This window comes from Flavobacterium melibiosi, assembly GCF_048158545.1.
In the GTDB taxonomy this organism is placed as follows: Bacteria; Bacteroidota; Bacteroidia; order Flavobacteriales; family Flavobacteriaceae; genus Flavobacterium; species Flavobacterium melibiosi.
The window spans coordinates 173,015-230,685 of record NZ_JBLNKU010000006.1 but is presented as its reverse complement, the minus strand read 5'-3'; the positions used below and the strand labels follow the sequence as shown (position 1 = coordinate 230,685).

At 33.0% G+C, this 57,671-nt stretch carries 49 protein-coding genes and 2 pseudogenes (1 of these 51 cut by a window edge); 27 read left to right on the top strand and 24 right to left on the bottom strand.

Annotation, left to right across the window (positions count from 1 at the left end):
• Window positions 1–136 precede the first annotated feature (136 nt).
• The 5 genes from ACM55F_RS09705 (at window position 137) to ACM55F_RS09685 (ending at window position 5,190) form a co-directional block, all read left to right on the top strand.
• Window positions 137–814: a toxin-antitoxin system YwqK family antitoxin gene (locus ACM55F_RS09705; RefSeq protein WP_416853602.1), complete on the top strand. Its 678-nt coding sequence runs from the start codon at window positions 137–139 to the stop codon at window positions 812–814.
• Between the two features lie 79 nt (window positions 815–893).
• The gene (gene mnmA / locus ACM55F_RS09700) at window positions 894–2,081 is read left to right on the top strand and encodes a tRNA 2-thiouridine(34) synthase MnmA (RefSeq protein ID WP_416853601.1); all 1,188 of its coding nucleotides are present in this window, start codon (window positions 894–896) and stop codon (window positions 2,079–2,081) included.
• 114 nt (window positions 2,082–2,195) lie between these two features.
• A complete protein-coding gene (locus tag ACM55F_RS09695; protein WP_416853600.1) occupies window positions 2,196–3,809 on the top strand; it encodes a S8 family peptidase in 1,614 nt (537 codons plus the stop codon).
• 15 nt (window positions 3,810–3,824) lie between these two features.
• Window positions 3,825–4,769 carry an NAD(P)H-dependent flavin oxidoreductase gene (locus ACM55F_RS09690; RefSeq protein ID WP_416853599.1) on the top strand — a complete coding sequence of 315 codons (945 nt, stop codon included), beginning with the start codon at window positions 3,825–3,827 and terminating at the stop codon, window positions 4,767–4,769.
• Window positions 4,770–4,779: 10 nt separating this feature from the next.
• Window positions 4,780–5,190 carry a hypothetical protein gene (locus tag ACM55F_RS09685; RefSeq protein ID WP_416853598.1) on the top strand — a complete coding sequence of 137 codons (411 nt, stop codon included), beginning with the start codon at window positions 4,780–4,782 and terminating at the stop codon, window positions 5,188–5,190.
• Between the two features lie 156 nt (window positions 5,191–5,346).
• Here the strand turns inward: ACM55F_RS09685 and ACM55F_RS09680 are convergent, their stop codons facing one another.
• Window positions 5,347–5,787, bottom strand: a complete 441-nt coding sequence (locus tag ACM55F_RS09680) for a DUF4268 domain-containing protein (RefSeq protein WP_416853597.1) — start codon at window positions 5,785–5,787, stop codon at window positions 5,347–5,349.
• A 96-nt stretch (window positions 5,788–5,883) separates the two neighbouring features.
• Here ACM55F_RS09680 and ACM55F_RS09675 point away from each other — a divergent pair, with 96 nt between their 5' ends.
• Entirely contained in the window at window positions 5,884–6,543 is a 660-nt protein-coding gene (locus ACM55F_RS09675; protein ID WP_416853596.1) for an NUDIX hydrolase, read from the top strand.
• Window positions 6,544–6,664: 121 nt separating this feature from the next.
• Window positions 6,665–7,474 carry a lysophospholipid acyltransferase family protein gene (locus tag ACM55F_RS09670; RefSeq protein WP_416853595.1) on the top strand — a complete coding sequence of 270 codons (810 nt, stop codon included), beginning with the start codon at window positions 6,665–6,667 and terminating at the stop codon, window positions 7,472–7,474.
• A 44-nt stretch (window positions 7,475–7,518) separates the two neighbouring features.
• Here ACM55F_RS09670 and ACM55F_RS09665 read toward each other — a convergent pair whose 3' ends face one another.
• Both ACM55F_RS09665 and ACM55F_RS09660 read right to left on the bottom strand, forming a co-directional pair.
• Window positions 7,519–8,151 (bottom strand): hypothetical protein, encoded by a 633-nt coding sequence (locus ACM55F_RS09665; RefSeq protein ID WP_416853594.1) that lies wholly within the window; start codon window positions 8,149–8,151, stop codon window positions 7,519–7,521.
• The gene (locus ACM55F_RS09660; protein WP_416853593.1) at window positions 8,148–8,651 is read right to left on the bottom strand and encodes an RNA polymerase sigma factor; all 504 of its coding nucleotides are present in this window, start codon (window positions 8,649–8,651) and stop codon (window positions 8,148–8,150) included. Before ACM55F_RS09660 ends, ACM55F_RS09665 begins: the two co-directional genes overlap by 4 nt.
• A 291-nt stretch (window positions 8,652–8,942) precedes the next feature.
• On the opposite strand from ACM55F_RS09660, the gene ACM55F_RS09655 reads away from it, so the two are divergent.
• From ACM55F_RS09655 to ACM55F_RS09645, 3 genes and pseudogenes are all read left to right on the top strand, one after another.
• Window positions 8,943–10,247: an NAD(P)/FAD-dependent oxidoreductase gene (locus ACM55F_RS09655; protein ID WP_416853592.1), complete on the top strand. Its 1,305-nt coding sequence runs from the start codon at window positions 8,943–8,945 to the stop codon at window positions 10,245–10,247.
• 135 nt (window positions 10,248–10,382) lie between these two features.
• Window positions 10,383–11,429 (top strand): annotated as a pseudogene (locus tag ACM55F_RS09650) (lactonase family protein); the annotation flags it as partial.
• A gap of 437 nt (window positions 11,430–11,866) precedes the next feature.
• Window positions 11,867–13,081 carry a 3-oxoacyl-[acyl-carrier-protein] synthase III C-terminal domain-containing protein gene (locus ACM55F_RS09645; RefSeq protein ID WP_416853591.1) on the top strand — a complete coding sequence of 405 codons (1,215 nt, stop codon included), beginning with the start codon at window positions 11,867–11,869 and terminating at the stop codon, window positions 13,079–13,081.
• Window positions 13,082–13,125: 44 nt separating this feature from the next.
• Here ACM55F_RS09645 and ACM55F_RS09640 read toward each other — a convergent pair whose 3' ends face one another.
• Window positions 13,126–14,190 carry a DUF3810 domain-containing protein gene (locus ACM55F_RS09640; protein WP_416853590.1) on the bottom strand — a complete coding sequence of 355 codons (1,065 nt, stop codon included), beginning with the start codon at window positions 14,188–14,190 and terminating at the stop codon, window positions 13,126–13,128.
• A 117-nt stretch (window positions 14,191–14,307) separates the two neighbouring features.
• Between ACM55F_RS09640 and ACM55F_RS09635 the strand changes: the two genes are divergently transcribed.
• Window positions 14,308–15,768, top strand: coding sequence for an aminoacyl-histidine dipeptidase (locus ACM55F_RS09635; RefSeq protein ID WP_416853589.1), 1,461 nt, complete (start codon window positions 14,308–14,310; stop codon window positions 15,766–15,768).
• Between the two features lie 282 nt (window positions 15,769–16,050).
• Here ACM55F_RS09635 and ACM55F_RS09630 read toward each other — a convergent pair whose 3' ends face one another.
• The 5 genes and pseudogenes from ACM55F_RS09630 to ACM55F_RS09610 all read right to left on the bottom strand — a co-directional run.
• A complete protein-coding gene (locus tag ACM55F_RS09630; protein ID WP_416853588.1) occupies window positions 16,051–16,389 on the bottom strand; it encodes a DHCW motif cupin fold protein in 339 nt (112 codons plus the stop codon).
• A 130-nt stretch (window positions 16,390–16,519) separates the two neighbouring features.
• Entirely contained in the window at window positions 16,520–17,287 is a 768-nt protein-coding gene (locus tag ACM55F_RS09625) for a carboxypeptidase-like regulatory domain-containing protein (RefSeq protein WP_416853587.1), read from the bottom strand.
• A gap of 86 nt (window positions 17,288–17,373) precedes the next feature.
• Window positions 17,374–19,317 carry a DEAD/DEAH box helicase gene (locus tag ACM55F_RS09620; RefSeq protein ID WP_416853586.1) on the bottom strand — a complete coding sequence of 648 codons (1,944 nt, stop codon included), beginning with the start codon at window positions 19,315–19,317 and terminating at the stop codon, window positions 17,374–17,376.
• Between the two features lie 204 nt (window positions 19,318–19,521).
• Window positions 19,522–20,100 (bottom strand): non-canonical purine NTP diphosphatase, encoded by a 579-nt coding sequence (locus ACM55F_RS09615; protein WP_416853585.1) that lies wholly within the window; start codon window positions 20,098–20,100, stop codon window positions 19,522–19,524.
• 1,692 nt (window positions 20,101–21,792) lie between these two features.
• A pseudogene (locus tag ACM55F_RS09610) lies at window positions 21,793–22,103 on the bottom strand (glutamate synthase-related protein); the annotation flags it as partial.
• Window positions 22,104–22,361: 258 nt separating this feature from the next.
• Here ACM55F_RS09610 and ACM55F_RS09605 point away from each other — a divergent pair.
• The gene (locus tag ACM55F_RS09605; protein WP_416853584.1) at window positions 22,362–24,743 is read left to right on the top strand and encodes a hybrid sensor histidine kinase/response regulator; all 2,382 of its coding nucleotides are present in this window, start codon (window positions 22,362–22,364) and stop codon (window positions 24,741–24,743) included.
• On the opposite strand, the gene ACM55F_RS09600 is transcribed toward ACM55F_RS09605, so the two are convergent.
• Entirely contained in the window at window positions 24,740–25,504 is a 765-nt protein-coding gene (locus ACM55F_RS09600; protein ID WP_416853583.1) for an NYN domain-containing protein, read from the bottom strand. The two genes, ACM55F_RS09605 and ACM55F_RS09600, sit on opposite strands and share 4 nt — an antisense overlap.
• A 285-nt stretch (window positions 25,505–25,789) precedes the next feature.
• Between ACM55F_RS09600 and ACM55F_RS09595 the strand changes: the two genes are divergently transcribed.
• Window positions 25,790–27,052: an aminotransferase class I/II-fold pyridoxal phosphate-dependent enzyme gene (locus ACM55F_RS09595; RefSeq protein ID WP_416853582.1), complete on the top strand. Its 1,263-nt coding sequence runs from the start codon at window positions 25,790–25,792 to the stop codon at window positions 27,050–27,052.
• 110 nt (window positions 27,053–27,162) lie between these two features.
• The gene (locus ACM55F_RS09590) at window positions 27,163–27,630 is read left to right on the top strand and encodes a hypothetical protein (RefSeq protein ID WP_416853581.1); all 468 of its coding nucleotides are present in this window, start codon (window positions 27,163–27,165) and stop codon (window positions 27,628–27,630) included.
• Between the two features lie 93 nt (window positions 27,631–27,723).
• Here ACM55F_RS09590 and ACM55F_RS09585 read toward each other — a convergent pair whose 3' ends face one another.
• Window positions 27,724–28,842, bottom strand: a complete 1,119-nt coding sequence (locus ACM55F_RS09585) for a GTP cyclohydrolase (protein ID WP_416853580.1) — start codon at window positions 28,840–28,842, stop codon at window positions 27,724–27,726.
• 6 nt (window positions 28,843–28,848) lie between these two features.
• Window positions 28,849–29,817 carry a transporter gene (locus tag ACM55F_RS09580; protein ID WP_416853579.1) on the bottom strand — a complete coding sequence of 323 codons (969 nt, stop codon included), beginning with the start codon at window positions 29,815–29,817 and terminating at the stop codon, window positions 28,849–28,851.
• Window positions 29,818–29,940: 123 nt separating this feature from the next.
• On the opposite strand from ACM55F_RS09580, the gene ACM55F_RS09575 reads away from it, so the two are divergent.
• From ACM55F_RS09575 to ACM55F_RS09545, 7 genes are all read left to right on the top strand, one after another.
• The gene (locus tag ACM55F_RS09575; protein ID WP_416853578.1) at window positions 29,941–30,222 is read left to right on the top strand and encodes a DUF4834 family protein; all 282 of its coding nucleotides are present in this window, start codon (window positions 29,941–29,943) and stop codon (window positions 30,220–30,222) included.
• 48 nt (window positions 30,223–30,270) lie between these two features.
• Complete coding sequence (locus ACM55F_RS09570) at window positions 30,271–32,685, top strand: YfhO family protein (protein ID WP_416853577.1); 2,415 nt, start codon at window positions 30,271–30,273, stop codon at window positions 32,683–32,685.
• A gap of 50 nt (window positions 32,686–32,735) precedes the next feature.
• The gene (locus tag ACM55F_RS09565) at window positions 32,736–32,894 is read left to right on the top strand and encodes a hypothetical protein (RefSeq protein ID WP_416853576.1); all 159 of its coding nucleotides are present in this window, start codon (window positions 32,736–32,738) and stop codon (window positions 32,892–32,894) included.
• Complete coding sequence (locus ACM55F_RS09560; protein WP_416853575.1) at window positions 32,894–33,355, top strand: hypothetical protein; 462 nt, start codon at window positions 32,894–32,896, stop codon at window positions 33,353–33,355. The genes ACM55F_RS09565 and ACM55F_RS09560 overlap by 1 nt, the downstream gene beginning before the upstream one ends.
• 105 nt (window positions 33,356–33,460) lie before the next feature.
• Entirely contained in the window at window positions 33,461–34,750 is a 1,290-nt protein-coding gene (locus tag ACM55F_RS09555) for a glycosyltransferase family 4 protein (RefSeq protein WP_416853574.1), read from the top strand.
• A 41-nt stretch (window positions 34,751–34,791) separates the two neighbouring features.
• Entirely contained in the window at window positions 34,792–36,261 is a 1,470-nt protein-coding gene (locus tag ACM55F_RS09550) for a lipopolysaccharide biosynthesis protein (RefSeq protein WP_416853573.1), read from the top strand.
• A 371-nt stretch (window positions 36,262–36,632) separates the two neighbouring features.
• Window positions 36,633–36,932 (top strand): hypothetical protein, encoded by a 300-nt coding sequence (locus ACM55F_RS09545; RefSeq protein ID WP_416853572.1) that lies wholly within the window; start codon window positions 36,633–36,635, stop codon window positions 36,930–36,932.
• Window positions 36,933–36,936: 4 nt separating this feature from the next.
• Here the strand turns inward: ACM55F_RS09545 and uvrA are convergent, their stop codons facing one another.
• Window positions 36,937–39,723: an excinuclease ABC subunit UvrA gene (gene uvrA / locus ACM55F_RS09540; RefSeq protein WP_416853571.1), complete on the bottom strand. Its 2,787-nt coding sequence runs from the start codon at window positions 39,721–39,723 to the stop codon at window positions 36,937–36,939.
• A 429-nt stretch (window positions 39,724–40,152) separates the two neighbouring features.
• Between uvrA and ACM55F_RS09535 the strand changes: the two genes are divergently transcribed.
• Window positions 40,153–40,737 carry an RNA polymerase sigma factor gene (locus tag ACM55F_RS09535; RefSeq protein WP_416853570.1) on the top strand — a complete coding sequence of 195 codons (585 nt, stop codon included), beginning with the start codon at window positions 40,153–40,155 and terminating at the stop codon, window positions 40,735–40,737.
• A 51-nt stretch (window positions 40,738–40,788) separates the two neighbouring features.
• On the top strand, window positions 40,789–40,932 hold the full coding sequence (locus ACM55F_RS09530) for a hypothetical protein (protein WP_416853569.1): 144 nt from the start codon (window positions 40,789–40,791) through the stop codon (window positions 40,930–40,932).
• A gap of 113 nt (window positions 40,933–41,045) precedes the next feature.
• Here ACM55F_RS09530 and ACM55F_RS09525 read toward each other — a convergent pair whose 3' ends face one another.
• Window positions 41,046–41,711, bottom strand: a complete 666-nt coding sequence (locus ACM55F_RS09525; RefSeq protein WP_416853568.1) for an endonuclease III domain-containing protein — start codon at window positions 41,709–41,711, stop codon at window positions 41,046–41,048.
• A 231-nt stretch (window positions 41,712–41,942) separates the two neighbouring features.
• On the opposite strand from ACM55F_RS09525, the gene bcp reads away from it, so the two are divergent.
• On the top strand, window positions 41,943–42,395 hold the full coding sequence (gene bcp / locus ACM55F_RS09520; protein WP_416853567.1) for a thioredoxin-dependent thiol peroxidase: 453 nt from the start codon (window positions 41,943–41,945) through the stop codon (window positions 42,393–42,395).
• A gap of 143 nt (window positions 42,396–42,538) precedes the next feature.
• Here the strand turns inward: bcp and ACM55F_RS09515 are convergent, their stop codons facing one another.
• The gene (locus tag ACM55F_RS09515; protein ID WP_416853566.1) at window positions 42,539–43,999 is read right to left on the bottom strand and encodes a TonB-dependent receptor; all 1,461 of its coding nucleotides are present in this window, start codon (window positions 43,997–43,999) and stop codon (window positions 42,539–42,541) included.
• 95 nt (window positions 44,000–44,094) lie between these two features.
• On the opposite strand from ACM55F_RS09515, the gene ACM55F_RS09510 reads away from it, so the two are divergent.
• Entirely contained in the window at window positions 44,095–44,859 is a 765-nt protein-coding gene (locus ACM55F_RS09510; protein ID WP_416853565.1) for an MBL fold metallo-hydrolase, read from the top strand.
• A 10-nt stretch (window positions 44,860–44,869) separates the two neighbouring features.
• A complete protein-coding gene (locus tag ACM55F_RS09505; protein ID WP_416853564.1) occupies window positions 44,870–45,370 on the top strand; it encodes a hypothetical protein in 501 nt (166 codons plus the stop codon).
• Window positions 45,371–45,433: 63 nt separating this feature from the next.
• Here ACM55F_RS09505 and ACM55F_RS09500 read toward each other — a convergent pair whose 3' ends face one another.
• The 4 genes from ACM55F_RS09500 to ACM55F_RS09485 form a co-directional block, all read right to left on the bottom strand.
• Complete coding sequence (locus ACM55F_RS09500; protein ID WP_416853563.1) at window positions 45,434–46,081, bottom strand: alpha/beta hydrolase; 648 nt, start codon at window positions 46,079–46,081, stop codon at window positions 45,434–45,436.
• A 4-nt stretch (window positions 46,082–46,085) separates the two neighbouring features.
• On the bottom strand, window positions 46,086–46,412 hold the full coding sequence (locus tag ACM55F_RS09495; RefSeq protein WP_416853562.1) for a hypothetical protein: 327 nt from the start codon (window positions 46,410–46,412) through the stop codon (window positions 46,086–46,088).
• 40 nt (window positions 46,413–46,452) lie between these two features.
• Window positions 46,453–47,706 carry a dihydroorotase gene (locus ACM55F_RS09490; protein WP_416853561.1) on the bottom strand — a complete coding sequence of 418 codons (1,254 nt, stop codon included), beginning with the start codon at window positions 47,704–47,706 and terminating at the stop codon, window positions 46,453–46,455.
• Between the two features lie 121 nt (window positions 47,707–47,827).
• Window positions 47,828–49,756 carry a BatA domain-containing protein gene (locus tag ACM55F_RS09485; RefSeq protein WP_416853560.1) on the bottom strand — a complete coding sequence of 643 codons (1,929 nt, stop codon included), beginning with the start codon at window positions 49,754–49,756 and terminating at the stop codon, window positions 47,828–47,830.
• A 182-nt stretch (window positions 49,757–49,938) separates the two neighbouring features.
• Here ACM55F_RS09485 and ACM55F_RS09480 point away from each other — a divergent pair, with 182 nt between their 5' ends.
• Window positions 49,939–51,051 (top strand): lactonase family protein, encoded by a 1,113-nt coding sequence (locus ACM55F_RS09480; protein ID WP_416853559.1) that lies wholly within the window; start codon window positions 49,939–49,941, stop codon window positions 51,049–51,051.
• Window positions 51,052–51,120: 69 nt separating this feature from the next.
• Here the strand turns inward: ACM55F_RS09480 and ACM55F_RS09475 are convergent, their stop codons facing one another.
• The 5 genes from ACM55F_RS09475 to ACM55F_RS09455 all read right to left on the bottom strand — a co-directional run.
• Entirely contained in the window at window positions 51,121–52,473 is a 1,353-nt protein-coding gene (locus ACM55F_RS09475; protein ID WP_416853558.1) for a DEAD/DEAH box helicase, read from the bottom strand.
• 95 nt (window positions 52,474–52,568) lie between these two features.
• Window positions 52,569–53,831: a YaiO family outer membrane beta-barrel protein gene (locus ACM55F_RS09470; protein WP_416853557.1), complete on the bottom strand. Its 1,263-nt coding sequence runs from the start codon at window positions 53,829–53,831 to the stop codon at window positions 52,569–52,571.
• Complete coding sequence (locus tag ACM55F_RS09465) at window positions 53,828–56,218, bottom strand: sulfatase-like hydrolase/transferase (RefSeq protein ID WP_416853556.1); 2,391 nt, start codon at window positions 56,216–56,218, stop codon at window positions 53,828–53,830. The genes ACM55F_RS09470 and ACM55F_RS09465 overlap by 4 nt, the downstream gene beginning before the upstream one ends.
• A 21-nt stretch (window positions 56,219–56,239) precedes the next feature.
• Entirely contained in the window at window positions 56,240–57,667 is a 1,428-nt protein-coding gene (locus ACM55F_RS09460) for a glycosyltransferase family 2 protein (protein WP_416853555.1), read from the bottom strand.
• Window positions 57,668–57,669: 2 nt separating this feature from the next.
• Window positions 57,670–57,671 carry a 2-nt sliver of a HEAT repeat domain-containing protein gene (locus ACM55F_RS09455; RefSeq protein WP_416853554.1) on the bottom strand. It continues 1,102 nt past the right edge of the window, so only 2 of the gene's 1,104 nt are visible here; its start codon lies off the right edge, out of view; only part of the stop codon is in view: it crosses the right edge, with 2 bases visible at window positions 57,670–57,671.

Genomic DNA, 57,671 nt, shown 5'->3' with positions numbered 1-57,671 from the left:
TTCCAAATAATTACACCCAATGGGTTATATTAAATGTAAATTTATCAAAATAAAATCACGCTTTAACAGTTCCATAGAGATAAATAAACTCGAAGTAATAATGAAAAAAAATAAATTTTGTTTTTTTAAAATTTTCATGATGATTCTTTTTAGTCAAGTGTTATTATCCCAAACGGGTTTTAATAAATTGGATGAAAAGGGAAGAAAGCATGGAGTATGGAAAGGCTTTTATGAGGAATCGAAAAGACCGAGATACGAAGGGATTTTCTCTCATGGAAAAGAAATAGGTCTTTTTAAATTTTTTGATGATACCAAATCAACTTCGGTAATTGCCACTAGAGAATTCAATGATGTAGATAATTCAGCATATACTATTTTTTATGATCAGAAAAATAATAAAGTGAGTGAAGGTAAAGTGGTTAATAAATTGTTTGAAGGGAAATGGAAGTATTATCATCAAGCTTCAAAAAACATCATGACAACTGAAAACTACAGTAGAGGAAAGTTGGAAGGTTTGCGAACTGTTTTTTATCCTGATGGCAAAATTGCAGAAGAAATCAGTTATAAGAACAATTTGAAAGACGGTATTTATAAGAAATATACCGAGAAAGGGATTGTACTTGAAGAATCCATTTTCAAGAACAATAAATATAATGGTTTAGCAATTTTCAAAGATACTAATGGAAATGTGGTTTCTAAAGGACAGTTTTTAAATGGCAAAAAAATAGGGGTTTGGCAGTTTTTTGAAAAGGAGAAATTGCTTAGGGAATTGAACATGAGTGATCCCCAAAATGCTACAAAAAAACAAGAATAATTAAGTCTCAGATTACGTAAATACTATTGTAAATCTTTTTGTAACTTTGCACCCTTATTAAAATTATAATTTTTTGAAGATGAAGCGTGTTGTTGTAGGGCTTTCCGGAGGGGTAGATTCAAGTGTTGCGGCTTATTTGTTGCAACAGCAAGGCTATGAAGTCATAGGTCTTTTTATGAAAAATTGGCATGATGATTCTGTTACCATTTCAAACGAATGCCCGTGGCTGGAAGACAGCAATGATGCATTACTTGTGGCTGAAAAATTAGGGATTCCTTTTCAAACCGTAGATTTAAGCGAAGAATACAAAGAAAAAATCGTTGACTACATGTTCAACGAATATGAAAAAGGTCGTACTCCAAACCCTGATGTACTTTGTAATCGTGAAATAAAATTTGATGTTTTCATGAAAATAGCTTTGAGTCTTGGAGCTGATTATGTGGCTACAGGACATTATTGTCAAAAAAACGAAATTGAAGTCAATGGAGAAACCGTTTACCAACTTAAGGCTGGCGCCGATACAAACAAAGATCAATCCTATTTCCTTTGTCAATTGTCACAAGAACAATTGGCAAAATCGTTATTTCCTATTGGTGAATTAACAAAACCAGAAGTTCGGGAAATTGCTGCTCAAATGGATTTGATTACTGCCGACAAGAAAGATTCTCAAGGTCTGTGTTTCATTGGAAAAGTACGTTTGCCAGAGTTTTTGCAACAAAAATTACAACCTAAAGACGGAGTTATTATTCAAATTGATAAAAACGATTCGGTTTACAATTCTGAAAAACAAGAAGGTTTGACGTTGGAAGAGGATTTAGCTTTCGATGCAAGAAAAATTCCATACACTCCAGAAATGGGTAAAAAAGTTGGAAAACACCAAGGGGCTCATTATTTTACTATTGGACAACGAAAAGGATTGAATGTAGGAGGAACTACCGATCCTTTATTTATCATAGCTACTAATGTGGTAACCAATACCATTTATACTGGATTGACGAGTCAACATCCCGGATTGTTTAAAAAATCATTGTCTATCGAAAAATCTGAAGTGCATTGGATTCGTAAGGATTTGGCTTTGGCCAATGGTGAAACGATGGACGTTATGGCAAGAATTCGTTACAGACAACCTTTGCAAAAAGCGACATTGCACCAATTTGAAAACGGAATGTATGTTGCCTTTGACGAACCGCAATCCGCAATAACTGAAGGGCAATTTGTTGCTTGGTATTTAGCTGATGAATTAGTTGGTTCGGGAGTTATTTCTTAGTTTAGTACTTTATTTATAAAAAGTTCTAAAAATGCACGTTTTTGCGGAATTTGAAATGTCATGAAGCCGCTATACGGGAGTTAGAAATTTTATAACTTACATATAAAATTAACCATGAAAAAAATCTATTTGCTTGTTTTTTTATTGATTGCATCAACAGGATTTTCTCAAGAAGACGCTTGGATATATTTCAATACGAAGCCCAGTTCTCAATTTTATTTAGATACCCCCTTAGAAATGCTTACTCAAAGAGCTTTGGATAGGAGAACCAATCAGAATATCGTTTTAGACTTTAAAGATGTTCCTATTGAGGCGTCCTATGTGAATCAAGTAAAAGCGGTTGTAGGAATTACTGTTATGGCAAAATCCAAATGGTTGAATGCTGTTCACGTTCGTGGGACACAAGCAAATATAAATTCATTGAAAACATTTTCGTTTGTCAGTAAAGTCGATTTTGCGGATAAATCACTCAATCAAACCGGTAAAATAGCGAAGTCTTCAAAAATTAAAAAGGTAAATAAAAGTAAGAAAACCAAAATTGATTACGCTTACGGAACGTCTGCGAATCAAATCCAGATGCTTAACGGACAATTACTGCACCAACAAAATTATACCGGTTTAGGTAAAATAATTGCGGTTATTGATGCAGGTTTTCCAGGGGTTAATACAGCGCAACCTTTTCAAAGATTAAGAGATAATAACCAAATTTTAGGAGGTTATAATTTTGTTTTAAGAAATCCGGATTTTTACACTGGAGTTTCACACGGAACATCAGTACTTTCTTCAATGGGTGGCTATAAAGAAAATTCGTTAGTAGGAACAGCTCCTGACGCTTCCTATTATTTATTTATCACCGAAGACGATACTTCCGAAAACCCTGTTGAGGAATCACTTTGGGTTGAAGCTGCAGAAAGAGCTGACAGTTTGGGAGTGGATATTATCAATACGTCTTTAGGCTATTTTGAGTATGATGATGCCGCTTACAATCATACTTATAGTGAAATGAACGGTACAACTGCGTATATGTCGCGTGGGGCTGAAATTGCATTTAGTAGGGGTATGATTGTGGTGGCATCTGCAGGAAATTCAGGTTCTTCATCTAATCCACATATTGCAGTGCCTGCTGATGCAGTATCGGTAATTGCAGTAGGAGCCGTAAATGCTTCAGAGACATTGGCATCATTTAGTTCCATAGGACCTTCTTTTGATCAAAGAATAAAACCGGATGTCATGGCAAAGGGACAAGCAGCAATAGTATCAGATGCTGCGGGAAATATTGTGACTGCTAATGGAACTTCTTTTTCCAGCCCTATTATGGCAGGAATGATTGCTTGTTTATGGCAGGCAAATTCTGGCAAAACTAACCAAGAAATTAGGGAACTAGTAATTAAATCTGCAGATAGATTTGCAATTCCTAATAATCAATATGGGTATGGTATTCCAGATTTTGGTTTAGCTGTGAGCAATGGATTATCACTTGACACTTTTTCGAAGAATGATTTTATACTTTATCCGAATCCGGCAAGTGATTTTATTTCAATTTCATTACCACTAAGTATTGATAAAGCAAGGGTTGCCATTTATTCTATTTCAGGTCAAAAAGTGGTAGATAAAGAAATCACAACACAATCGGCCAGTATTTCATTGAAAGCATTGAGTAAAGGAATGTATATATATAAAGTGGAATCCAATTCTTTTTCTAAAAGCGGAAAAATTATAAAACGTTAACATTCTCAATAATACATGAATAAAATAACGGAACTTTTCAAGATTAAATACCCAATTATTCAAGGAGGAATGATTTGGAATAGTGGCTATAAATTAGCTAGTGCGGTTAGTAATGCAGGAGGTTTGGGATTGATAGGAGCAGGTTCTATGTATCCTGAAGTCTTGCGGGAGCACATTCAAAAATGTAAAAAATCAACTTCAAAACCTTTTGGAGTAAATGTTCCGATGTTGTATCCGAATATCGAAGAAATAATTAAAATTATTGTTGATGAAGGTGTAAAAATCGTTTTTACATCGGCTGGAAATCCCAAAACATGGACTTCTTATTTGAAAGAAAACGGTATAACAGTAGTACATGTGGTAAGTAGTTCTGTTTTTGCGTTAAAAGCACAAGATGCAGGTGTTGATGCAGTGGTTGCCGAGGGATTTGAAGCAGGGGGACATAACGGAAGAGAGGAAACCACTACGTTTACTTTAATCCCAATGGTGAAAGAAAAAATTAAAATTCCGTTGATTGCTGCCGGTGGAATTGCAACTGGTCGCGGAATGCTTGCTGCAATGGTATTGGGAGCAGATGGAGTTCAGGTTGGAAGTAGATTTGCAGCATCAGTAGAATCTTCTTCACATGAAAATTTCAAGAAAACTATTATAAACGTAAAAGAGGGCGATACTCAATTGACCTTAAAAGAACTCGCACCAGTTCGATTGATTAAAAATAAATTTTATCAGGATGTTCAGCATTTATATGAACAATGTGCAACAAAAGAAGATTTAATCGGTTTATTAGGAAGGGCGAGAGCAAAACGCGGGATGTTTGAGGGGGATTTAATCGAAGGAGAATTAGAAATCGGTCAAATAGCAGGGCTAATTCACGAGATTAAACCAGCTGGAGACATCATTCAGGAAATGATAGCCGATTTTGAAACAGCGAGAAAAGAAGTGATGAATTTTGATTTTTAATTTATAAAGAATGACGAAGAGAAAAATATATATAATATTGCTTTTTTTGGTTTTAGGACTGCAACATTCATATGGTCAAAACTATAAGTTTAAAACGTCGGGCTTTAGTGTTTTAGAAAAAAATGAAAAAGGGAAATGGGGAAAGTGGTCTGATCTGAATTTGGTCAATATTTTAGTCTCCTTGGATACCAATAAAAATAGAATTGTGGTTTATTCCCAAATCATTCAACTGTTTGAAATTATTGATTATCAACCTACAGAAGAGAATGATACTGATATTGTTTATTCGTTTACTTGTAAAGATAATGAAGGAGTCGATTGTACTGTTTCTATAATTACGAGAAAAAAACAGGATAATAGGAAGCAATTGTATATCAATTATGAAGATCGGATTATTGTGTATAATATCTTCAATATGTAAATAAAATTGCTCCAATAGACTGCCCCAAAAAGTCAGACATTATTTGGGAGCAGTTACAAGCAGTTTTTTTATATCGATTTGGAAGCTATTTTGTAATTCCATTCTGTCCTGAGGGCTTGTAATGTATAGCTCGACCCGTTTTTAACGGGCCACGCCCTAAATTATTTCAATATCTTTAATGAATTCATCATACTCCCTATAGAACAATTCCAGAGCGTTCATTTTTTCATTATAGAAGTCAAATATTTCATCCCAATAGTTTCGATTGCTAACACCAACACCTAATTTTTCAACCCAAATACGACTGATGGTTTTACCGTTTTCAAGAGTATAGTCTTTTTCGAAAACCAAATCTTTAATAAATTCTTCTTCCAGAATGTTTTTTAGCGCTTCTATTTTTTCAAAATAAGCAATTCGTTTTTCATCATTTCGATGCTCGATATCGATTAAAACTTGGGCTTTTTTATTGTCTACGTAAAACTTGAAGGAGAAATCCTTTATTTTAGTGTCGTATAGCATCCATTTTCGAGGGTGTTTTTCTGCGAAAGTGATCCAGAATTCTCGTTTTAATTTTTGAGTTTCTTCTTTACTGTACATTTTATTTATTTTAATTTGATTTTAGAAAATTTGCTAAACGTTATTTTCTAAACTATATTTATAAGATCTTTTGGTATGCAAAAATAGACTTTGATTATGGATTTTCAAGATTTTTTAAAATATGTTCCTAATTTTGTTCAAGCAAAGCTTCCTGCATTTGAAGCGCACATTAAAATGGCACCTCTTGAGCGAATTGATGCTTTGAAAAATGGAATTTTTGATACTAAAAAATCAAGAAAAGCTGCCGTCATGATGTTGTTTTATCCTAAAAATGGAAGAACACATTTAGTGCTTATTGTACGGAGTTCCTATGATGGAACTCATTCTTCCCAAATAGCATTTCCGGGTGGGAAATTTGAACCGGAAGATGAAGTCTTTGCAAATACGGCTTTACGGGAAACCCATGAAGAAATAGGAATTCTTCCCAGAAACATAGAGATTATCAAACCTTTTACGGAATTATATGTTCCGCCAAGTAATTTTATGGTACATCCTTTTTTAGGAATTAGCAGAGAAGAAATCAGTTTTATTCCTGATCCTAATGAAGTGGCAAATATAATTGAATTGCCTTTATCGGTTTTTTTGAGTGATGAAATAATTATTAGTGCAGAAATGGTAACTTCCTATGCCGGTAAAATTACGGTTCCTGCTTTTAAAATAGAGGAACACCTAGTTTGGGGTGCTACAGCTATGATTTTGAGTGAATTGAAAGAAGTTTTGAAAGAAGTTTTTATGTTGAAAGATCCGTCTTTATAAGATTTAAAAAAATAGATTATCCAGGGTAATTTATAATAAGCGCTACTAAAAATCAGTAAGGAACTACAACTATTATTTTCGTACGTTTGTAATCCAAATTAACAAAAAAAGACACAATTTTATGGTATTGTTTAAGAGAAATCCTTTTGGGCACATATTATTTATAAAAAAATGGCTGATCCGAATCTTTGGAGCCATGACGCATAGACGTTATAGAGGATTTAATGAATTACAAATTGAGGGTTCTGAAATCATCAGAAATTTACCGGACAACAATGTACTTTTTATTTCCAATCACCAAACCTATTTTGCAGATGTTGTAGCGATGTTTCATGTCTTTAACGCAAGTTTGAGTGGGCGAGACGATACCATTAAAAATGTATGTTATCTGTGGCAACCCAAAATGAATATTTATTATGTTGCTGCCAAAGAAACCATGCAAGCCGGTTTGTTGCCAAGAATCATGGCGTATGCGGGAGCAATTTCTGTAGAGCGTACATGGCGAGCTAAGGGAGTTGATGTTGCCGAAAAGAAAGATGTAAACCCGGATGATACTGAAAATATCAAAATAGCTTTAAATGACGGTTGGGTGATTACTTTTCCACAGGGAACAACAAAATCTTTTAAACCTGTTCGTAAAGGAACGGCTCATATTATCAAACAGCACAGACCCATTGTGGTACCTATCGTAATAGATGGTTTCCGTCGTTCGTTTGATAAAAAAGGATTGCGTATGAAAAAGAAAGGAATCCTGCAGTCATTTATCATCAAGGAACCATTAGATATTGATTATGATAAGGATACAATTGATGAAATCGTTGAAAAAGTGGAGTATGCCATTGAGCAACATTCTTCATTCTTAAAAGTGATTCCTGCTGAAATAATTAAGGAACAGGAAGAATTAAATAAAACCCGTCAATGGGACTATTAATACCAAAAAAGAGTTCGCGAAGGTTGAACTCTTTTTTTATAAAATTATAAATCAATCTTTTTCAATTCCTTGTAATTGGCATACAATCTTCTCAGTAAAATTCCGTACAATAATCTGTAAAACAACCAAAATATTCCAAAAAGCAGAACGATTGTCAAAAGTAGAATACCTATCGTAATAGCCATAATTTTTCCGTCATTGACAATCTTTTCTCTTAGAATATTTACGTCAGGATTGTAAGTGAAAGCAATTGTAAAACCAATAATACAATAGAAGACGATCATTCCCAGATTGTACCAAACATAAAATTGGACCGTTTTTCTAGTTTTTAGAATGTCTTTCATCAATTGTTTGGTGGAAACTGTCGTAGTAATAGCAATATAATTTTTATAGAATAAATAAATAAAAATCAGTACCACACCGTAACTAAAATAGCTTAGAATGTTAAGGTAAGTAATGATTTCATCGTGTTTCAGTTCTTTAAAATAATCATCATTATTAAATAATAAATTAAGTAATGTCCATAGTAAAACTTCCAAAATACTGATAATTAAAATCCACTTCACAATCGAAGACGATTTTTTATGGATCATTTTATAAATCTCAATTTCCGATACTTGCTCAAAAGAATTATCATTCTTCTGCCAGTCTTTTTTCAATAAATCCAGCTCTTTCATATTCCTAATGGATTTAATATTTTTTTTAATTTCCCTTTTATTCTATTCATTTTCACCCTGGCATTTACTTCACTAATCCCTAATGTCTCGGCTATTTCTGTATAATCTTTATCTTCCAGATACATAAAAACCAGTGCTTTTTCAATATCATTGAGCTGATAAACGGCCTTATACATGAGCTTTATTTGCTCTTCTTCCTCATAATTATACTCAATATCATGAGTAAAATGTTGTCGTCCTTCAAACTCAATGGTGTTTATCGATCGTTTGGTCTTTCGATACAAAGTAATTGCAGTATTTAAAGCCACACGATATGCCCAAGTAGAAAATTTGCTATCGCCCCGAAACTTTGGGAATGCTTTCCATAATTGAATCGTGATTTCCTGAAACAAATCCTTGTGTGCATCATCACCATTAGTATACAACCGACAAATTTTGTGGATTATATTCTGATTTTCCTGTAACTGCTTTACAAAAGAATGTTCTAGATTTTCACTCATATATACATTAGTAATCCAAAAATAGATTTTGTTACAAAGTAGCACTTTTTTTTCTGGCAGCACAAATTTTCGCAATTCATAATAAACACTCGTCCCGCTGTTCATTACAATCTTTCTAGTCCTGAAACAAGTTCAGGATAGAAAGGATTTTCATTGCCATCGGGGCTAATTTATATGTTTAGTATTTCTTAAGACCTTTTTCCAAAAACAAAAATTATGATATTAATAGATGAAATTCAAGGTTGAAAAACATTGTATCTTTGAGTATCAACAACTCAGAACTTTTTAAACATGAATATCCCAAATACAACTTTACCCAGAATAGTAATAATAGGAGGTGGCTTCGCAGGAATTGCATTAGCTAAAAAACTAAAAAGCAAAAAAGTTCAGGTTGTTCTTTTAGATAAGCACAATTACCATACCTTCCAGCCACTATTATATCAAGTAGCCACAGGCGGACTCGAAGCTGGTTCCATTGCATACCCTATTCGAAAAGTAATTCAGGAATACGATGACTTCTATTTTAGATTGACTTCTGTCAAAGAAATCGATACTAAGAACCAAAAAGTAATCGCAGAAATAGGGGAATTGAGCTATGATTATTTAGTCATTGCTACAGGTTCCAAAACCAATTATTTTGGCAATAAAGAAATAGAGCGCAACAGTATGGCTATGAAAACCATTCCGCAATCGCTAAATATTCGCAGTCTTATTCTTGAAAATTTTGAACAAGCCGTTTTAACAACTGATTTAGCCGAACGAAATAGCCTTATTAATTTTGTACTTGTGGGAGGTGGGCCAACGGGAGTAGAACTGGCTGGCGCTTTGGCCGAAATGAAAAAAGCCATTTTGCAAAAAGATTATCCCGATCTTGATATTGCCAAAATGGAAATTAATTTGATTCAAAGTGGCGACAGAATTCTTAACACTATGAGTGAGAAATCCTCACAAGCCGCCGAAAAATTTCTGCTCAGTTTGGGCGTAAAAATATGGAAAAACGTTCGTGTGACTAATTATGACGGACGTACGATTCTCACCAATTCTGATTTGGCATTCGAAACTGCCACTGTAATCTGGACTGCAGGTGTTCAAGGTGCTATTATTGCTGGTTTGGATGCCAAATCTTTGATTGAAAAAGTAGAACGCATTCGAGTAAACGAATACAATCAAGTAGTAGGTTACAACAATATTTTTGCCGTGGGCGATATTGCATCTATGGAAACCGAAGCGTATCCTCAAGGACATCCCATGATGGCCCAACCCGCCATGCAACAAGGGAAAATGTTAGGAGAAAACATAATTAAATTAATTAGAAAACAGCCCATGGAAGCTTTTGAATACAATGACAAAGGTGCCATGGCAACAATAGGACGAAATAAAGCGGTAGTAGATTTGCCAAAATATCATTTTAGTGGGGTTTTTGCGTGGTTTGTTTGGATGTTTGTCCATTTGTTCTCGCTTATTGGTTTCAAAAACAAAGCAGTAGTTTTCTTGAATTGGGTTTACAACTACATTCGTTTTGATCGTGAGGGTCGATTAATTATCCGCCCGTATAAAAAGAAAAGTTTTACTGTATTTACTAGTGATGAGGTATAAAACATAATAATTGCTATCTTGTCGTCTATAATTTTAACCCTTATACACCCCAAAAATGATAAAAAAGATAGCGATTTTTCTATTTGTATTGTGTGTTAACTTTACTATTCGCAAAATAGTTATGTATTTGTAGGTTCTTATAATTCGGATAAAAATAAAGAAGGAATATATGTTTTTCAATTAGATACAATGACTGGTGATTTAAAGAAAATTACAACAGTCAAAAATATACTTAACCCTTCCTATTTAACAGTGTCTCCAAATGGGAAATATGTTTTTGCATGTACAGAAACAAGAACACCAAATGCAGGAAGCGTCAGCAGCTTTGAATTCAAACCTAATAATAAGATGCTAACGTTTATTAATAGTCAAAAAAGCGGTGGTGAAAATCCGGTGTATCTTTCGGTCCATAAAAATGGAAAATGGCTTGTAAATGCGAACTATACTCAAGGAAGTGTTTCTATTTACCCAATAACTTCGGCAGGTAAAATAAAACCAATTGTTCAAAATTTCTCCTATTCAGAAGGCAGTATTAACAAGGAAAGACAAGAACGGTCACATGTTCATTCGGCGGTATTTTCTCCTGATTATGATTTTGTGTTTTTGCCTGATTTAGGTGCAGATAAAATTAGAAGTTATCGATTTGATCGCACTAAAAGAAAACCGCTTTCAGAAAATCAATATCCTTTTACGCAAGCCACATTAGGAAGTGGGCCAAGACATTTTACATTTCACCCCAATGCAAAGTTTGCCTATAGTATTGAAGAACTCACAGGGACGATAAGTGTTTATAAGTATATGAATGGTAAATTGGATAGTATTCAAAGAATCAATGCCCATTCTGATGAATTCAAAGAAGGATTTAGTAGTGGAGATATTCACATTTCACCTGATGGACGTTTTCTATATGCTTCTAATCGTGGGGAAGAAAATAATATTGCAATATTTTCTATAGAAAGAGATGGTACTTTAAAAACAGTAGGGTATCAATCTACTTTTGGAAAAACTCCACGGATATTTACTATTGATTCCACAGGAAAGTTCTTAATAGTAGCGAATCAAACAACTGGTAATGTGGTCGTTTTTAAGCGAAATTCAGTTACGGGTTTGTTGAAAAAATCGGGAACTGAAATAAAAGTAGAAAATGCTTCTTGTGTGCAAATTAAACAATATCGTAGTTAGCATCACACAATTAAAAAAACTAACCAAACCCCGTATCAAAATCTTTATATTTAATTAGTTGTATCAAATTTATGGTGGGTGTTTAATCAATTTTTTTCCTTTAATTGTATTTTTAAAATAGGGATATTTACTAGATAAGTTTTTTGCAGCTGTTTGAATTAACTTGAAAATAGGTTCTTCTGAATTAAAAATAAATACTTTAAAACCTAGGAATAAAAATTGTGACAGCATTCTTACATGATTGATAATCAGGTATTAAGTATGTGTAAAATCATTCTTACAATGTATTGATTATCAATATTTTAACAAAAATATAATTTTATTAAAATATTGAAAATCAATTAGTTATGTTTAAAATTAATAAGCTGATTTTATAGTGTTGTTTTTTGAAAGAGATTTGAATTAATTTTATCTTTTATATAAAAGTTAAATAATTAATGAAAAGCGTTATCCTTTCCAATTTTCATCCCATCTTAGTGGGAAAATTAATAGACCAAACAAAGCTCAATCAGTACACAAAATTTCTCTACTATCATTTTCAAAATCATTCACAATCGGATGTTACAGGAATTGACGGTGTTGAGCCGGTAAGTTTTGAGTCTATATCTGATCATGTAGACAAGTATTCTGTTTCTTCAGATAGCATAAATAGCAGGCAAATTTTGATTTTTGAAGACGTAGAGAATTTTATTGAAAATGAAATGGATATTACTTTGCCTTCTGAATACCATTTTCCTGCCGGTTTTGAAGTAAAGAAAGGAAATCTTTATGGTCCTAAAATAGAGGTCCGAATGGAATGGTTTAAAAGAAAAATGGGATATGTTTTTGACGAATTTTATTCAAATACAATTTCAAGCCCTGAAAATCTAATTCATGTTACTTGTTCCGGTTATTCCTCTCCAAGTGTTGCGCAGGAAGCCGTAATAGAACGAGATTGGGAAACGGTACAAGTTACTCATTCCTATCATATGGGATGTTATGGAGCTTTTCCAGCAATACGAACGGGCAGAAGTTTACTATGTGCCAGTGAAACTAAAGGTAGAGTAGATGTAGTTCACACAGAATTATTGTCAGCACATTTAAATTTAGTTGAGTTTTCTAATTCGAATACCATGATTTGTTCTCTTTTTGCTGATGGATTCATCGGATATTCCTTATTTGATGAGGAATCATTTATGCAAGATGATGCATTTCCGGAGAAAAAAGGATTACGAATTGTAGCGGCTCATGAGGTAATTATTCCGGATTCATTAGAGGATATGTCTTGGGATTTAGGGGAATATAATTTTTTAATGACGCTCTCCAAACGCGTTCCCGTTTTTATTCGTAAAAACATCAAACCGTTTTTGACTACGCTTTGCAAAAAAGGAGGTGTAGATCTTGAAGAACATAAAGCCAATATGCATTTTGCAATACATCCTGGCGGACCAAAAATCATAGATTATGTTATAGATGCCGTTGGATTGTCTAAAGATCAGGCTATTTGGTCTTATGAAATATTGCGCCGTCTAGGAAATATGTCTTCGGCAACGATTCCACATATTTTTAATGAAATTGTAAATGATCCCAACATAAAATCAGGAACAAAAGTTGTTGCAATGGCATTTGGACCTGGACTTACTGCTACGGGACTTTTGCTTGAAAAAATATAAATTAGAGTAAAAAAGAAAAATAATGGGCTATAAGCGGTTTGCGTTTATAGCCCATTGTCATTTTTGTAATAATTCACCATCAAATTCACAAATTTGCTATATCCTTCCATACCATCTTTTTGCTGGTTTAATTTCAGGAAATTGTCGTAAAAAGCATGGAAACCAGTTTCAATAGGCGTCTGATATTGTTTCCAGAAATCTTCGCTTTCTTTGTAGTTTTTCAAAATTCCCGGATGAACAGTTTTTAGCAATTGTTTAAATACTTTTTCATTTCGAACTTGCCAATTGCTTAAACAATAGCGCAAAGCCATGCTGTATCCAGAATATTGAAAGTATAAATTATCATTTTTTACTGAAGCCAAAAATCCGATGAAATTGCATTCGCTTTCACTGGCATATCCCATTTGATGCGCCATTTCGTGATTGGTTGTCATTGGAAAACTATACATAGGTCCAAGATAATTTACTTGTGCTTCATTGGTAAACGGATTCAAATAGCCGCCAAAACCCATATAAGCTAAAGGCAAACTGAGAATCGATTTTTTAGTGCTCAAATGATTGTAAGTAAAATAAGAGTATTGATCAGATAAGTTTTTATAACCATTCAAATTCATTTCAAACACCTGTTCTTGCGAGTAAGGAAATACGACTTTTAAACTGTCGTTTTTTGTAATCTGATCTTGAACAGCGTTAGTTTTGGTGATTAATTTTTTGGTGAAAGCCAATAAATCAGCATCCGAATATTCTTTTTGAATTGCCATTTTCTCAAAAAGTGGCTGACGGTGATAATTGTAAGCCCAAAGAATATGAAACAAAAAATAAAAAACAGAAACAAAACTTAAAACTGTCAGTATATTGTTTTTCCATGCTTGTTTCCAGGATTTTCGTTTGCTCCAAAACCAGATTAAAATAAGTGAAATTACAATGAAATAAATGAAATCACCCACAGAAAAGGGAATTGCACCAAAAACAATTCTCGAAAATTTAGCAATAATCGGATACAAACCATTACTGTAAAATCGCTCTATATATTCTGGGAAAAAAGGAATAATCTGCAAAAACAGTATTTGTGCTAAAAGAAAGAAGGAAAGAAAATATTTTGGTTTCACTGGATGAATTTTGAATATGTAAAGATAATTACAATATCAATTAGTATCGAAAAGAATTTAAACTTTGTAACTTTGTAACTTTGTAACTTGTAAATGTTAAACCTCAAACAAAAATAAATGAGCCAAGAAATAAGAAATCTGGAACCTAAAGTACTTTGGAACAAGTTTGCTGATTTGAACGCGGTACCTCGTCCTTCTAAAAAAGAAGAGCGTGTGATTGAGTTTATGAAAAATTTCGGAAACAGTCTGGGATTGGAAACTTTTGAAGATGATATCAGGAATGTAATTATTCGCAAACCGGCTACTCCAGGAATGGAAAATCGTAAAGCGATTGTGCTTCAAGGTCATTTGGATATGGTGCATCAAAAAAATGCCGATACCGTTTTTGATTTTGATACACAAGGGATAGACATGTATGTGGATGGAGACTGGGTTCGCGCGCGAGGAACAACTCTTGGTGCTGATAATGGTCTGGGTGTTGCCGCAATTATGGCAATTCTGGAAAGCAAGGATATTCCGCATCCTGCTATTGAAGCCTTGTTTACCATTGATGAAGAAACTGGAATGACTGGCGCTTTAAATCTAAAGGGAGGTATTCTTCAAGGTCAAATACTTTTGAATATGGACACAGAAGAGGATGATGAAATTGACATTGGTTGTGCTGGAGGAATTGATGTAACAGCTACAAGAAGTTACCACGAAGAAGAAGTTCCTGAAGGTTCTGTGGGACATATTATTACCGTAAAAGGATTGAAAGGTGGGCATTCAGGAATGGATATTCATAAAGGTTTGGGTAATGCTAATAAAATAATGAATCGTTTGTTATTTGATGCTTTTGAAAACTTCGGTTTGCAAGTGGTGGAAATCAACGGAGGAAGTTTGCGGAATGCTATTCCTAGAGAAAGTGTTGCTAAAGTGGTTATTTCCGAAATGTTTGATGAAGCTTATATTTTTGATATGCAAGAAATTATCAACGACATCAAAAACGAATATAAAACTACTGAACCAAACTTGGCTATCGAAATTGTGAAATGCGATTTGCCGAAAAAAGTAATGGATTTGGGGGTTCAGGAAGGAATTATAAGAGCGATTTATGCAGCACACAACGGAGTGTATCGTATGAGTGCCGATATGGAAAATCTGGTAGAAACTTCTAATAATATTGCCAGAGTAATCATCAAAGATGGTGAAATTTCAATAGGATGTTTGACCCGTTCTTCTGTAGAAACGTCTAAATATGATTTGGCTAATTCTTTGCGTTCTGCTTTTGAATTAGTAGGCTGTGAGGTGGAACTTTCTGGTTCTTATCCAGGATGGACTCCAAATGTAAATTCGGAGATTCTAGATGTGCTTGTTGCGATTTACGAAAAACAAAATTACAAAAAACCAAAAGTTGTGGCTTGTCACGCAGGATTGGAATGTGGAATTCTGGGAACTAATTATCCTGAGATGGATATGATTTCTTTTGGACCAACAATTCAGGGAGCACATTCGCCAGATGAAAGAGCAAGTATTTCTTCTTCTCAGAAATTTTGGAAATTCGTATTGGAAATTTTAGCCAATATTCCGGTTAAATAGTATTTAGTTATTGAAAAAGTGGTCAGTGTTCAGTTTAAAAAGAAGTGTTCAGTTATAAATACTGACCACTAAATAACCGAGTACTGACCACTAATTTTTAGTCTCTTTTAGGAGTGTTTTTCTTATCTCTTTTTTCTTCTTTCTTTTCTTTTGCCGTTTTTAGAGGTTCCTTTTTTAAGGTTTTCTTAGCGTCTTGACTTTTTGCCATGATGTAGGTATTTAAATTTTGTTTTTAATTTTGATGTAAGTAAATGTATATAATATTTTGATTTGTTTTAAATATTATTTCAAAAAATCCCCGTCTATGATTAATAATTCAACTCCATTAGTTGCAATAGAGCGATGAGAACTTAAATCATCAGAAACCACATAAGTCATTCCTTTAGACAGATTTGTCTGTTCTCCATTCTTCATTTCGCTAATAAAATTTCCTTCAAGGCAATGTACAATATGTCCTTTTTGGCACCAATGATCGGCTAAATAACCGTCAGAATAAATCACTTTCCGAATTCGTAACCCTCCTAATTGTATGGTTTGCCAATAGGCTGTTCCCGTTTCTCCTTTATGTTCTGTTCTTTCTATTTTGTCCCAATTGATGGCTTGGAAAGGTATGTTAGACATGGATTTTGTTTGTTGAATTAATTAAATTTTGGCTAAAACTCAAATTTAAGTATTTTAAAGTAAAAATCCTCAACTACTTTTGTAATTGAGGATTGAAATTGTCTTTGAATTAAAACAGTTATTTGAAATCTTATTTCTTCTTTAAAATCTTATATTCCTCATAACAGCCACTTATGGCGTCCATAATTTGTAAATCATTTGCCGTTTGTATAAAAGCTTCCGAGTAATTGCAACGTTGTAAAATTTCGGCTAATTCATTTTTATCTACACCAAGAAGTACAGATATCGTTTCTCTGTCAAATTTAGATTCGAGTAGGTTTCGAACCGTGTCATCCTTTTTCATTTCTTTTAGCTTTTTGAGTTCCTTTGGGTTTTTGCCAAAGAAATTATAAAGCATATCTGCTGGATTAAAGATTGAACCAAGTACTCTTCCAAAAGCATTTGGAGAATATTCGCCTGCCTCGTAGCCTTGTGTTAGTCCCGAAATGCTATAACGATAGTTTTCTTTAGTTGGGATTAATTTTGAATCAACTTCCAGATATCCTGTTAAGTTAAAGGGTCTAATGATTACTTCTTCAAGCGCAATTGCTTTTTCGGTAAGTTGAATTTTTGTGCTTTTGTTTTTTATCCAATCATTAGTAACGCGTACTCTTAAAGATTGAAAACCTAAAATAGTAAAGTGTAAAGTATCACTGGGCTGTACATCAATTTCAAAATATCCTCTAGAATCGGTAGTTGCACCTCTTACTTTGTTGACATTGATAATATTTACATTAGATAATGGTTGCTTAGTGCTGTTGTTGATAATAATACCATTAACTCTTTGGGAATGTTCTATAACTTGCGCGAAAGCGCTTGCAGAGAGTACTAAAAAAAAGAAAACTACAAAATATTTCATAAACTCATTTAAAACTTTAAAAGTAATAAAAGAGGATTAAATATTTTGTAGTTTCTCAGTATAATTATAAGAAAATTAACTAAATGTTAGTCTCTTCTTGGTCTTCTTGGTCTTGGTGAATCGCCAAAGCTTTCAGAACGTCTTGGTGCTCTATCAGATGAACCTTCAGTTCTGGGTCTGTCAGATGAAAAACCACCTTCTCTTCTTGGAGCAGCACTTCTAGAATCGCTTCTTCCGCCAAAACCACCTTCTCTAGGAGCTGAATTTCTATCGCTTCTAAATCCTCCACCGCCTGAACTTTCTCTTCTTGGAGCAAAACTACCTTCTCTTCTTGGAGCTGAACTTCTTCCGCCACCAAAACTTCCACCAGAACTTCTTCCGTTATGATCACGTCTTCCGCCACCATCATTTTTAGAAATTTCAACATTGATTCTACGTCCTTCTAATTGTACGTTGTTCAATACTTCCATTACTTTATCAGTATGTTCCGGATCTGTGTTAAAGAAAGAGAAACCTTCTTTTACATCTACTTTGAAAACGTCATCACGACCTAAGTCTAATGTTTCTTTCAAGTAATCTTTCAATGACATCCAATCAAAGTTATCTCTAGAACCTATGTTCACGAAATATCTTGTTGCACCACCATTGTTATTTTCTCTTGGAGCACCATCTCTATCATCACGATCACGTCTTTCAGAACCTGAAGCTTGATTAGAAATATCTCTAGTTTTCTTGTAATAATTGATAAAACGGTTAAATTCAACCGATACCATTTTCTTGATTAATTCTTCTTTCGATAAACCTTCAAGTACGCTATTAATTGCAGGAAGATAGTTGTCAATTTCGTGATCAACTTCTGTATCTTTAATTTTATTAGCTAAGTGTAATAATTGGATTTCGCAGATTTCAATTCCAGAAGGGATTGTTTTTTCTTCGAATTTTTGTTTGATGATTCTTTCGATTGAAGAAATCTTACGCAATTCGCTTTTAGTAACGATTACAATAGAAGTTCCTAATTTACCAGCACGACCCGTACGACCTGAACGGTGATTGTATGTTTCGATTTCATCAGGCAATTGATAATTCACTACGTGAGTAATGCTATCAACGTCAATTCCACGTGCAGCAACATCAGTAGCTACAAGCATTTGGATTTGTCTTCCTCTAAAAGATTTCATTACACCATCACGTTGCGCTTGAGATAAATCTCCGTGCAATGCAGCAGCGCTGTATCCATCTTCAACAAGTTTTTCAGCAACAGCTTGCGTATCTCTTTTGGTACGACAAAAAACTACTGAGAAAATGTCTGGATTAGCATCAGCTAAACGTTTCAACGCTTCGTAACGGTCACGTGCATTTACAAGGTAAAATTCGTGAGAAACTGTAGCAGAACCTGAGTTTTTAGCTCCAACTGTAATTTCAATTGGATCAGTCATGAATTGTTTTCCAATACGTGCTACTTCAGCAGGCATTGTTGCAGAGAATAACCATGTGTTTTTTTCGTCTGGCGTAGTAGAAAGGATATTTACGATATCTTCGTAGAAACCCATGTTCAACATTTCGTCAGCTTCGTCAAGAATACAATAGTTGATTTGAGATATGTTTACTAAACCTCTATTAATCATGTCTTGCATTCTTCCTGGAGTTGCCACAATAATTTGTGCGCCTCTCTTTATGTCTCTCGCCTGTTCTGTTATGCTAGCTCCACCGTAAACTGCTACCACATTAATACCTTTTTCGTATTTAGAGTAGTTTTTAATTTCGTTGGTAATCTGCAAACAAAGTTCGCGTGTTGGAGATAAAATTAATGCTTGTGTGTTTCTGTTGTTGGCATCAATTTTCTGAATAACTGGAAAACCAAAAGCTGCCGTTTTCCCTGTCCCTGTCTGAGCCAACGCAACCATATCTGTGTCTTTTTCCAATAATAGGGGAATCGCTTTCTCCTGTACTTCGGTCGGATTTTCAAATCCTAGATCTAAAATCGCCTTCAGTAACGATTCACTCAATCCTAATTGTTCAAATTTATTCATATGTATTTTTAAAATAGGGTGCAAAATTACTGTTTATAATTCATATAAACTAATGCTATTTTAAGATTTAATGATTTATTGTGATTTGATTATCAGAAAGTTATGTTTTTTGTTTGCAATTTATGTATTTTGCTTTAAGAATTCAATGTGAAATTACGCCTTGAAATCTGTTATTTTGTTATAAAAATGTCGTATTGCAAAAATTTATTTATTTGCTTTCAGGAAGTCTATTAGTTGGAGTGTAGCTTTTCCTCTGTGACTAATTTTATTTTTTATTTTCAATGATAATTGAGCGAAAGTTTCCTGATATTCTTCAGGTTTAAAAATAGGATCGTAGCCAAATCCTTGATTGCCTATCTTTTCTAAAGTGATTTCACCTCTTGCGATTCCTGTAAAAAGATGCTGTTTACCATCTAAATTTAATGCAATGACCGTTTTAAATTGTGCCTTTCTATTATTCTTATCTGATAAGGCTTCCAATAATTTATTCATATTATCGGCTGCATTGCGTTGTTCACCAGCATATCGTGCGGAAAAAACTCCGGGTTCCCCATGTAAAGAATCCACTTCAAGTCCAGTATCGTCAGCAAAGCAATCGTATCCATATTTCTGAGTGACATAATTAGCTTTTAAAATAGCATTACCTTCAATGGTTTCTGCTGTTTCAGGAATTTCTTCATCACAACCGATACTTTCTAAACTTAGAATTTTGATTGTATCAGGAAGCATACTTTGTATTTCCAGAATTTTGTTTTTGTTATTGGAAGCGAAAACGAGTTGCATTTTATTGATTTTAATTGGATTCCAAAGATACATTTTTTTAACTATTTCATTGGGATGTTGCGAATAACAGTGTGAAGTAGTCCGAACTGCCTATTGATTGTAGCGATTTCTATTTTATTTGGTATTCAAAAACACGTTATGGACTAAGTGATTAAAAATCAACACGTTAATTAATGGTTAAAATGTTGGTTTTTAAAAATTTAACTAACATAAGTTATATCTTTGAATGTGGTTTTGATTAATCACTTGAGTAAAACCATCTGAAAAGAGAAGCTTATTCAAATAGTCATTTCATGCTGAACGGTATGAGTTGATAAATGGTGAATCAGAATCTACAATCGGAGGCCCTTTAAAAAGGCCTCCTTTTTTTGTGCTTCCTGCTGAAGTATTGTTGTTGGTTCGCGAAAGAAGTATCCGTTTTTTCAGGAATTTTATATTTTTTAAATTTTATCAAGGTAGCTTTTAATAGGAGTCAAGGGATTAATTATATAGAATAGTATCGTTTTAAATTTATTGAAAATTAATACGTTAATAATTGGTTAAAGTACTATTTTAGAATTGTTTAAAATAGAATTTGTCTTATCTTTGAGTATGATTTTGATTTGTTCTTGAATATAGCCATCTGCAAAGAGAAGCGTATTTGATAGTTAGTTGTATCGAAAGATATAAGTTGATAATAACAAATCAAAGTCTGAATTAGAGGCCCTTTAAAAAGGCCTCTTTTTTGTGGTTATTTGCCAGATAAATCAGATGGAAATTTTATTTTAAATAGTGGTTTTAAAATTCTAAAATCAAGACGTTAATTAAGAGTTAAAGTGTTTTATTAGAATGGTTTGGAATTAAATTTGCCTTATCTTTGAATATGGTTTTGATTTGTTCTTGAATATAACCATCTGCAAAGAGTAGTGTATTTGATAGTTAGTTGTATCGAAAGGTACAAGTTGATAACAACAAATCAAAGTCTGAATTAGAGGCCTGTAAAAAGGCCTCTTTTTTATGGCTATTTCTCATGTGTAGCCTTTTAAAAAGTTGATTTCTTCAAAATAATTACTATAAATATTTTTATTTAATTTGACTTGGCGAACATACATCGGTTGCTAATTTTTAGTATAGATCTTGCTTTTTAAAACACTAAAAAGCAATGTGTTAATTACGAGTTAAAGTGTTTTATTAGAATGGTTTGAAGCTAAATTTGTATTATCTTTGATTATGGTTTTGATTTGTTCTTGAATATAACCATCTGCAAAGAGTAGTGTATTTAATAGTTAGTTGCATCGAAAGATATGACTGATAATAACAAATCAAAGTCTGAATTAGAGGCCCTTTAAAAAGGCCTCTTTTTTATGGCTATGCACGAGAAAAATTGATTATTTTTTTCATTCCTGCTAATGTGATTAATTAGAAACAACTGTATTAATTCCTAAATTAACTTTTATGCTATTAATGACTGTGGTTTTAGCTTTATAAACTGACACGTTAACGATTAGTTAAAGTGCTAATTTATATCTATGATGGTAGAAGTAAATTGTATCTTTGAGTGTGATTTTGATTAATTACTTGAGTTACCAACCTTACAATAAGATATGATAATTCAATAGTCAGCTATACCTGTAAAAGTATAAGTTAGATAATGGTAAATCAGAATCAACAACTGGAGGACTGTAAAAGTCCTCCTTTTTTGTTGTAAACTTTTTAGTGTTTCGTAACGCTTTTTAAATTGTCGGGGAAATATAAATCAGGTAAATGAGCAAATTCATCGCCACGCATGAAAATGTTGATATCAGCATCAGTAAATTTTTTTTGCCAGCAGCTAAAAACTCGTTAGCAGCATATACAGGTGTTTTTTATAAAAATGAAAAACCCGCTCCGATTTATCAGTTACGACCAATTCTTTCATTAGCATTTTATTTTGGGTAGCTTACTCCTGTATAATATGCATTAGTATTACTTCACAACGCTTGAATACTGCCTAATGAAAACATGAATTCACGTGCGCAATTACAGAATAGGCCTGCATTAAAATAGAAATAGATAATAAGTGCAGTAATTCCTATATTCCTAAAACGAAAAATTTTTGTTTCACAGTGAAAGTTATTTCAGTTACTAATTTACCAAGAACATTAAAGATTTTGTGCTTTTAATACTATTATTTGAAATGAATTGTTTTATTTCACAAAAAAAAATACGATTTAAAAAGAGGTTAAAAAACTAAAAAGCTCTTTTTTACGTAAGTATTTTTGCCTAATCGTAATTTATTAAACATGAATAAAAAAAAATGCAACCTGTTTTCCATTGTTTTGAAATTATTGTTTTTCATGTTGTTTTTTACAAAAACCTATTCACAATATGTATTTAGAAGTGATGCAATTCCACAAGAATTTTCCTTACATAATTACACTTCAATTACAGATGTTGGCCAAAAAAAATTAGATATCCAATATGTTATTGCTAATTATAATGCATTAAATCCTAAAAAACTTCAAACTGAAAATGATGATTTGGGCTTTACTCAAAACCATTTTTGGACAAAAACAGAGCTAAAAAATGCTACCAATTTAACTTTAAATTACTATTTAGAAACTGCCCGACCAATAACAGATTTGGTAGAGTTGTATCTTATAGATGGGTTTTCCGGGATAATTACCAAAAAGGTAAGCGGTGATACTATGCCCTATTCTAAACGTAGTTTTGATAATCGTAAAACTATTTTTAAAATTGAAATAGCACCAAAATCTAGCTTGAAATTATTTTTACATCTAAAAAGCGATGGTGAAGTAATAAAAATGCCAGTAAAGCTGTATTCCTCAGAAAGTTTTATACAGATGGTTTCAAATGAGCAATTGTTTTTTGGGATATTTTATGGTATTTTGTTAATCGCAGCAATTATCTATTTTTTCTTCTTTTTTGCTTTGAACGAAAAGATCTTTTTATACTATAGTTTGTATGTTTTATTTGTTGGTTTGTTGCAATTTGCTTTAGATGGTTTTTTCTACAAGTTTATCACACCAAGTGCAGGATGGTTTTCTAACCATGCAGTGCTTTTTATAGCAATAATTGCCGTTTTTTTATCGGGTAAATACAGCGAATTGTATTTAAAAATCAAAACGAATAGTAAGAAAATTTATGTTTTATTCAAGGTAGCGTATGGGTTATTGTTCTTTTTATTGTTCTGTGTGATTTTTATTCCTTCAATCTTGTTGTTTTCCTATATTTTAGTTAATGTGCTTACACTGGTTTTTTTGATCTTAATTGTTTATTCAATAATCTATCTTTACTATAAAAGAAAACCGGTGGATTCTTTTTTTACCGCGGGTATTTTATTTTTGATTATTGGTTTTGGAATATTCATTTTATATAATTTCGGGTTGTTTCCTATTAACTTTTTTACTCAAAACGGTTCGAAATTAGGAACGGGTTTAGAAGTTATTTTTCTTTCTCTATCGATGTCTAATTTGATAAGAAATTTGAAAAATGAAAAAAATGAACTCAATCGGATTGCTTTGGTTCGCTCCGAAGAAATGAATGATTTGAAATCGTATTTTTTGTCGAATATCAGTCATGAATTGCGTACGCCACTAAACGCTATTATGAATCTAATTGATTCTATTTCTAATGAAGTTCAGGATGATAAAATTAGAAAAAATTGCCAAATCATAAAGTACTCTTCTCATAGTTTACTGAGTTCTGTGAATGATATTTTAGATTTTTCTAAAATTGAAAAAGGGGAATTGAGGCTAGAAAATAATCAATTTGATCCGGTGCAGGTTTTGGAACATTTAAAGAATAATGCAATCAATACCGCTAAAGACAAAGGGTTAGAATTTCAATTTTCAAAATCAGATACTATTCCTGATTTTTTAATTGGAGATGTGACCAGATTGGTTCAGGTTGTGAACAACGTATTGAATAATGCCATGAAATTTACGGCGACCGGTTTTGTGAAATTCACTATCGATAGTGCGTTGAAACCGAATAATAGAGCCAGTTTAATTTTGACTTTTTCGGATTCCGGAGTTGGGATTTCCAAAGATAAAATGGATCGTATTTTCGACTCTTTTTCTCAAAATAATATCGATAATAAGCGAAAATTTGGAGGACTTGGATTAGGACTCTATATTGTGAAGACTTTGGTTGATATGCAAAACGGAACCATCGAAATGGACAGTAAAATCAATGAAGGTACAACTTGCGTAATTACAATTGATTTTAATATATCGACAGAAAAGAAAAAGGTTGAGGCTCCTGCTAAAACTATCATTGACGATTTGGGAGGGAAGTCTATTTTAGTAGTTGAAGATAATCCCATTAACCAAATGGTCATAAAAATGATCACCAAGAAATGGCTGAATACGACGGTTGTTTATACCAATAATGGTCAGGAAGCCTTGGAAGCGTTTAAAACAAATCATTTTGATATTGTATTAATGGATCTTCAAATGCCAATCATGGATGGTTATGAAACTACTATCGCAATTAGAAATGGCGAAGCTGGAGCAGATAATAGCAACATTCCCATTATTGCAGTAACTGCCGATGTGATGGAAACAACAAAATTGCGTATTAAGGAAATAGGGATGAATGATTATTTGTCTAAACCCATTAAGAAAGAAACTTTATATGAGGCGGTTAAAAAATTAGTTTAACTAAAACGCAAGCGAACATACACATGTTTAATTCCTTTTTTATCGGAGTCTCTTTCATCAATTTCTAGAATATCAGTAAGAGATTTTAACATTGGAGTTAACTTAGTAAAGCCATAATTTCTTGGATCGAATTCGGGTTTTTTCTTCACGATGAGGTTTCCTACATCTCCCAGAAAAGCCCAGCCACTGTCGTCAGCGATATCTTCAATGGTTGATTCTATCAATTCAATAGTGTGTAAATCGACTTTATTTAAGCTTTTGGGCGTTGCTTTTTTAGTGTCGGTAGCCGTTCTTTTTGGTGATTTCTTTTTAATGGCGCCGTCTAAAACTTCAATGTAAATAAATCTGTCGCAGGCTACAATAAAAGAATTTGGTGTTTTTTGTTCTCCAATTCCAATGACTTTCATTCCGGATTCTCTCAATCGGATTGCTAAACGGGTAAAATCAGAATCACTGGAAACAATACAAAAACCATCCACTTTATCCGAGTACAATAAATCCATAGCATCAATAATCATCGCTGAATCCGAAGAGTTTTTTCCAACGGTATAACTGTATTGTTGAATTGGCGTGATAGCATGTTCCAATAATACACTTTTCCAACCTCCGGCATTTGGTTTGGTCCAATCGGCGTAAATACGTTTGGTGGTTGGTGTGCCAAATTTGGCTATTTCTTCCATCATTCCTTTTACATTACTGTAGGGAACATTGTCAGCATCAATGAGAACGGCTAATTTTAATTCTTTTGTATCTTCGGACATAAATTTCTAATGTTGAAATATTTATTCAAATATACAAAGTTTATTGATGAATACGCTTTTTAGCCCTGATCGTCCCGAAGTTTCGGGAGGCATCCTTTTGTGCTGTCATTGCGAGGAACGAAGCAATCTTTCTTGACAGGACAAAAGATATAGTGTAGAGCAGGAAATAACTCCTGATAGTCATCAAGATAAACCCTGAAAAATAAATTTACTTTCAATACCATTATAAAATTTAAATAATTATTTTTGCAACTTCTTAAAATTAAAATTATTACTTGATATATTATGGTAAAAGATTTATTCGAAAGGATTCAAAACAATAAAGGACCATTAGGGAAATGGGCTTCACAAGCGGAAGGTTATTTTGTTTTTCCTAAGTTAGAAGGTGAATTGGGTCCAAGAATGCAGTTTGCGGGAAAAGATGTTTTGAACTGGAGTTTGAATGACTATTTAGGTCTTGCAAATCACCCTGAAGTTCGTAAAGCAGATGCTGATGCGGCTGCACAATATGGAGCGGCTTACCCAATGGGGGCTCGTATGTTGAGTGGACACACTAAATATCATGAGCAATTAGAGAATGAGTTGGCAGCTTTTGTAATGAAAGAATCGGCTTATTTATTGAATTTTGGGTACCAAGGAATGGTGTCAATTATTGATGCTTTGGTTACTAAAAATGATGTGATTGTATATGATGTTGATGCACATGCTTGTATTATTGACGGGGTTCGTTTACATATGGGAAAACGTTTTACCTATAAACACAATGATTTAGAGAGCATGGAGAAAAATCTTCAACGTGCTACAAAATTGGCTGCAGAAAATGGCGGAGGTATTCTTTTTATTACCGAAGGTGTTTTTGGAATGCGTGGACAACAGGGAAAATTGAAAGAGATTGTTGCTATGAAGCAAAAATATAATTTCCGTTTGCTTGTAGATGATGCACATGGTTTTGGAACTCTAGGAGCAACAGGAGCAGGAGCAGGTGAGGAGCAAGGAGTGCAGGATGATATTGATGTTTATTTTTCAACTTTTGCAAAATCGATGGCAAATATTGGTGCTTTTGTAGCTGCCGACAAAGAAATCATCGATTACCTAAAATACAATTTGCGCTCGCAAATGTTTGCTAAAGCATTGCCAATGATTCAAACAATTGGTTCGTTGAAACGATTGGAATTGTTGCGAAATTCATCAGAATTGAAAGATAAACTTTGGGTAATCGTTAATGCTTTACAAAGCGGATTGCGTTCTAGGAATTTCAATATTGGGGATACTAATACTTGTGTTACACCAGTTTATCTTGAAGGAAGTGTGCCGGAAGCAATGGTTATGGTAAATGATTTGAGAGAAAATTACGGAATTTTCTTGTCCATTGTGATTTATCCTGTGATTCCAAAAGGAATTATTTTATTGAGAATGACACCTACAGCTTCACATACTTTAGCAGATATCGATGAGACATTAACTGCTTTTGAAGCCATTCGTGAAAAACTAGAAAACGGAACGTATAAAGAAATTGCGTCACGAACTAAAGTTGATTTGGACGCTTAGTTCAGTTTCAAAGTTTTATATGAAAAATCCATCAGTCTGACTGATGGATTTTTTTTTGGAATGAATTTAGCTATGAATGCGTACATTTATAAAAGTAAAATGGAAAATTTATGAAAAAAGTAATTGTATTAGGAATCGTTTTTATGAGTATTCTAGTTTCTTGTAAAAAAGAAAAGGAAGCAGTTTCAGCAACATCAGAAAAAATAGTTGTAGAAGAGCCTGTATCCGAGGAGTGTTACCGCACAATTTTAAAAAAGGATACGATTTCAATGACCTTGACTATAAAAGGAGATGAATTGACTTCAGGGAAATTAAGTTATAATTTCTATGAAAAAGACAAAAGCGAAGGCGCATTAGTTGGAGAAATACAAGGAGATACACTTTTTGCGGATTACACATTCATGTCCGAAGGTGTTTCCTCAGTTCGTCAAGTTGCTTTCTTGAAAAAAGGGAATACATATATTGAAGGTTTTGGAGATGTTGTCGATGAGAATAAAGGAAAAGTAACTTTTAAAGACAGGAAACAATTAAAATTTGAAGGAAATATCGTTTTGTCAAAAGTGGATTGTAAAATGTAATCTGCGTTTAAAAAATAAAATAATTTAAAACTAAAATATCCATAAACTGAGAGGTCTATGGATATTTTTAGTTTTGATATTACAATTTAATTTTTATAGATTCTTTAAAAAAGTACATCTTCGTTTGTGAACAACAGGATTGAAATGTTTCCATAAGTTATGAATGGCAAGGTTGTCCGCTAATTCAGGGGTTCTGAAACAATTGACAACTCCTTTTTCCTTGAACGTATGGTAATATTCATTGAAAATTATCGCTGTAACTGCTTTATTTTGATAATCGGGGTGAACGCCTATCAAATAGAAAATCATATCCTTACTTTGGTTCTTGGCTTTCAGTAAATGAAGGAATCCAAATGGGAATAATTTTCCTTTTGATTTTTGCAATGCTTCTGAAAAAGAAGGCATTACAATACTAAAAGCAACAATGTTATGGTCTTTATCTTCCACAAATTTGATGAATTCTGGATTGATAAAACTGATGTATTTTTTCTTGAAATACTCTTTTTGAATGTCAGAAATAGCTACAAAAGACGATAAGGAAGCGTAAGATTCGTTGAATAAATCAAACATTTTATCTACGTGTGGCATCACTTCTTTGGTAGTTTTGAAGTTAAGAGGACTTAATTGGTATCTTCTTTTTACCAAATCATTTGCCTTTTCAAAAAACTCTGGTTTTACGTTTTCGAAAGGGAATTTACTTTCTAAGTATTCTTTTTCTACCCTATAACCCAATTGCTCAAAATGACGGGCATAATACGGATGATTGTACCACGTAATCATAGTTCCAATTTCGTCAAAACCTTCCGTTAGGACACCAACTTTATCTAAATTAGAAAATCCCATTGGGCCTTCAACATGTTCTAGATTGTTTTTTCGACCTAATTCATATACTTTTTCTAAAAGTGCTTTCGTTACTTCGATATCATCAATCACGTCAAACCAACCAAAACGAACTTTCTTTTTTTGCTGGTCATTTACTTCACTCCAATTTATTATGGCAGCAATTCTACCTGCAATTTCGTTGCCTTTATACGCAATATAAAAGTAGGCTTCTGCATTTTCGAAAGCAGGGTTTTTAGTTTTATCAAAGGTTTCCAGTTCATCAACAATGATTGGTGGGACCCAGTATTTATTGTTTTTGTATAAGGAAAAAGGGAATTTGATATAATCCGTTAGTTCACTTTTTGTTTTAGCTTCTTTTATTGTAATCATTATTGTTTATGGTGTAGTTTCTATTTCGTCTTTGCGTTTTTTGTTGGCTTTTGATTTTGCTTTTTTCTCGGCTTTTGTTTGGGAATTACCACCGCTGTCAATACTCATTCGTACTTCTTGATAATTGGCATCATAACGCCAAGAAAAACCAACCCCGCCGTAAAGAACAGATGGAGTATTTTTAAGACTTGTACTTATGGATGCATCAATTTGCATGTCTTTATTCAATAAATAAGCAGCGCCTCCTCGAACAATAGCATCGCTATAAAAATCACTTTTAAATCCCTGGTTTTCTATAAATCCAGACCATTTATCATTGAATCCTCTTGTTAAAGTTACCACATAGCCATAACTTGGAAAATCAGTAGTGACATAATCTGCAATGATATTGGTTACAAAAACCCAACTTCCGTCACCTAAATGGTTTTGAGTAATCAACATGATTTTTGGTGATATGTTGGATTCAGGAGAAAAAGAATACGGATTATCCGCCATGGTGAAATTAGCTCCAGCAAATACAGAAACAGCAGGGATTAATTGATGCCAATTGAAAGTTCGATTGGCTTTCCAGCTGTATACATCGATTTTTTTTTCGTAATTTTTGAAAGGATCGTAAATCAAATATTTTGCTCCTAAAACAGTTTGCTTTAATGCTGATCTATTGGTACTATTGAATAATGTGGTAAATTCTTCATGCTGGTATTGTAAATCGGCTATCAATTCTAATTTTTCCATGAATAACCCCCATCTTAATGTGACATCCAGACCAAAACCATTAGCGTCATAATTCAATAAACTATGATTTTCTTTTATCCCATAAATACCAGTTTCTATTTGAATAACAGATTTTCCAACTGCAAAAGCAGACATTGTTTCACCCGGTCTGTTAGAATTTATTTGATCTGTGTGTTGGCCATAATGAATACTTGGAATCATTGAAATAGCAGCGATAAGTAAGATTTTGATTTTGGACATATTATTTTTTTGGGTTAAAAAGTAATAACGCTTTTCAAATGTACTATATTTTATTATTTATTTAAGAGAGATATTTTAATTTTGAACGGTTGATTTATTAATTTTGGAAAAAATTACACTTATATGCAAACAGCTTCTTTCACTGGTTTTATAAAAGCGCTTTTTTATATGATCGCTTTCTATTATATTTTTAGATTTTTAGCAAAACTATTTTTGCCATTATTGGTTAAAAAAGTAGTCGAAAAAGCTGGCGAAAATATGCAGAAGCAACAACAATATGCACAAGATAATACTTGGAAAAAAACACAAAGTAAGGATGAAGTAATATACAATACGGCAAATGCTAAAAATCCACGCGAAACCAAAAAAGTGGGAGAGTATGTTGATTACGAAGAAATAGATTAAATTTGTCGTTATTAGCACCGTTTTTACTCTAATCCAAACCATTTTACATTGAAAATAATAAATAAGTTCTATCCACACGCGTTAGCCATCCTTGGTTTTGTACTCCTATCTCTAACCTATTTTTATCCTGTATTACAAGGAAAGCAAATCTATCAGTCGGATATTGCTCAATATACCGGAATGGCTAAGGAACAAAACGATTTTAGAGTCTCTGATCATGTGGAACCTTATTGGACAAATTCAGCTTTTGGAGGAATGCCTACATATCAATTAGGAGCAAAATATCCGCATGATTATATTGGAGCGATAGATGATGTATTGCGATTTTTACCTCGCCCTGCGGATTATTTATTCCTGTATTTCCTTGGTTTTTATGGCTTGATGTTGGTTTTAAAAGTTGATCCTTTGAAAGCATTTTTCGGGGCTTTAGCTTTCGGTTTATCCACCTATTTGATTATTATTCTTGGAGTTGGCCATAATGCTAAAGCGCATGCTATTGCTTATATGCCATTGGTTATTGCCGGATTTATTCTGGTATTTCAAAAAAAACATATTCTGGGAGGTTTGATTACGCTCTTCGCGACAGCATTAGAAATCAATGCGAATCACTTCCAAATGACGTATTACTTATTGATTTTCTTGTTGATACTTTCGGGTTATTTTATTTATCAGGCTTTAAAAGACAAGGAATATAAATCGCTGTTGTATTCGTTTGGAGTTCTTGTGGTAGCAGGAATTTTTGCTATTGGAGCTAATGCAACAAATTTATTGGCCACAGCCGAGTATGCTGATTTTAGTACTCGTGGTAAAAGTGAATTAACTTTTAATCCTGACGGTTCAAAAATGACTGGCAATAGTGCGATGACTCGGGATTATATTACGGAATACAGTTACGGGATAGCCGAAAGTTTTAATCTTATTGCTCCAAGACTTTTTGGAGGTTCTAATAATGAGGCTCTTGGGACAGATAGTAAGATGTATGATTTTATGATTGGTCAAGGAGTACCTGAAGCACAGGCGAACGATTTTGTTTCTGGAATGCCAACGTATTGGGGTGATCAGCCTATTGTAGCTGCACCAGCGTATATTGGAGCAGTCGTTTTCTTTTTGGGAATTTTAGCTTTGTTTATTGATAAACGAAAAATTAAATATGTATTTCTTTCTGGAGCAATCGTAGCGTTAGTACTTTCCTGGGGTAAAAATTTTCCTGTTTTGACAGACTTTTTTATCGATTACGTTCCTATGTACAATAAGTTTAGAGCGGTTTCTTCAATACAAGTAATTTTAGAATTATGTTTTCCTGTTTTAGCAATTATGGGATTACAATCTTTTTTCAAATTAGAAAAAGAACTGCAATGGAAAGCCTTGTGGCAATCTGGAACTGTAGCCTTAGGGACTATTTTGATTTTGGTTTTCTCTAAAAGCTTGTTTAGTTTTTCTGGGGGAAGTGACAGTTATTTTCTGGAAAGTTATGGGCCTAGTTTTGTAGATGCGCTTAAGGAAGACAGAAAGAGTTTGTATAGTGCTGATTTGTTGCGTTCCGGTTTCTTTATTCTGATTTCAGCTGGGGTTTTATGGTTGTTTATAAAAAATAGATTGACCTCAAATACGGCTATAATTTTCGTGGGGCTTTTAATGATTTTTGACTTGTTTTTTGTAGATAAAAAATATGTTTCAGGTAAAGATTTTGTGAGCGGAAGAGAAGTTGAAGCACCGTTTCAGGAAAAACCTTCGGATGTGGAGATTCTTAAAGACACGACTCATTACCGAGTTTTTGAAGTAAGTGGTAATTTATCAAGCGCCAGAACTTCTTATTTTCATAAATCTATAGGAGGTTATAGTGCGGTGAAACCAAGGAGGATGCAGCAATTATTTGATTATCAAATTGCGAAAAGCAATATGGAGATTCTGAATATGCTCAATGTGAAGTATGTTATTCAAACTGATAAGGAAGGCAAAGAATTTCCAACTTCGAATCCGAATGCTAACGGGAATGCCTGGTTCGTAAGTCAAGTAAAATTGGTGAATTCTGCTGATGGAGAGATGAAAGCTTTGGATAGTTTGGATTCTAAAAATGTGGCGGTTGTAAATAGTAAAGATTTTGAAATTAAAAATACGGCTTTCGCCAAAGACAGTTCAGCGACTATAACTTTAGAAAATTACAAACCTAATTACTTGAAATATGTGTCTGATAATTCAAATGAAGGTTTAGCTGTTTTCTCCGAAATCTATTATGGAAAAGGTTGGAATGCCTATATTGATGGAAAAAGTGTGTCTCATACTAGAGTTGATTACGTTTTAAGAGCTTTAAACATTCCAGCAGGAAAACACACGATTGAATTTAAGTTTGAGCCTCAAGTGATAAAAACCGGAAGTACGATTACGTTGATAAGTTCAATAGGAATGCTGTTGCTATTAATTGGAGGGATTTATTTTGTGCAGAGAAGAAAGCAAGTAAATTAGAATTGAATAGGAATTAGTCGAAATGTTTTTCTAAAATTGTACATTTGAATATGAAATCTTTATATAAAAAGGAAAATAGATTGTCCCAAAAAGAAACTAAAACTTCTGATTTGCAAAAGTTGTATTCTGAAAGAATAGAAAGGTTTATGGCTTTGGTCGAAATTTCGTACGCCTTAAAAACTGCACCAAGAATTATCCAGAAAAAATAATGCTTCAAGAAATTTTAGACATTTGGGAAAAACTTGCCGAAAACAATGTTCGTTATCTAACTATTGGTGGATTGGCAGTAAATATTTATGGTTATACCAGAAATACTGGGGATATTGATATATTGATTGACGATACTATTGAAAACAGAAAAAATCTTCGTCTCGCTTTTGCAGCAATTGGAATTGGAGATTTTCCATCAATTGAAACCATGCAATTTGTTACTGGATTTACAGATTTCACTATTTCTTATGGCTTGAGATTAGATGTGATGACTTCCATTAAAGGTTTAGAAAACGAAAATTTTGACAGTTTACTACAAAATTCAACTATTGTTATCTTGAAAGAAATTCCTGTTTATTTTTTAGATTATGATAATTTGATAAAAGCTAAAAAAGCTACAAACAGACCCAAAGATATTCTAGATATTGAAGAGTTAGAAAAACTAAATAAAAAAAAATGATTGAAGATTGTTGATTAACGATTTTTGACCCGAGCCTGAAAGAGCGAACAGGCGAAGCATTTCAGAAGTTTTTAAGTTAAACTTCTAAACCTTAAACCTTAAACTTTGGAACCAAAGAAAATCTTAATAATTACCTATTATTGGCCACCGGCTGGCGGACCTGGCGTTCAACGTTGGCTTAAGTTTGTGAAATATTTGCCTGATTTTGGAATTCAGCCTATTGTTTATATACCAGAAAATCCAACGTATCCTATTATAGATGAAAATTTGATTAAAGAAGTTTCAGATAAAGCGATTATTCTGAAACAGAAGATTTTTGAACCCTATCAACTGGCTTCATTTTTTTCGAAGAATAAAACCAAAAAAATCAGTTCTGGAATTATTCCAAATCAGAAAAAGCAATCTTTTCTGGATAAAACCTTTCTATGGATTCGTGGAAATTTATTTATTCCCGATGCACGTGTTTTTTGGGTAAAACCTTCGGTTACCTATTTGGAGAAATACATTGTAGAAAATAATATTGATACGATTGTTACTTCGGGGCCACCACACAGTTTGCATCTTATCGGATTAGAATTAAAACAGAAATTAGCCTTAAAATGGTTTGCTGATTTTCGGGATCCGTGGACAACTATTGGATATCACAAATCATTGCGATTGTCGAGTTTTGCTGCCAAAAAACACAAAGCATTAGAACATCAGGTTTTGAATACTGCTGATACAATTATCGTAACTAGTAAAACTACTAAAACTGAATTTCAAGCTATTACCACTAAACCAATTGCGGTAATAACGAATGGTTATGATATCGAAGAAGTCGAAAAACAAACCTTGGATTCTAAATTTACTTTAGCACATATTGGTTCTTTTCTTTCCGAGAGAAATCCTTTGATTTTATGGGAGAGTTTGGTTGAATTGATTAATGAGATTCCAGATTTCAAATCGCATTTAGAAGTGAAATTGATAGGTGCTGTAAGTCAGGAAGTTTTGGAAACGATTACTCAATTCGGGCTAAATTCCTATTTGAATAATTTGGGTTATGTTTCGCATTCAGAAGCCATTGCACACCAAAGAAAATCACAGGTTTTGTTGCTTATAGAAATTGATTCCGAAGATACTAAAAGCATTATCCCAGGAAAATTATTCGAATATATGGTTTCTAACAGACCTATTATTGCGATTGGTCCTAACGGATCTGATTTTGCCGAAATCATAACTGAAACCAATACAGGCGTATTTTTTGATTATTCAGAAAAAATGAAACTTAAAAGTGTAATTTTGGACTTTTATAAGCAGTTTTTGGAGGGAAAATTACAAGCAAACGGAGTAGGATTACAACGCTATTCCAGAAAAAATCTCACCAAAGAATTGTCACATCTAATCCAAAAAAATTAGGAGTTCTATCTACTTTTAACTTTAAACTTTAAACGCCTAAAATGGGAATAGTATTAAATCAATCTTTAAAGAATACAATAATCACTTATTTAGGTTTTGGGATTGGCGCAATAAACACTCTTTATTTATACCCTGTCTTTTTAGGAGATACCTATTATGCCGTAACAGGTTACATTCTTTCGTGTGCAAATGTTATCATGCCTTTATTTGCAATAGGAATGCAAAACACGTTAGTGAAATTTTATTCGCAATACGAATCAGACATGGAAAGATCCCGGTTTTTATCTTTTACGGTATTGTTTCCTCTGCTATTGTGCATTCCTTTAATATTGTTGGGGTTGATTTTCTTTGATGATATTTTAATATTTGTTTCAAAGAAAAATCCAGTGGTTAAGGATTTTATTTGGCTTATTCCATTTATAGGGTTATGCATGGCTTATTTCGAAATTTTTTATGCTTGGGCCAGAGTCCATATGCATTCGGTTTTTGGAAATTTTGTTAAAGAGGTAGGACTTAGATTGTTTTCATTATTTGCGCTTATTGGAGTCTATTATAAATGGATAACGGTTGTAGAGTTTGTTTATGTAACAGCAGGAATTTATTTCTTGGCACTGATTATCACAATGGGGTATGCGTTTTATATTAAAAAACCTGATTTCCAATTCGCTATACCTCATAACGTGAAAAATATAATGGAGTACACTTTTTATATTATTTTATCAGGAAGTGTGGCTAATTTGCTATTGGATGGGGATAAAATTATGCTTAACCAATACATGATAATTGAAAATATAGCCTATTACTCCGTAGCTACTTATATTGCTTTAGTTATATCGGTTCCAAGCCGGGCGATGCATCAAATTGTTTATCCAATTACAGCCAGGCTGATGCATGACAACAAGCATGATGAATTAAATGATTTGTATAAAAAAACATCTATTAATTTACAAGTAGTCGGTGGTTTTGTGATGTTGGGTATTTTTGTTAATATCAATCAGTTGTATGAAATGGTACCAAAAGAATACAGCGGTGGTATTTTAGTTGTTTTTATGATTGGATTGTCTAAATATTTTGATTTGATATTAGGGAATAACAATGCTATTATTTTTAACACAAAATATTATAGAGCCGTTTTATTTCTAGGAGTCTTTTTAGTTGCTGTGGCAATTGGACTAAACATGATCTTTATTCCAATATACGGTATTATGGGGTCCGCTTTCGCGACTTTATTGTCAATAACTTTATATAGTATAGCCAAGTTACTTTTTGTGGTCAAACGTTTGCATTTGTATCCGTTTACAATTCAGACTATATACTCTTTATCGATTACATTCTTCTTATTTCTATTGTTTTATTTCTGGGAATTTCCTTTTAACCCAATAATAGCCATAGGATTAAAATCAGTTTTGGTTACCGTTTTATATGTTTATATCAATTACAAATTTGTTATTTCTATTGAAATAAACCAAGTAATGGATAATATATTGAAAAAGCTCAAAATCAAATTGTAATAAATTTGTTCTGTTCCAAAAACGCTCTAATACCAACTCTTAAAAAAGATTTCTAATTTTTGGAATCTATATTTCATTTATATTCTAATTGCTTATTAAGACTGCTTTTTTTAAGCTGATAAGTGATTTATATAGTGTGAATTATGTAATATTTTTCAATTATTATGTAATATTAAAAAGCTCTTTTAAAAATATATTTGTATTCTATTTTGAGTTTTAGATATGCTGACCAAATTATAATAATAATTGAAAAATCACTAGAAGTGGGTATTGTGAAAATGACGTATCACTCTTATTTTTGCAATTAATATTTTTACGTAATATTTTAAAAAACAATAATAAATAGCTAAAGTAATTTACCCCCAATGATTATGCAAAGCCATCAATACATAAACGAAGAAAGTTTACAAAAGTTTTCTAATATCTTAGCTAATAAAATCCACCATGGATTTACTATTATAGAAAGAAATGATACTTTGCCTTTTGCGGTTTTATCAAAAGGTAGAAAAGAAGTAGATCACGGGTTTAATTTTTTGCTTTGTTGTCTGACATTAGGTTTATGGTCCGTTGGTTGGATTTACTTAACTTATGTTTCTTCTAAAGAAAAAAATATAGTGATAGCCATCGATGAAGATGGAAATACATTTGAAGAAAAATGCTATTCTGAATAGATTCTTATAATTTATCCTTCAAGTATTTCCCCGTGATTGATTTTTTTATTTTCACGATTTCTTCGGGAGTTCCTACAGCTAATAATTGTCCACCATTTTCTCCTCCTTCAGGGCCTAAATCAATAATCCAGTCGGCACATTTTATAAGATCAAGGTTGTGTTCAATTACTAATATTGAATGGCCTTTTTCTATCAATGCATCAAAAGAAGCTAATAGTTTCTTGATGTCATGAAAATGTAATCCGGTTGTAGGTTCGTCAAAAACAAAAAGAGCTTTGTCTTTTGTGGCTCCTTTTACCAAGAATGAAGCGAGTTTTATGCGTTGGGCTTCTCCACCGGAAAGTGTAGAAGACGATTGCCCTAATTGCACATAACCCAATCCCACATCTTGTAAAGGTTGCAATTTTTGAGTTATTTTGGCTTGTTTATTGGATGTAAAAAAGGCAATTGCATCGTCAATAGTCATGGTGAGAATATCGTGAATGTTTTTACCTTCAAAAGCTACTTCTAAAACCTCTTTCTTAAAGCGTTTTCCGTTACAGGTTTCACAGGGCAATTGTACATCGGCCATGAAAACCATCTCTACATTTATGGAACCTTCTCCTTTGCAAGTTTCACATCTGCCGCCATCAACATTAAAAGAAAAATGTTTGGCTTGATACCCCCTTATTTTTGATAGTTTTTCTTTGGCATACAATTCCCGAATATCATCATACGCTTTAATATAAGTTACCGGATTAGAACGGGAACTTCTTCCTATTGGGTTTTGATCTACATATTCAATATGCTTGATTTGCGAAAATGAACCAGTAATTTCAGTAAATTGACCTGCTTTTTCACCTACATTTTCCAGCTTTTTTTGCATGGCAGGGAAAAGGATTTTCTTAACAAGCGTACTTTTTCCGCTTCCTGAAACTCCAGTAATAACCGTTAATACATCTAGTGGAAATGTAACATCTATATTCTGCAGATTATTTTCTCGGGCTCCTTTTATTTCTATAAAATTCTTGAAAGGTCTTCGTTTCTTGGGAACCGAAATTTCTAAATCACCATTCAAATATTTTGCTGTAAGTGAAGTCGATTTTAGGATTTCATCAAATGTGCCTTGAGCAACTAAATTACCGCCAAAGGTTCCTGCCTCTGGACCTATGTCAATAATCATATCGGCCGCTTTCATGATATCTTCGTCATGTTCTACCACAATGACAGTATTTCCTAAATCACGAAGCGATAGCAATACTTTTATTAAGCGTTCCGTATCTTTTGGGTGTAAACCAATACTGGGTTCATCCAGAATATACATGGAGCCTACTAAGCTACTTCCTAATGAGGTTGCTAAGTTGATGCGTTGCGATTCCCCACCCGAAAGGGTTGCTGAATTTCTGTTTAAAGTAAGATAATCCAATCCTACTTCGGTTAAAAAGGATAATCTATTATTGATTTCCACTAACAATCGTTTCGCGATTTGTTTTTCATAAATATCTAAATCAATATTTTCGAAAAAAGTCACTAAATGTTTAATAGGTAAATCAACTAAATCAGAAACAGTTTTAGAATTGATTTTCACATAAGAAGCTTCTATTCGCAAGCGTTTGCCTTTACAGGAATAACATTTGGTTTTCCCTCGATAGCGAGAAAGCATAACTCTATTTTGGATTTTATAATTTTTTTCTTCCAATTCCTTAAAAAAATCATTTAAGCCTTGGAAGTAGTTGTTCCCATTCCAGATTAATTCTTTTTGATCTTCAGATAATTGATAAAAAGGTTTGTGAATAGGAAAGTCAAATTTATAGGCATTATTTACCAATTCGTCTCGAAACCAGCTCATACTTTCGCCTCTCCAAGGAAAAATGGCATTTTCATATACAGATAAGGTCGTATTTGGTACGACTAATTCGGCATCAATTCCAATAATATTTCCGTAGCCTTCACAAACAGGACACGCTCCGTATGGATTGTTAAAACTGAATAAATGTACGTTTGGTTCCAAGAAAGTAATTCCATCCAATTCAAAATTATTAGAATAAGAAAATGTTTTATCCGAATTTAATTCCTGTAAATAACAAATCCCTTTACCTTCAAAAAAAGCAGTTTGAACCGCATCTGCAAGTCGGTTGTAGAATTCTTCTTCTTCTTTGACAACAATTCTATCAATAATGAGCTTTATGTCTTTATTATCTAAAGAATGTTGGTCTATTTCGTCTAAACGAATCATTTCATTACTAACCAGAATCCTCGCAAAACCTTGTTGTAAAAGCACTTTTAGTTTGTCTTCCAGTTTTCTGCCTTCTTCCAGATGAACGGGAGCAAGAAGTAGCCATTTGCTGTCAAGTTCAAAAGTTTTTACATCGGTAACCACATCAGTAACCGTGTTTTTTTTGACTTCTCTCCCAGAAATAGGTGAATAAGTTCTTCCGATTCTGGCAAATAGTAATTTTATATAATCGTATATTTCTGTTGAAGTTCCCACTGTAGAACGGGCGTTTGTCGTATTTACTTTTTGTTCAATTGCAATTGCTGGAGCAATTCCTTTTATATATTCAACCTTTGGTTTGTCTAATCGACCAAGAAATTGTCGTGCATACGATGATAAACTTTCTACATAACGACGCTGCCCTTCTGCGTACAAAGTATCAAATGCCAAACTTGATTTCCCAGAACCCGAAAGTCCTGTGATAACCACTAATTTATTTCTTGGAATAGCAACATCTACATTTTTTAGGTTATGTACTTGTGCGCCTTTTATGATGATATTTTTCTTAGGATCTAATTTCGAAAGGTCAACTTGCATAAAAATGATAATTTTTACAAAAGTAATCAATTTTCGTCGGAGAAAATAGGTTGAACAAATCACAAATTTTGGAATGTTAATGGAATGGAATCAGAAATACAGTTCTGCGAATTCTTTATTACCATTAAATTTCTTGTTAAATAGTTTTATAGATGTAATTTTTAATTTTTAAACATAATAGTTTTAAAAATAATAATTTTTCGTCTTGTTATTACGTATATTTATATCACCCAAGTGTGAAATATTAGCCTGAATTTTAACATTTTTATTCTTTAGATATTAATTTTCCTTAAATTTATTTGCTTGTTAAAATAATTATTTGCTAAATTTGAGCAATAAAATAAACATTAATTAATCATTAGCCTATAGTATAAAACTACTTTTTAGAGAAAATTCTCCAATTTTAATTAAAAACTAAAAGGTATAACTATGGCTAATACACAACTTCCAGACGCATTATTGGTTCAGGATTATGTTGCAGGTAATGAAGATGCCTTAGCTTCATTAATCAAAAGACACGAATCAAAAATTTACGGTTTTATATATTCTAAAATCTCTGATAGAGATACATCGAATGATATTTTTCAAGATACCTTTATTAAGGTAATAAAAACCTTAAAATCAAATTCTTATAATGAAGAAGGAAAATTCTTACCATGGGTGATGAGGATTTCTCATAATCTTATTGTTGATCACTATCGAAGAACTAAAAAAATGCCAATGTTTAGAGAAACAGAGGAGTTTTCTATTTTTTCAATAATGTCCGATGATTCTCTTACAATAGAAAACAAAATAATATCGGAACAGGTCGAAATGGATTTGAAAAAACTTATTGAAGAACTTCCTATAGACCAAAAGCAAGTTTTGGTCATGAGAATGTATCAAGATATGAGTTTTAAAGAAATTTCTGAAACAACTGGAGTCAGTATCAATACTGCTTTAGGTAGAATGCGTTACGCATTAATGAATCTAAGAAAAGTTATTGATAAACATCAAATTGTTTTGACCAATTAACAATAAATCCAAACTCGCTGCGTTGTAATATAAAAACAAATTTATTACAATATGGCAAAAATTTACTCTAAAAAATCATTAGTTAATAACAAGATGAAGCCCGAGAAAGAAATCGTTTCTTTTTTATTGAATTATTCAAAAGCGTTAAGCATAATAAAAATAGAAGATAAAAGTTTCGAAATTATATCTAATTAAAACAGACTGATTTAAGTATTGGATGTTATTGTATTGAAAAATTCAAGCTTATAATTTTTTAGGACTTGAATAACCAGATTCTACTAATTTTTAAATAAAATTAATGGAATCTCCTATTTATGGGTCCCTTGTTTTTTATGATACTCATCTAAAATGGTCTTTCTTCCAATCGTTTTGGTAATAATGTCTTTATCTAAATCCCAACCACGTGCAGGGGAATATTCCCGTCCGTACCAAATGATTTGTAAATGTAAATCATTCCATATTTCCTCCGGAAAAATACGTTTAGCATCCTTCTCTGTTTGAACCACATTTTTTCCATTGGTCAAATTCCATCGGTACATTAATCGATGGATATGGGTATCAACAGGAAATGCAGGAACGCCAAAAGCTTGAGACATCACCACGCTTGCGGTTTTATGCCCAACAGCGGGTAATTCTTCTAAAAATTCAAAACTTTGCGGTACTTTTCCACCATGCTTATTAATTAAAATATGAGATAAACCGTGAATACCTTTCGATTTCATTGGCGATAAGCCACAAGGACGTATGATTTCCTTAATCTCTTCCACGGACATTTTTATCATATCATACGGATTATCCGCTTTAGCAAAAAGTAAAGGTGTGATTTGATTCACGCGAACATCCGTGCATTGTGCCGAAAGTAAAACCGCAATCAATAAAGTATAAGGATCTTTATGGTCTAAAGGAATAGGAATCGTTGGATATAATTCTTTTAACGTATTTATAACAAACGTTACACGTTCTTGTTTATTCATTTTTGTATTTTTATAAAAAGTAAAAATAGTTTAAATTCTATTATGTGCCTAATCCAGTTTTGCGTTACAATCCCGAAACTTCGGGACTCATTTTTATAGCTTTTTTTCTAAGCAATTGCAAGAGCTTCCTCTGGTCGCTTTGTCATCGCAAGAAAAAATAACTATAAAAATTCCGGGGTTTTCACTTCACCCTGGGGCAAATATAAAAAACCAACACCTAAAACCTAATATATGACAACTCTAAAAAAAGGAGATAAAGCACCCACTTTTTCCGGTCTGGATCAAGATGGAAAACTACATCAATTAGCTGATTATAAAGGAAAAAAACTGGTCGTTTTCTTTTATCCAAAAGCCAATACACCCGGATGCACCGCCGAAGCTTGTGACTTGAGAGACAATTTTGAGAGATTCACAGCTAATAATTATGAACTGTTAGGCGTTAGTGCCGATGCGCAAAAAGCACAGGCTAAATTCAAAGAAAAATATGATTTCCCTTTTCCATTATTGGCTGATGAAGATAAATCAGTAATTCAAGCTTTTGGAGTTTGGGGGCCAAAGAAATTCATGGGAAAAGAATATGACGGGATTCACAGAACCACATTTGTAATAGATGAAAACGGAATTATTGAGGAGGTAATTACGGACGTAAAAACCAAAGCGCACGCTGCACAGATATTAGAATAAGTTTTCCAATTTCAGAAGACAGATTTAAGAAAAAAAGCCAAGAAAGAGATAAAATACTTTCTTGGCTTTTTTTATATAGTTTTTCGTCATTAAATTCGAAATCAGTCAACACATTTAAGTATTAACAATCTGAAATCTAAATACTAGTTGCTTTCTTTTAACAGTTTACTTGGATCATATCCAAAAAGATGATGTTCCTTGATTATTTCAGCAATACCCGAAGGAAGCATAGTTTCCCATCCTGGTTTTCCTTGGCTTATCATGTTAAGTACCTCACGAGAGAATACTTCAAGAATATTAGGATCGTAATCTACAATATCGACAACTTTACCATTGAATTTGAAGAATTTGTACAATTCTTTCATTCTAGGATGTACTTTCAAATTATCTGAAGTAATAATTTCACCGTTTTCGCCAATCATTGGATATAAAAAGACTTTCATGTCACGGTAAAATAATTTTCCGAAAGCTTCTAGAATTCCACCGCTTAAATGACGATAGTATTTTTCATCAAAAATATCAACCAAATTATTTACCCCCATTGCTAATCCCATTCGGGCTTTAGTATAATTGGCAAAATATTCCACCACCTTATAATATTCTTGAAAATTAGAGATCATTACCGTTTGTCCTAATGAACAAAGTAATTCGGCGCGATCCATAAAATCTCTTTCGTCAATTTCTCCATCTGAGCGTAAATTAGAAAGGGTAATTTCAAAAACAACAAGTGTATTGTCAACTTCCACTTTATTCTCATTCAGAAACATTTTCAATGATTTCTCATACATGTCCATGTTTACTTTTGTAACCGGACGAAAACTTCCTCTAAAAGCAAGAATGTTTTTTTTGTATAATATGGCTGCGGGAAGGATGTTTTTTCCATCGGGATTAAACATAACTGCATCAGTCATTCCATTTTTTACCAGCTGTAAACTCATCAAACGATTATCTACATCTGCAAAACGTGGCCCAGAGAAATTGATAGTGTCTATTTCCAACTGATCTTTATCTAAGTGATCATATAAATAGCGCAACAAACGTTTAGGATCATTGTATTTATAGTAAGCACCATAAATTAGATTCACACCAAGGATACCAAGTGTTTCTTGTTGTAAGCGAACATCAGTTTCTTTAAAACGAATGTGAATAATAATTTCATTATAATCCTCATCTGGTTCAATTTGATACCGAATGCCAACCCAGCCATGCCCTTTAAATTGTTTTGCAAAATCGATAGTAGCAACCGTATTGGCGTAGCTGAAAAACATTTTATTGGGATGTTTCTCTCTGCTTAATCGTTCTTCGATTAATTGCCCCTCAAATGTGAGCATTTTTTTAAGACGACTTTCAGTTACGTAACGGCCATCTTTTTCTATTCCATAAACAGCATCACTAAAATCTTTGTCATAGGCTGACATCGCTTTTGCAATGGTTCCCGAAGAACCACCCGACCTAAAAAAATGTCTTACAGTTTCTTGCCCAGCACCAATTTCTGCGAAAGTTCCGTAAATGTTTTCATTTAAATTGATACGAAGAGCCTTGTCTTTTATAGAAGGAATTTGCTCGATGACTTTGTCACCTTTTAATTTTATTTCAGTACCCATTTTGTTTTAAATATGGCTAATATGTTACAAAGTTAATTAAATAGGTTTCTAATGAAAGATAATTAACCCTATTTTTGTAAAAAAATCTAATAGCATTGAAGGTATATTTTTTAGGCACAGGCACATCACAAGGAATTCCTATTATAGGAAGCAATCATCCAGTATGTAAAAGCACTGATTTTAAGGATAAAAGGCTTCGGGTTTCGGTTTGGATCTCTTGGGAAAACCATTCATTTGTAATCGATTGCGGACCTGATTTTAGACAACAAATGCTTTCTTCAAATTGCCAAAAAGTAGATGGAATCCTATTTACTCATGAACATTCCGATCATACTGCCGGTTTGGATGATATTCGTCCGTTCAATTTTAAACAAGGCGAGATTCCAATTTATGCGCACCAAAGAGTAATTGATAATCTAAAAAAACGTTTCGATTATGTTTTTGAAACCGAAAATAGATATCCGGGAGCTCCTTCTGTCGAAACAATTGAAGTTATCAATAATCAACCTTTTTCTATTGGTGATAAAATGGCTATTCCTATAGATGTAATGCATGCGGGTCTTCAGGTTTTTGGGTATAGAATAGATGATTTTGCCTATTTGACGGATGTGAAAACAATAGAAGAAAGCGAAATTGAAAAATTAAAAAATCTAGAAGTATTAGTGATAAATGCTTTGCGAGAAGAATCCCATATTGCACATTTCAATTTGCAGGAGGCATTAGATTTTATAACTTTGGTTCAACCTAAAAAAGCCTATATTACCCATATCAGTCATATTCTTGGTTTTCATGAAGAAGTACAAAAAAGACTTCCGGAGAACGTTTTTCTTGCGTATGATAATCTAGAAATTACAATTTAATCAACCTAAAATGAAAAAATCATTATTGCTTTACGCTTTTATTCTAGCTTTATTATTTAATGTTTACACTTATATGTTTTTAAGTAAGGAAGTAACTTTTGAACAAGATAGATACAAAAGAGTGACTACAAAGTTGAAAGATAGTTTAAGTTCAGTTAAAAATAAATTAACGGATGCGAACTATTTTTCTTTGGAAAAAAACGAAAATGCCCAAAATTATTTTGATTCTGGAAGTTCAGAAAAAATGATTCAATATGAAAAATTAATTCCTATTGTTACTGAAAAATTATTGGATTACAATTCTAACCCAAAAGGGAATCCTTATACGGGTCAAGATCAAATTGGGACGAATAAATTTATTATCAATAAAGTAAGAATCCTAAACCACAGATGGATTATTGCGGACTTTAGTGATGGTGAAATTTGGGGAGAAGTTTTATTGAAATATTTTGTAAATGCAGATGATAGTATTTCATTCGAAGTAAATCAATCATTGTTATATCAGAAATAAAGAGTGTTCAGTCGCAGTATTCAGTTATAATAAACACTGAAAACTGCGACTGAATACTATATACTATTTTTCAAGAAGCCAATTTTTAAAGTCATAAAAATTTTGTGGCGCCACTCCATGACCCACAGGATATTCTTTATAGGTTATATTTATTCCTAAATTTTCTACTATTGCAGGTGTTTTTCTAGCCCATTCTACTGGGATTACTTGATCTACAGTTCCGTGTGAAGTAAATATTTTCAGGTTAGAAAAGTTGTTTTTTAGATAATCATCTGCTACAATTTCTAAATTCAAATAGCCACTCATAGCCACTACTTTTTGAACTTTTTCTGGGTAAGAAAGTGCTACAGCATAACTCAAAATTGATCCTTGGCTGAAGCCAACTAAAGCAATTTGAGTCTTATCGATTGGATAATTAGCAATTAACTCATCAATAAATCCAGCGATTAAATCCCTTGAAACTTTGGCTTGTTCGTGGTCTGAAAATTTATTTTGATCCGCATCAAAGTTTATTGCATACCAAGCATAACTGCCGTATTGTAAGTCATAAGGCGCACGTGCTGAGATAATATAATATTCCTCTGGAAGCTCAGTAGCAAATGAAAATAAATCTTCTTCATTGCTGCCGTATCCGTGCAATAAAAGGATAAGAGGATTTTTGTCTAATTTTATTTTAGGTTCACGTATTTTATATTCTAAAGATAAATTCATCGGATTATGATATTTTTTTAAGCCATTTTTGAAAATAAGTTCCCAATAAAGGAACTGGTTTTGTTTCTCCTTTTATAGCGCTAGTAATGCCATAAGACCATAAAACAAATACGAAAATCCACATAGGAGCTGAAATCATTAAGCTGTCAAAATTGCTGATGATTAATCCCAATGATATAAAAGTTAATGTGAGTCCCAGTCCTTGGCGAATGTGAAAAGAAGCAAACGCATTTTTATCTTCGGAGTTCATAGACATCGCTATAAATACGCCAATTCCTAAAATATAGCTAGTGATGGCGGCGGTTTTTCCTTTTTCGGTAGTATTATTCATTTTTATTTGTGCTCACTCTGAGGTTTGTGCGGTTTTTTATTTATGCTAAAATTAATTTTCCTTGATTGACAATCCCAAGCACTTTTCCTTTGATTTCTGTTTCGAGAAACGCGGAATTTTTCGATTTGGATAAAATGGATGATTTTGTAAAAATGTTTTTTGGTTCTGGATTAAATAAGGTAATATTTGCTTTAGAACCTTCATTAATTGATTCTATTTCGATACCAAAAGTCGTTTTTCCAGCGGTCAATTTATCTATTACGGTTTCTAATGGCAATACGGTCATCAAAGCACCAAAAGCACTTTCCAATCCAATTGTTCCGTTTTTGGCACCATCAAATTCCATTTTCTTGTGTTCAATGTCTATCGGATTATGGTCAGATGTAATCATATCGATTGTTCCGTCTTTTATGCCTTTCAGCAATGCTTTTCTATCATATTCAGTTCTAAGTGGCGGCGAAACTTTATAACGTGTGTCAAAACCTTCCAGTTTTTCATCAGTTAAAACTAAATTATGCACAGCAACACTACACGTTACATTTAGTCCATTGGCTTTAGCCTCTTTGATTAATTGAACTGATTTTTTAGTAGAAATTGTTGGAATGTGTAGTTTTCCTCCGGTATATTCTAACAGAAATAAATTTCTTGCGATTTGCAATTCTTCGGCAAGATTTGGAATTCCTTTCAAGCCTAATCGGGTAGAAACAATGCCTTCATTCGCCACTCCGTTTCCTTTTATATTTTCGTCTTGGGAAAAAGCAAGAAGCAATCCATCAAAATCCTGAACATATTGTAAGGCGATTTTTAGCAAATTAGCATTGTCCAAACTTTTATTATAATCTCCAAAAGCAACTGCTCCCGCTTTTTTCATATCATATAATTCGGCCATGTCTTTTCCTGCACTTTCTTTGCTCAAAGCGCCAATAGGATACAGTTGAGTTGCAAATCCTTGTGCTTTATTTAAAACAAAATTCACTTGGGATTGATTGTCAATAATAGGGAAGGAGTTGGGTTGTAATGCGATTGCCGTAAAACCGCTTTTGGCAGCAACATTAAGTCCGTTTGATATGGTTTCTCGGTCTTCAAAGCCAGGTTCTCCAAAAGAAACGCTACTGTCGAACCAGCCTTGTGAAACATGTAAATTATCAAGTTTTACTTCGTCTGCTTTATCTGGATTTGGAAGCGATGTTCCAATTTTTTTTATAAAACCATCAACAATTAAAATATCTGCAGTCTTATTATGAAAGGGACTTTTCGAATCGATAATTTTGGCGTCTCTGATGATTAATTTCATATGTAGATAATATTTGTTTTTTTAATGGAATATGAAATTCGCATAGTTGTATTAACTTTTACGACCAAATTACGGTCATGCTCATTTCATATTAATTTTTTAAGTATTGGACCTTCGTTATTTACTTTACGAATCGTATAATTGCCATTTCGGTTATTAGAAATAACAGTGCAAAGATAACAAACCATTTCCAAATTTGATTATCAGTTCTGTCAGTTTGTAAAGTGTCAAATAATGATGGGATTGATTCGATTGTTTTATAGTCCGAAAGTATATTGTCATTGGCTGAAGCCAAATCACTTTCGGTTCTGTTGTAATTGAAACTGATATTTTCAATCCACTCTTTTTTATTGTAAATGCTGAAATTTCCGGCTTGTTCCGGATAATCATTGAAAGTCATTTTGACTTTATTATTCAGAATTTGTTGGATAGGAATAAATTGTTCGTCCAAGCCTTTTACATTTAAAATAGCGTCTTTGTTTAACGATGCTTCTGTCAAGTGCGGGTTGTTATTCCCTATTGTCAAAGCATTTACACCTTTGTTTTTATTGTTCATCGCCATCTTGTAAAATGTAGGCACAATTAATGGAGATTGCTGAAAATTTGAATTTTCGATGTTGATAGGAGCTGCAAAAACAGCAACCGCTGAAACTGAATTTGCTATTGAAGTCAAGAAAACACTTTGATCCTCATAAGATAGAGCGGCAGGACTTGAACTGGATAATGCAAACGAACTTTTTGTCTTTGGATATTGAAAATTAGACACTTTATTTTCAAAAACGCTATTGAATATAGGATGATTGAAGTTTATTTTAGTAATTAATTTTTCTCTTTTTTCTAAAGAATTAAATTTGAGGTTTCCAAAATTCGAGACAAAAGAATTCATATTTGTAGTTGAACTTACTGTCGAAGGGATCACAATTAAATTGCCGCCTTTCTCTACAAAAGATTTCAAAGTGGTCGCCAAAGCCTGTGGGATTTCATCCAATTCATTTAAAACAATCGCATCTTGTTCCTCTAGTTTATTGTAATCTAATGCGCTTAAAGTGGAATTGCTAAAATGGAACTCTTCACTGGTGTAAATTCGGGAAAGGAAGTTACTTTTCGCCGGTTCTCCAATGCTGATAATGTTGGTTTTCTTCGTTTTAGAAATACTAAAATACAACGTGTTGTCATAAGTCAACCCATTGTCAACTATGGAAAAATAACCATGAAAAGCTTGTTTTGGAATCGTAAAATTGAGGTTTTTTTTCTTCGAGTCTAAAGTTATTATTGTTTTAGCAATAAGCTTGTTTTCATTGTATAAAGAAATAGGAATCGGGTTAAAATCATCTCCATAACCGGATATTTGGACGCTAATTTCATAAAAATTTTCTAATGTTTTATTGATGAAAACGCTGTCAATAGAAACATTGTTTTTTTGTTCGGCTTTTGGGATTATAAATAAAGGAGAATCAGTTGCATCACTATTTTTCAGTTGTTTTTCATCAAGACCAATTGCGTCGGTAATGATAACGATATCCTTTTTAAAAGCTGATTTATGCGCTTTTAACTTTGCCATTATATTGTCCAATTGAAAAGGAGTAGCGCTGTATTTTAGATTTTGCAAAGCACTACGAACCGATTTAATATCCGTATTCCAATAATTTTCAGAATTAGTGAGCAAAGAAAAATTCACGTTTTCTGGAGTTTCTTCGAGTAGTTCCTGAACGGCTCTTTTTAGTAATTCCCCTTTTTTGCCTTTGGCTTGCATACTAAAAGAATTATCCAAAATAATATACAGTTCATTGCTGGCATTTTTACTGTCTTTTGACTCAAAAAAAGGCTGTGCAAATGCTATAACGATACAAGTTAATAATAATAAACGACAGGCGAGAAGTAACCATTTCTTGATTTTAGAACTTTTTCTGGTTTGAATTGAAAGTGCTTTTAAGAAACGAACATTGGTGAAATATTCTTTTTTGAAACGGCGTAATTGGAATAAATGAACCAAAATTGGAACAATCAACAAGAACAGAAAGTATAAAATTTCGGGATGTTTAAAATGCATTCTGAGGTTGAGTTTACTTCACTGGATTTTATTTTCAATGGAGTTCATTGAATTTCATGAGTCAAAAATACAAATTTGTTGACAGTTTTAGATGAAGTTGTTATAATTTTTCAAAGGAATAAACAATTGACATTCATTATGAATATAATGTGTATTTTAGCTTTTCAATAAAATTTAAAAACATGAAAAAACCGTTTGCTGTTCTTCTATTAATTTTCATTTTTACAAGTATTCAGGCACAAAAAAATAAATTCAATTTGCTGATTGGAACCTACACCCAAAGTTGTGACAGCAAAGGAATTTATGTATATGATTTTGATTCAAAAACAGGGGATTTCAGTTTTAAAAATGCAACTGAAAAAGTTATAAATCCGAGTTATTTGACGGTTTCAAAGGAGAATAACTTTATTTATTCCGTAAATGAGTTTGGTGCTGAAAGTACGGTAAGTTCTTTTAGTTACAATCCATCAAGCGGAAAATTAGACTTAATCAACAAACAAAGTTCAAAAGGCGCTGATCCTTGTTACATTATAAACGATGATAAAAATGTGATTGTTGCTAATTATTCTGGTGGGAATATTTCTATTTTTGGTAAAAATAACGACGGAAGTCTTGCCGAAGCAAAGCAAGTTATTCAACATTATGGAAAAGGAATTAATGTACAAAGACAAGAAAGTCCTCATGTGCATATGGTTCATTTTTCTCCAGATAAAAAGTTTGTTTTGTCTAACGATTTAGGGAATGACAAAGTATATTCGTATGCCTATAATCCTAATGCTGCAAGTACTGTTTTAGAATTAAAAGATAGTGTTGCTGTAAAATCTGGAAGTGGACCAAGACATTTAACCTTTAGCAAAGACGGTAAATTTGTTTATCTATTACAGGAACTTGACGGAGCGTTAACCGTATTTAGTTACTCAAACGGGATGTTGAAAAAGATTAATGAAACCACTATTTTAGCAAAAGGCTTCAAAGGAACTTTCAGCTCGGCAGATATTCATATTTCGCCTGACGGGAAGTTCTTATATGCTTCTAATCGCGGTGAAGCAAATAACATTACAATTTTTAAAATTCTAAAAAATGGAAAATTATTATTGAAAGGACAAACCAGTACTTTGGGAAAAGGGCCTAGAAATTTTGCCATTGATCCAACCGGGAATTTTCTTCTGGTAGCACATCAATATACTAATGATGTGGTGATTTTTAAAAGGAATAAAACTACGGGAGCACTTACAGATACTGGAAAAAAGATTGCTTTGTGTTCTCCGGTTTGTTTGGTTTTTACAAGGAATTAAAATAAAACAGAGTATATGGTTCAAGAAAAAAGGCTAAAAATGAGTGCCATTTTTAGCCTTTTTAATTTACTATTTATTCTTGTCTTTTCTCTTTTTGTCTCTGGTTTTTAGCATGTTTCTATTTACTGAACCGTGTGTTTTTTTCTTGGTTACACCAGGTCCACCTAAATTGACTTTCTTATTCTTTTTACTTTTTTCTTGAAAAGCGCCATCTCCGTCAAGCTTCTGTTTTTTCATCATAAACTTAATTGGTTGCCTGTCTTTTTCAGGTTCGATTAATTTTGATGAAACTTCAACTGTTTCTGGGAAAGCTTCGATTGCTAATTCCATGTTCATCAGCACTTCTATCTCGACTTTAGATTCTTCTTCACGAGGTGCGATAAGACTTATTGCTGTTCCTGTAGCATCTGCACGACCGGTTCTACCAATTCTGTGCATATACAATTCCGGCATTTCAGGCATTTCGAAATTGATAACGTGGGTGATATTTGAAATATCCAAACCTCTTGCCATAATATCTGTGGTAATCAAACCACGTAAATTTCCTTCTTGGAAAGAAGCCATCGTACTCAAACGATAATTTTGAGATTTATTCGAGTGAATTACCCCAAACTGACCTTCAAAATCTTCTTCGATTCGTTCGTGAACCATATCTGAAATCTTCTTATTATTGACAAATACCAGAACACGACTCATGTCTTCGTTGTTTTGCAATAAGTGTTTCAGAAGGTTTATTTTGGTATTGAAATTGGGAACATTATAGGCAATTTGTTTGATGTTTTCCAAAGGAGTTCCTGATGCTGAAAGCGTAACTTCTTCCGGATAATCAAAATAATCATTCAAAATAGCATCTACTTCATCCGTCATAGTTGCTGAAAACAGGATGTTTTGACGTTTTTTAGGCATCATGGCCAAGATAGCGGTCAATTGGGTACGGAAACCTAAATTAAGCATTTCATCAAACTCATCAATAACTAGTTTTTGCATTTCTTCAAAACGAATTACATTATCTAGCGTTAAATCCATGATTCTTCCTGGAGTTCCCACTAGTATGTCGCAGCCTTGATAAACGGTTGTTTTTTGAGTATTGATGTTGACACCTCCAAAAATGCCAACGGTACGAACCGACATGTATTTTGTCAATTTTTCTACTTCTTCCACTACTTGCACGACAAGTTCACGCGTAGGAACCAGAATTACTATTTTAGGAGTATGTCCCGGAGTAAATTTATATAATTTTAATAAAGGCAACAAATAGGCAAATGTTTTACCAGTACCAGTTTGTGCAATTCCCATCATATCTCTTCCAGACATAATCACAGAAAAAGTTTTTTCTTGGATGGGAGTTGGAGAAGTAAATCCTAAATCATCTATTGACTTTTGTACAGATTTGGGGAGATTGAATTGTTCGAAAGTACTCATTTGCTTAAATTTTGTGCAAAGATAGTCTTTTTGAAAGTAATGTTATAAAATCGACTTCAATCTACTAAATAAGGTAGTTTTTTTAGGTGTTGTTTTTACTTGAATTTTAACTCCCATGACAAAGCAACTGAATAAATCCAAAAGTAATTTCCTTGGTCAAAGATTATTTCTTGGTGTGAAACTCCAAATTGGGTTCCCCAAGCGTTTTGTTTATTTGATGAAGTAAAATAATAGCTAAGATTAATTCTTTGGGCCTTTAAGTCGACGAATTTTGCCGCATCTTCATTGATGTTGAATTGATTAATTTCAGGTGAAAAACCTACGCTAAGTGCTACACCTAAGTAATTATCCGCATCACTTCGGTATTTACGGTAGGTCAAAGTACCTGATTTACTGGTTCCTGTTTCTCCCGGAGTGAAATAAGGACGAAAAGCCAAATAACTATTTCCAGTATACCAACCCAATGAACCCGTATATATGTTGGTTGTTGTGCTGTACTTCAAAGTTCGGATTCCTAAGGAAACTTCGAAGCTTTTTGGTAAAGATTTATAGAATTCCAAACCATATCTTACATCTGGAAATAGAAAAGATTTTGACAGGCCAATATTGACATAAGCATAAAGACCTTTTGCAATTTTTGGATATAAATCAACTTCATATTGTAATCCATTTTCATTAAATCTTCTGTTAAAATTAACTCGCCCTATAATGCTTCCATATTTAGTTTGTCGCCTGTACGTCAGTGCATAATATTGCATTGGATCAAAAACATCGGAATAAATATCCACCGAAGAAGTTATTCCTATTGCATTTCGACTCAAATCATTGTTTAAACTCGTCTTGTATTCTTTGGCTTTCTGATCGTCTGGATTTTGAGTCAATATTAATTCAAGTGTATTTAATGCTTCTAATGGATTATTTGTTTTTTCTTGTGCACTTGCCTTTAAATACAATAACTCTGCGTCATTAGGGAACTTTTTTAAAGCATTATTTGTCATTTCAATTGCCACATAAGGCAAGTCGCCCCATAATTCATTTTTGATGGCGGCTATCCAAGTCGTTTTACTCTCTTTGTCTTTCTCTAAAATATAATCAAATTCTTTCCGTGCTTTTTTATATTCGCCGTCCCAAGAATATGTCGTTGCCAAAAAAGAGCGAATATCGTGGTAATCCGGATATTTAGTCAAAATAAATAATAAGGTGTCCTGCGCTTGTTTGCGTTGTTGGTTAAAGGCTAAATTGCGTGCGTTTTCAAAAGAAGCATCCGGATCTCCGTCAAATTTAATTTCTTGTCCGGACATTTGGAAGATACCAAAAAATGCCAGTATGAAAGTCAGTTTTATTATTTTTGAAATCATTTTTTTAAGGATTTTTTAAAATTTGAGTATTCTTTATTCTCAGGATGTATTTTCAAAAGGCTGTCAATTGTTTTATTCGAATCTTTAATATTGTTCATTCTCTTGTATGCTTGTGCCAGTTTATAACCCAATTCAGCATTATTAATTTGATTTCCTAATGCTTTTTTTCCAATCGCAACTACTTTTTTATTTTGGTCTGACCACCAATAAACATCCATTATAGCTAAATAAGAATCACCATAAAAGGGCGTTCTGTTGATTACTTCCAGCAATTCTATTTCTGCATTTTTATAATCGCCATCCCAGGCTAATGTTCTGCCTTTTAATGTTCTTACATCACCATAATTAGGAAGGTCATTCAAAATATAATTGCATAATAATCGTGCTTTTTCATGCTCCTTTTTGAATGCTAAATCTCTTGCCAGAAAGAAAATTTGATCTCGATCCAATCCTTTTGTTAATTTTTTGATTGTCGAAAATTGCTCAGCAGTAAACTCATAAGTAGGTTTCTTAAAGCTTTTAGCGGAATTTGTAATTTTATTTTTAGAGGTTACGTAAGCGTTTAGCCTTTTAAAATCATTAAAAGAACTGCTTATTGTTTCAAGCATGTCGTTGTCGGTCTCATTAACATTGAAATCTTCATCAATTTTAAACATATTCCCATCTGAATAAAAATAGTCCTTGTATATATAGTCATTGATACTTCCTTTGTATCGCATCATTGGAATGCTGTGAATATTTCTAAATTGTCTTACGGTGTCTAAACCGGTGCCCAGCCAGGTAGTTTTCTCCAATTTATTGAATTTGTAATTATTCATTAAAAAAGAAACTAAGCTTGGCGTTACATCACGGTGGGAAGAAATGGATTTGAATTTTGCTGTTTTCTTTAGCATGGGACTATAAATGTATAGTGGTACATGAAAGCGCGATAGATTATCTTTTTGAGGAATTGGGATTAACCGGTGATCGCCGGTAATAATAAAAATGGTATTGGCATAATCGGGTCTTTTAGAATAGGCTTCCATGAAGTTTTTAATCGAATTATCAGTGTATAGAAGACAGGCAAATATGTCTTTGTATTCATTGAGCTTATTTTTTTCAAAATACGATTTGGTTTTCAAAATGCGTTCCGCTTTTTCCAGGTACATTTTTTTAGAAGGAAAAGCAAATGGTTCGTGATTGCTAAGTGTCATTACAATATCCAATCGAGGCTCTTTTTTACCTTTCAATTCAGATAATGTTTTTCTGAATATCTCAGAATCGGGATACCCCCACGAGAAACCAGCGTCGTTTTTTTTGGTTACAACATATTCAGGGCCAAATTTATCGATGTCTATTAGGTTATCGATACCATTATATTCTAAGAAACTTCTTTTTCTGTCAAAATTTGAGTCTGCTCCACAATAATAAGAAGTAGTATAGCCGTTTGATTTCAGGATACTAATTAGTGAATTGTGTTTAGGTAGTGGATTCATTTCCATAAAGCCATTTTCTCCAAACGGTAATGAACCGATCAATGAAGGCAACGCACCGAATGTTCTACCGGCATTACTTACGAAATTTTCCCAGTAGAGCGATTTCGAAGTTAAGGAGTCTAGGTAAGGAGTGAAGCCTTTATATTCACCATCATCGATAAAATCACTACCAAGCCCTTCAACAATAATAAAAACCACATTTGGTTTCTCTTTATGAATATTAAAAAAAGGCGCCAATACATCTTTGGTGTTTTCAGAGGCTTGTTCCAAAGGGAATTCTTTCTTAAAAGAGATACTTCCTTGCGAAGCCAAAGCTTTGTCATTTTCAGCTCTTATGATGTCACTCAACAAGAAATTTAATTTGTTTTGGGAAGCAGGTTTATTGCTGCTGGCAATTAATAAATTTAAACTCCCAAAAAAGAATACAACTATAAGTAGAATTTTTGGGTTGATTTTATGTCCAAATAAATGGAAAAGCCAATTAAGTCCCAAGTAAAGAAGTATTACGACTATAAATGGCAAGAATAATGTGAAAGACATTGATACAGAGGTTGTAACGGTATGGTAAATGTCGTCATAAGAATAGCCTACAAGGTCAGCACCAAGGTTGACACGCGTGGTAAGACTATATCCTATCAATCCAAGTTGGATTAGTGCGATAACAGAGAATAGCACTCTAATAATAATTATTCCTAAAGAATTTTTTATGTATTTTAATAGTAAATACAGTGGAAAAAATAACACTCCAATTAGTATTCCGGTAAAAAAATCATTTAATAATTTATAGGCGAATGGTTGTATTTCAAAAATTTTGAACACCTCAATTAAGCTTAAAAAGCAAAAAATAATTATCAACGAAACCGTTGCGTAAATATATTCTAAACTGTTTTGGTAAGTAAATTTAATCTTCATTTAAATATGTTTTTTATAGTTTTAAGCTTTTGCCATTCCTTTTCTGGTCATAGCTCCCCATTTCTTTTTTTTGTTAAAATAGTAGTCTAAATTTCCTCTAATTGCAGCATATAAAATGAAGGGATGATTGACGAAAGGTTCTAAAAAAGCAATTTTTAAAAGGTTGTAACCTGTTCCTTTCTTTTTATATTGATGATATGTAAGTTCTTCGGTAATTATAGCAACTATTGAAAATATGACTGTAAATAAATAGGCCAAAATGATAAAGGCTAATGAATAATCCCATCTCACATGATTAAGTGCTATAAGAATTCCAAAATAGATTAAACCGGCCACTTCTACTATTGGTGCCATTCTTTCGAAGAAAAACCAATAGGGATAACTTAAAAGTCCCAAGGAATTGTATTTAGGATTAAATCCAATTTTTCGATGTCTTCTCAGCGTTTCTATAGTGCCGCGGGTCCATCTGTTTCTTTGTGAAATAAATGTTTTGTAATTGTCAGGAGCTTCGGTCCAGCAAAGAGGATCAGGAATATAGGCCACTTTGTATTTCTCTTTTTGTTCTTCCATATAGCCTCTCATTCGCACAACAATTTCCATGTCCTCTCCTACAGTCTTTGTGTCGTAACCACCGACTTTAATAGCAATTTTTTTGTCAAATAAACCAAAAGCACCTGAAATCACTAACAGACCATTAAGTCTGCTCCAAGCCATTCTTCCCAATAAAAAGGCTCTTAAGTATTCTAGAATCTGTCCTTTCTCAAGCAGTTTTTCAGGAAAGTTCACATCGTGTAATTTTCCGTCTTTGACAAGACATGAATTCGAAATTCGGATTACACCTCCAGCAGCTATTACTTTAGCATTTGTTGTTTCTAAAAATGGTTTTATCATTTTTTGAAGAGATTCTTCCAGTAATAAACAATCTACATCTATGCATGCAACATATTTGTTATTACTTATATTAAGTCCCATATTCAAAGCATCTGCTTTTCCTCCATTTTCTTTATCAACTACAATCAGTTTTTCAAATGCAGGATTAGTAGATTTATAAATTCCATTCCTTAGTGGTTTTGTTTGAATTTGTTCATTGACAAGGTAATCTACCTGAATTAAATTATAAGCTTTAATGAGTTTGTCCAGACTGTCATCTATACTTCCGTCGTTTATTATAATCACATCATAATTTACATAATAGCTGGATAGCAAGGATCGTACATTTTCAACAATATTTAAGCTTTCATTGTATGCAGGGGCTATAATTGAAATAGAAGGAGAAATGGACGAGGCTAATATTTCTTTGTAATTTACAAAGCTATTTTTCCTCATATATTCTTTTGTCTCAATTGCAGAAATAAAAGCTAATATGATATAAGATCCAATAGCTGAAATGCTGTAGATAAAAAATAAATAATGAACTAAAAGGATTAAAATCTGTTCCGTACTTGCCATAATT

What these genes read in the sequence shown, in the direction of transcription:
- ACM55F_RS09705 (WP_416853602.1), top strand. Translation starts at nt 137, where the DNA reads ATGATGATTCTTTTTAGTCAAGTGTTATTATCCCAAACGGGTTTTAAT.
- mnmA (WP_416853601.1), top strand. Translation starts at nt 894, where the DNA reads ATGAAGCGTGTTGTTGTAGGGCTTTCCGGAGGGGTAGATTCAAGTGTT.
- ACM55F_RS09695 (WP_416853600.1), top strand. Translation starts at nt 2,196, where the DNA reads ATGAAAAAAATCTATTTGCTTGTTTTTTTATTGATTGCATCAACAGGA.
- ACM55F_RS09690 (WP_416853599.1), top strand. Translation starts at nt 3,825, where the DNA reads ATGAATAAAATAACGGAACTTTTCAAGATTAAATACCCAATTATTCAA.
- ACM55F_RS09685 (WP_416853598.1), top strand. Translation starts at nt 4,780, where the DNA reads ATGACGAAGAGAAAAATATATATAATATTGCTTTTTTTGGTTTTAGGA.
- ACM55F_RS09680 (WP_416853597.1), bottom strand. Translation starts at nt 5,787, where the DNA reads ATGTACAGTAAAGAAGAAACTCAAAAATTAAAACGAGAATTCTGGATC.
- ACM55F_RS09675 (WP_416853596.1), top strand. Translation starts at nt 5,884, where the DNA reads ATGGATTTTCAAGATTTTTTAAAATATGTTCCTAATTTTGTTCAAGCA.
- ACM55F_RS09670 (WP_416853595.1), top strand. Translation starts at nt 6,665, where the DNA reads ATGGTATTGTTTAAGAGAAATCCTTTTGGGCACATATTATTTATAAAA.
- ACM55F_RS09665 (WP_416853594.1), bottom strand. Translation starts at nt 8,151, where the DNA reads ATGAAAGAGCTGGATTTATTGAAAAAAGACTGGCAGAAGAATGATAAT.
- ACM55F_RS09660 (WP_416853593.1), bottom strand. Translation starts at nt 8,651, where the DNA reads ATGAGTGAAAATCTAGAACATTCTTTTGTAAAGCAGTTACAGGAAAAT.
- ACM55F_RS09655 (WP_416853592.1), top strand. Translation starts at nt 8,943, where the DNA reads ATGAATATCCCAAATACAACTTTACCCAGAATAGTAATAATAGGAGGT.
- ACM55F_RS09645 (WP_416853591.1), top strand. Translation starts at nt 11,867, where the DNA reads ATGAAAAGCGTTATCCTTTCCAATTTTCATCCCATCTTAGTGGGAAAA.
- ACM55F_RS09635 (WP_416853589.1), top strand. Translation starts at nt 14,308, where the DNA reads ATGAGCCAAGAAATAAGAAATCTGGAACCTAAAGTACTTTGGAACAAG.
- ACM55F_RS09630 (WP_416853588.1), bottom strand. Translation starts at nt 16,389, where the DNA reads ATGTCTAACATACCTTTCCAAGCCATCAATTGGGACAAAATAGAAAGA.
- ACM55F_RS09625 (WP_416853587.1), bottom strand. Translation starts at nt 17,287, where the DNA reads ATGAAATATTTTGTAGTTTTCTTTTTTTTAGTACTCTCTGCAAGCGCT.
- ACM55F_RS09620 (WP_416853586.1), bottom strand. Translation starts at nt 19,317, where the DNA reads ATGAATAAATTTGAACAATTAGGATTGAGTGAATCGTTACTGAAGGCG.
- ACM55F_RS09615 (WP_416853585.1), bottom strand. Translation starts at nt 20,100, where the DNA reads ATGCAACTCGTTTTCGCTTCCAATAACAAAAACAAAATTCTGGAAATA.
- ACM55F_RS09605 (WP_416853584.1), top strand. Translation starts at nt 22,362, where the DNA reads ATGAATAAAAAAAAATGCAACCTGTTTTCCATTGTTTTGAAATTATTG.
- ACM55F_RS09600 (WP_416853583.1), bottom strand. Translation starts at nt 25,504, where the DNA reads ATGTCCGAAGATACAAAAGAATTAAAATTAGCCGTTCTCATTGATGCT.
- ACM55F_RS09595 (WP_416853582.1), top strand. Translation starts at nt 25,790, where the DNA reads ATGGTAAAAGATTTATTCGAAAGGATTCAAAACAATAAAGGACCATTA.
- ACM55F_RS09590 (WP_416853581.1), top strand. Translation starts at nt 27,163, where the DNA reads ATGAAAAAAGTAATTGTATTAGGAATCGTTTTTATGAGTATTCTAGTT.
- ACM55F_RS09585 (WP_416853580.1), bottom strand. Translation starts at nt 28,842, where the DNA reads ATGATTACAATAAAAGAAGCTAAAACAAAAAGTGAACTAACGGATTAT.
- ACM55F_RS09580 (WP_416853579.1), bottom strand. Translation starts at nt 29,817, where the DNA reads ATGTCCAAAATCAAAATCTTACTTATCGCTGCTATTTCAATGATTCCA.
- ACM55F_RS09575 (WP_416853578.1), top strand. Translation starts at nt 29,941, where the DNA reads ATGCAAACAGCTTCTTTCACTGGTTTTATAAAAGCGCTTTTTTATATG.
- ACM55F_RS09565 (WP_416853576.1), top strand. Translation starts at nt 32,736, where the DNA reads ATGAAATCTTTATATAAAAAGGAAAATAGATTGTCCCAAAAAGAAACT.
- ACM55F_RS09560 (WP_416853575.1), top strand. Translation starts at nt 32,894, where the DNA reads ATGCTTCAAGAAATTTTAGACATTTGGGAAAAACTTGCCGAAAACAAT.
- ACM55F_RS09550 (WP_416853573.1), top strand. Translation starts at nt 34,792, where the DNA reads ATGGGAATAGTATTAAATCAATCTTTAAAGAATACAATAATCACTTAT.
- ACM55F_RS09545 (WP_416853572.1), top strand. Translation starts at nt 36,633, where the DNA reads ATGCAAAGCCATCAATACATAAACGAAGAAAGTTTACAAAAGTTTTCT.
- uvrA (WP_416853571.1), bottom strand. Translation starts at nt 39,723, where the DNA reads ATGCAAGTTGACCTTTCGAAATTAGATCCTAAGAAAAATATCATCATA.
- ACM55F_RS09535 (WP_416853570.1), top strand. Translation starts at nt 40,153, where the DNA reads ATGGCTAATACACAACTTCCAGACGCATTATTGGTTCAGGATTATGTT.
- ACM55F_RS09530 (WP_416853569.1), top strand. Translation starts at nt 40,789, where the DNA reads ATGGCAAAAATTTACTCTAAAAAATCATTAGTTAATAACAAGATGAAG.
- ACM55F_RS09525 (WP_416853568.1), bottom strand. Translation starts at nt 41,711, where the DNA reads ATGAATAAACAAGAACGTGTAACGTTTGTTATAAATACGTTAAAAGAA.
- bcp (WP_416853567.1), top strand. Translation starts at nt 41,943, where the DNA reads ATGACAACTCTAAAAAAAGGAGATAAAGCACCCACTTTTTCCGGTCTG.
- ACM55F_RS09515 (WP_416853566.1), bottom strand. Translation starts at nt 43,999, where the DNA reads ATGGGTACTGAAATAAAATTAAAAGGTGACAAAGTCATCGAGCAAATT.
- ACM55F_RS09505 (WP_416853564.1), top strand. Translation starts at nt 44,870, where the DNA reads ATGAAAAAATCATTATTGCTTTACGCTTTTATTCTAGCTTTATTATTT.
- ACM55F_RS09500 (WP_416853563.1), bottom strand. Translation starts at nt 46,081, where the DNA reads ATGAATTTATCTTTAGAATATAAAATACGTGAACCTAAAATAAAATTA.
- ACM55F_RS09495 (WP_416853562.1), bottom strand. Translation starts at nt 46,412, where the DNA reads ATGAATAATACTACCGAAAAAGGAAAAACCGCCGCCATCACTAGCTAT.
- ACM55F_RS09490 (WP_416853561.1), bottom strand. Translation starts at nt 47,706, where the DNA reads ATGAAATTAATCATCAGAGACGCCAAAATTATCGATTCGAAAAGTCCC.
- ACM55F_RS09485 (WP_416853560.1), bottom strand. Translation starts at nt 49,756, where the DNA reads ATGCATTTTAAACATCCCGAAATTTTATACTTTCTGTTCTTGTTGATT.
- ACM55F_RS09480 (WP_416853559.1), top strand. Translation starts at nt 49,939, where the DNA reads ATGAAAAAACCGTTTGCTGTTCTTCTATTAATTTTCATTTTTACAAGT.
- ACM55F_RS09475 (WP_416853558.1), bottom strand. Translation starts at nt 52,473, where the DNA reads ATGAGTACTTTCGAACAATTCAATCTCCCCAAATCTGTACAAAAGTCA.
- ACM55F_RS09470 (WP_416853557.1), bottom strand. Translation starts at nt 53,831, where the DNA reads ATGATTTCAAAAATAATAAAACTGACTTTCATACTGGCATTTTTTGGT.
- ACM55F_RS09465 (WP_416853556.1), bottom strand. Translation starts at nt 56,218, where the DNA reads ATGAAGATTAAATTTACTTACCAAAACAGTTTAGAATATATTTACGCA.
- ACM55F_RS09460 (WP_416853555.1), bottom strand. Translation starts at nt 57,667, where the DNA reads ATGGCAAGTACGGAACAGATTTTAATCCTTTTAGTTCATTATTTATTT.